This window comes from Enterococcus sp. BSD2780061688st2 D3, assembly GCF_005844145.1.
In the GTDB taxonomy this organism is placed as follows: Bacteria; Bacillota; Bacilli; order Lactobacillales; family Enterococcaceae; genus Enterococcus_B; species Enterococcus_B durans.
The window spans coordinates 57,672-115,342 of the sequence record NZ_SPHN01000005.1 but is presented as its reverse complement, the minus strand read 5'-3'; the positions used below and the strand labels follow the sequence as shown (position 1 = coordinate 115,342).

Sequence of the window (57,671 nt, the reverse complement as noted above, 5' to 3'; positions counted from 1 at the left end):
TCGATTAATAACTTTTTCTTCTTGTGAAGTAGATACCTGCAATTACAAGAAGTACCGCACCGATACCGATATAAAGGTAGATCCCTTTGCCACCAGTTGAAGGAAGTGTTCCTTTGTGTTTGTTAGGCACTTTTTCTGGTGAAACCAGTTCTCCAGTTGTTTGGTAAGATGAGTCGTTTACATCAAATGAGATGCGGTTCGTCAACGGTACATAATTTTCAGGTGCTTTTATTTCTTCAAGATAATACGTTCCGTATTTCAAACCAGTAACATCGATCAAACCATCTTTTTTCGTAGTGAAAACTGTTGCTTGATCTTTTGCCGTTGTCCAGCTGACTGCTTTTGTTTGAGGGTCGATCACTAAATAGTTTGCACTATCTGAATCTTGATCTCTGACAACGAATTCTGCATCAGCTAAAGGTTCATCAGCAGAAACATCTCCATCGATCTTAACAAACCGTTTTCCACCAGTTACGACATCCACTGTTGGTGGTGTTTTGTCTTCAGTGTGTCCATTGTCTACATTTGCTTCATTGGTAAATCCTTTTGTTGGATCAGCTTGTTCATTCAAATGCATGAAATAAGTGAATTTCAATGTAGCTCCTGGTGTCAAAGAAGGAATATAAGCTGGGTCCACTGCGACTGTAAAGCCGTTTCCTTGTTCTGTTACAGTATAGTGTGATTGATCGATGATCGTGTTGCCATCATATAAGACGTATCCAGTTTTACCAGTTGGTGTGTTACTGAAGGTCAAAGCAGCATCATGGGTATCGACTAAATTGAATTTAGTATATTTATTTGCTGTTCCTTCTTTATCGGCAATCCCTTGTGGAATATTGACAGAGATCTCATATTGGATATCTTCTCCGATAGCAACATCCTTTCCATCTAGTTGAGGCGTTGTTTTTTCGACGTGTGACGTATCATTTTTTATGGTTTTTTCAACAGGTGTTTGACTTTCTTCGATAATCTCAAATGGCGTTTTTGTTTGATTGTCAATCAACGCTGCGTTATCTGGTGCTTTGACTTCTTCCAAAATGTAAGAACCTACTTCTAGGCTATCTACTGTCAACTTCCCTTTATCTGTTGCCACTTCAGTGAAGTCTGTACTACCGATATCATAGGCGTTTCCAGTCACGAAATGTTTTGCAGCATTCTTATCCGTAGTCCAAGTGTAAAGGCCGTCTTTTACGCCTTCGATATATTTCACTACGGCCCCTTCTGTTTTAGAAATAATGAATTCTGCGCCGTTCAATGCTTCATTTTCAGCTGTCCCGATTTTTTTGACAACTAACGTACCGTCACTAGTTACTGTATTTTTAGGATAGACATGCACTGTGTTCAATTCTTCTGTCCCATATTTATAAGAACCGTCTGATTGTTTGATCATTTCATAAACTGGGAAAGCAATCACCATGTTTGTTGCTCGGATGACCCCAGCTTTTGGCTGTTCTTTGATGACGTATACGGCATCTTTTCCGTTTTGTGTTTTTGGTAAAGACAAAGTAAGATTTCCTGCTGCATCTGTTACACCTGTCGCAATTGGATTACCAGGCGTCAAAGACTGCACCGCTTGTTTCGCGTCATCTACTGATTCTCCATTGTTGCGGTGATCGTAAAACTCTGTTGTGACATCATAAACTGAAAATGTCACATCACCCAATCCTTGATAATGATCAAACTCGCTCATTTCTTTCCCTGTGTTTTGGATCAGCGAGTCTGGTAGATCGGTCATTTTTTTCTTATGGATGATGACTTGTGCTGACGTGTCAGCTGCATAAACATCTGCTCCGCTAAACCAACTTGCTAGGATCGGAACGATCAACAATAATGCACTTATTACAATTCTCTTTTTCATTTTTTCACTCCTATTTTTCTTTTGATAAGCATACTTACAACGAATAAAATCATACCAAGCCCTACGACAAACCATAGTGTTCTTCGTTGTTCATTTGTTTTAGGCAAGAATCCTGTTCCCTTTTCTTTTTTATTTATAACTTTTAAAGGGGCTGTTTCTTTTCCAGATTGCTGATAGCTGTATTTGGTTACCTCGAAAGGAATCGGAGATTTATTTAAGATATATCCAACTGGTGATTGGACCTCTTCTAACTGATAGTTTCCATAAGCAAATCCAATGATCGAAAATTTCCCATCTTTATCAGAAGTGATCGTAGTAGCTTCTTCACGTTTCGTTGTCCATGTGGTATGTCCACTTTTGCGAGATAGATAGTTTTCCTCACTATTTTTTACGATAAAAGTGGCACCAGCTAAACCTATTTGATTTTCGTTGGCTACTTTGATGAAATGTTTACCGCCTGTGTAGACAACAGCTTTGTCAATGTATGAAGAAGAACCAACGTCTAATTTTCCTTCATTATTGATTGCTTCATCTGGAATTGCTTTATCGTTCAAACACATCTGGTACGTGAGTTTGAGTGCTTTTCCAACGTATTTCTGTAAGAATGTAAGATCAAAATCGACCGTAAATCCATTTGATTCTGTGTGTAAGCGATAGCCTTCTGTCATTTTCTGGCCGTTGATAGAAAGACGGATTGTTTCAGGTAGAAGTGTCAACGCGGCATCTCCTTGATCGCTGATTTTGAATCTGCTGTAATCGAGAAGATTCACAGGTATAGTCGTATTCAATGAATAATTGATCTTGTCACCTATCGCAAAATCACGTTTGCCTTCTTCAACTTTTTTTTCAAAAGGTGGTGCTGGATAGGTATTTTCTTCATTTTTAGGATATAAATGAATGGTTGCCAATTCTTGGTTGTCTGCATCATTGATCGGTAGAGCAACAACAAGGTTGGCTGCTTTTTCTTTGACTATTTCTGGTGCTTTCACTTCTTCAAAGAGATAGACACTATCACGCCCTTGGTTGTCTTTGATTGGCAGTTGGAAATTAGCAATACCATCTTCATTTCCCACTGTCTGGGTCACTTGTTCTGCTATTTGGTTACCTGTGCTAGCACCTTGAGCAGCAATTTTTTGTTGCGCGTCTTCCACGCTCATTCCGTCTCTTCTCAGTTGATAGAACGCATCAGTCACGTCATAAGCGGCGAAGGTCACATCATTCAATCCTCGATAGTTCTGTAAAAAAGTTTGCTCCTGTCCGGTGTTTAGTTGAGTCTCTGGTAATTTTCCATTTTCAAAAAGTAATTTATGCAGAGTGAATTGAACAGTGCGTGTTTCACTCTGTGCCTGGTTCTCCTTTGGGAAACTAAAGAGACAGAATGGAATCAAACAAAGAACGAGCCATTTTAGTTTTTTCATTTCATCACGCCCTTTCCGTGATTTCTCATGAAGAGATAAACACCTGAAAGACCTAGAGCAATAAGTCCTATTAGATAGATGCCAAGGCGGCCGGAGCCACCAGTTTCAGGTAGCGGTACTTTTGCTTGGTTCGTGACATCTAAGCTGATTTGATTATGTTGTTCTCCATCAACTAAGACATTCTTCACTGCAGTGCCATCGATCATTACTGTACCATCTTCTTGGATCACGACTTTCACACTCTGTTTCAGTCCTTGATAGCCTTCTGGCGTGTATGTTTCTGTCAAGATATACGTACCTGGCTGTAGATTTTCGAATAGGAAGGTGTCTGTTGGTTGTCCATCTTTTGGCAATTCGATATCCACACCATTACCTTGTAAACGAAATTTTGCTCCAGGTAATACTTTTCCATTGTCTTCTTTTTTGTGAACGGTCAAGTCAAAGGGTTTTAAGTGATTTTCATGTGTTAATGTCCACTGATCTGCTGTTTCAACATTGTTTCCGTCATAGTGGATCTCCCCATATTTATCGATCGTAAACATATAGTTACCAGGAATCGTATCATAGCCTTCTGGTCCTTTGGTTTCTACGATTCGATATTCTCCAGGATCACTAGCGCTGAATAAGGCCAACCCGGCAGCATCTGTCTCTTTTGTGGCTATTGTCTGGTAGTTTCCTGTGCTTGTTTTTTTCTGTAAATCAAAAGTTGCCTTTGCTAGATTGACTTGTTTTCCTTCTTGGATCGTATACTTGCGAATGCCTATCGGGATCTTTTTGAACTGGTTCGTGACCGTAAGTGTAATCGTATTGTCTTTGATCGACGTGTCTTTATTATCAATGGTCACCTTTCCTTCATCGGATACATTGATCGTCCAAGTCTGTTTCTGAGACAACTCATGACCTTGTGGGGCTTTTAGTTCGGTCAAAGTATAGGTTTCTCCTTTGTCTAACCGTGCGTTGTCTGGTAAAGAATAAGTGCCGTCATGGTTATCTTTCAGTGTTACATCAAGTGTCCCACCCTTCAATTGAAAAACAGCCCCTTCTAGAGGTTGTTCACCTGAAGATGATTGTTTGATTACTTTCAAGTTCAATGGTGTAAACTGTTTGATGTTTTTCCAAGTCGTGTTGTTCAGCATATCTGAGGTATAACCAGGTACATCAAGTTCCGCGATAGCTTGGTAAGTAAAATCTTTCCCTTGATTGTTGTACTTTGGTAAGAACAGGTTTTCTTGATAGCCAGCTCCGCTTGTTTCAGAAAGTTGGGTGACATCATTTCGTGTCCATGTATCCCCTGTGTCACTAGCTGGTTTATTCAATTGGATAAAGCCTGTTTGCCAACTGTTGGGATCAATCGTTTGGGTTCGTTTCACTTCATACGTTACATGATCTGGTCGACTACTTTTATCATGGTCGAATTCTTCCCATTGTTTCGTAAAGTTTAGTTTGACGCCAGGTGCTTTCGCTGAAGGAATACCAAATTCTGCTATCTCGCTTGAATCAGATAATGGTTGGAACGTTGTGGTTCCATTGATCTGATACCAATAATCTGGCTTGAAGTTTTTACTTTCTGTTTGGATACGTACTTGGTAATGGATTTGGATCTCTTGGTCTTTACCTAAATAGATTTGATTACTTTTGATAGTCGTACCATCCATTTGGATCGATGGCGTCACTGTCAGTTGTTTACTTCCTACACTTTTTACGCTTAACGTATTGGGTTGATACACAAATGGTTGAGCAATTGGATCTGTCACTGCACCATTAACGACTGTGCCGGATATTTGGACCGCTTTTTTAGCTAGATAATCAGAAATATCTGATGCATGATCTGCGGATTCATAATAAAGTGTGCCATTTTGGTCACTTGAGACCATTTGTCTCATTTTGGCTTCTACTTGTGCTTTGGAAAGGTTCGCTTGAGTGTCACTTTGCAACTGGATACCTAAGCCGTGGATCTCAATTCCGCGTTGTTTCAGTGCCATTGCTTCACCGATCGTGGCGATGAATGTACTATTGATCGGTTTTCGATTGCCGTTTTGGTCATCGACATTATAGGTTTTAGAAATTCTAGAGGTGCTTCCAGAACCTTCCTCATTGTTTGAAAATTCTGTACCATAATAGCTGCCATCTGATTCTGTAAATACTTTTTGGTTTTTATATGAATAAGTTGGCACACCATCAGTCAGCAAAACAATGACCTTTTTATGACCGTTCGGAGTAGATAGCATGGTTCCCGCATCTCGCAATGCTTTTTGTGTGAATGTCCCTCCACTAGTACTGGAAGGTGTCACAGATTTCACTTGATCTTTGACTGAATCAAATGGCCCCATTGGAACAGAACCGTTATTGTACCCGTCGCTTGAATAGCCGATATAGCCCATGCTGATTTTATCTGTGATGCCGCTATTGCTTAATGTGTCTACGAAACGATTGACGCCATCACGGACTTCACCGATCCGATTGTTGTTATTCATACTGCCTGACCAGTCAACAACTAAGGCGATATCTAAAGGTGTTGTTTCTTTTTGGACATTCCCTCGGACGTTCAAGTAAACATCAAAGAGCCCTGGAGTAGTTGTTTCTTCCGCAAATTTACGAACAGCATAATCAGCTTCGTTACCTGTTCCGCCATATTCAATGTATGAATTGGTTTTATTTGTTGGGTCGCCATCCCATGTTTTTACACCATCCCATTGGTCACTGGCATTTCTATTTCCTTGATGATTCAAAACATCAGTGTTGCCCGCTGGCTGCCAACTAGCTGTTGGATAAGTTCCTTGAGCGTCTGTTGTATAATCTGCGTGGATAGTTTGATTCACTCTTAGGGGTGCGCCATTTGCGGCTAGAGTTGGCAAACTGAAAGGTTTGACAGCTGGAGAGTGATTCGTTTCCTGTGAATCTGTTGCAGTCGTTTCCTTTGTGGCAGATTCTGTAGAAGAACTAGGTGCAGAATTGGCATCACTAGTTGTTGTCTTCGCTGCCTCTTCTCCTTGTGTTAACGGTGTAATTGGTATTTTTTTGTCATCTACCAAGAGTTCATTTGCTTTGTTTGTATATGATTTTTCGTCGATTTTTAAGGATAAACGAATAGACTGACGAATATGTGGCTCGATTTGTAGCGTGATTCCTTGACTGTCTACATGGTACGAATAGCCCTCTTCTTTCGTAGGATCTGTGAGAGATAAATAATTCGTTCCTAGACCAATTGTTTTTTCTTGTTTTTCCGCCGTCTGATTATTTACATTTACTTCCAAATCCAAATAATGGCTGTTTTCATTCTCAGTTGTGATTTTAGCTGATGCTATATCAAAGGCAGTTGATACTTCAGCCATCGCAGCAACAGGAATAAAATAAGAGAAAACTAATGAAAATAGCACACAAATTATCCCTAACCTCTTTTTTAAAGTAATCATTCTTCCCCTCCTAATTTAATTTTTCATCTACTCCAATGTAAAAACGATGAGATTAAAATAAATAATTGCTCTTATTTTTTATTTATTATAATCTGATAGTTATTATACGAATGGTTCAAAAGATAATCACACCAATTTTCAGACTGGGTAGTTTCATTTGTGGAATTGATTCCTCTATTCGATGGGAGTTTGATTATATAAAAGGGTTGAGGGAGAAAACTTATGATCAGGTTGTTGGAAGAAAACTATAGAAAAATGGAGCAAATCATCCGAGTGTTGTCCATTTCTGACCAGTGGATGACAAAAAAAGAACTTGCAAAAGAAATTGGAAGCTCTGAGTCAACATTTATTCGTTATATCGAAGAGATCAAAATTCGTTGGGGAACGAAAGTGACGATCGAAACATCAAGGAAATTAGGCTATCGGATCGAACATTTTAATGCAGCAATTTACCTAGATGTTTTGATGGATATGGCACAAAGCTCAACGAACAGCCAGTTGCTACATGAGATCATCATGAATCCTGGCCAAACGATCGAATACTATTGCGAGACCCTCTCAATCAGTCGCTCTTCGTTTACGCGCAAGCTAAAACGCTGTAATGAGATCTTAGAGTCTTATTTATTGAAAATCATTGTTGATCAAGGTTTTCAATTAACCAGTCAAAAAAGCGAGATCCAATTGAGAATATTTGTTACCTTTTTCTTTTTGAATTTTTATGGACGTCATGAACTTCCCTATACGATCGATAAAGCGGTGGTCAAAGACATCATGGAAAGAAATCACTGCCAAATAAGCTTATGTGGTCAAGGGAGTACGTATGAACAGTCTTTTTATATTATGTATTTCATGGTGCATCTAATGCGGGAAACACAAGGATTTTACTTGGATCATATGCCATCTAAGGATTTGCGAAACATGCATGAATTGAAGAATAAGGACTATCTACTTTTAAAAAAAGAATTAGCTAATCTGAATTATGATAGTTATGAAAAAGTTATAGATTACTTTACTCGTTCTATTTTTCAACAGTTCTCTTTTTCAGAGCAAAAAGATATCAGAGATAAAATACAGAGAAATTTACAAATTTGTGTATTTTCAAAAACGGCTGAGTGGGATTCAGACAATCTGGATTTCATCGTTCACTTATTGACTAACATTTATTTTTTTTCTCGTCTGTTTCCTTTTGACACGACACATCTGACGTATCGTGCCACTTTTTTTGCGGAACAAATAAGGGTCAAACACACACCACTTTATGCACGCTTACGGGCAGAATTACAGTTTTTTTCTACCTTGTTGGATACCGATTTCTTGAATTATTTATCAAGTTATGTTTTTTGGATGTTAGTCATTAATCCAGATGCGAATCAGTCATTAGTCACGAAGCGGATATTGGTCGTTAGTGACCTAGGCATCCAACATAGTCGTTATGTTGAGTCTTACGTCAGCGATGTCTTGGCTGTACATCGCGTGCGCTCGATCACAGATGCGATCACAGATGAACAATTAAAGTCATTTGATCTGACAAACTATGATCTAGTCGTGTCGAACCAGCCCATTCCCAATACACAAGTACTAAGTTTATTGATTGATGATAGTATTTCATTCAGTGATGAAGATGATTTGATCAATCTATTTGGATTATGACATTCTTTCATATTTTTCAATCTTCAGATTATTTCCTAACGTAGAACACTAGTAGCAATAAACAAATTATTTTTCACAAAAAAGGCGGAAGATCTTGAGAACAACGCAAACTGTTTTCAGAATCTTCCGTCTTACTTTTATTGTATTAAGTTATTTAATTCCTGATTCTAGCCACTTTCTTTTGAAACGGAATTCTTGGATCAATTGGTCTTTGCTCCACCGATTTGCGATAAAATCAGTTAGCGTATCCATTGTTAGGTCCATCGTGAAGTAAAGAAAACTTAAGGCCTCATCTTTGGAGTCAATTGCAAAGTGATTGGCAGCCAATAAGCTGTACCATTCCTTCAACATGGATGAATCATCTGGGATATCCCTTCTTCGGTGGTTATTTAAATCGGTGCTTTCGGTCAATAATTTGATTGTTTGCCAGTAATTGCTCCCAGGCTTCAATGTAGCACACCACCCAAGATAATTTTCGATCCCAAGAAAAAAATCTTGGCTATCTTTCTCGATATACTGTAGGATATCTCGGTGGATCTGTGCGGAAAAATAGGAGATAGTAAAACGATAGGCATCTTCTAGGTCTTCGAAATACTTATAAAATGCCCCTCTAGACATTCCTATTCCTGAAACGATAGCAGAGACTTTGACTTGACTGATATGCTGTTCTGAAAAGTTCTTTAGTAAGACGTTGATGATCGCTTGTCGCTTTTCTTCATCCAAGTTTAGAAAGGTTTCTTTAGGCATCAGCTAACTCCTTTCGTTATTTTATGTCTGCCATGTCTTCTTCCACCAAGTAGCCATCTTTCATGCGATATACACGGTCGCTCCATTTGATCATTCGCGCATCATGGGTGACCATAACAGTGGCCTTTTGTTTTTCATGCGCTTCTTTCACCAATAATTTCACCACTTCATATGCATGGTCAGTATCAAGGCTTGCAGTTGGTTCATCTGCTAAGATCAGGCTAGGATCATTGAACAGTGCCCTAGCAATTGCTACACGTTGTCTTTCTCCACCAGATAAGTCTTTTGGATAGCTGTCTTTCAATTCATAGATATCCAGCGATTTCAGCAACTCATCGATCGTTGTTTCTGCTTTCTTTTGATGGCTGACCTTATCTACTAGATAAAACTGTTCTTTGACTTTTAAAAAGGGAATCAGATTGGAACTTTGAAGGATGAACCCAATTTCTTTAAAACGGAGATCCGCCCGTTTCTTCTCTGATAGATTCAAAAAAGATTGTCCATTAATTGTGATCTCTCCTGATGTTGGATTCTGCAATCCACCCGAAATCGTCAAGAAGGTACTTTTCCCTGATCCAGAAGGTCCGATGATGCTGACAAATTCTCCTTGCTTCACTGTAAAGTTGATGTCTTTCAAAGCGGTTACTTCCGTGTGTCCTTTGCCAAATTTTTTGACAATATTTTTCATCGTTAAAATATCTTTCATCTTCTTATCCTCCTATTGCCGTGATTGGATCAACTTTTGCAATGGTCCGAACGGAAAATACGCCGCCGAGCATAGCAACTACGATCAAAACGCCACTATATAGTAGCCATTGATTCCAGAAGATCGCAAATGGCATCGCACTTGGCAAGATCAAACTAGTAAGATAAGCAAATGCTACTGCTAAGACCACACCGATGACCCCTACAATAAATGATTGAGCAATCAATGATTTTGCAATAAAAGCATTGCGGATGCCTTGTGCCTTCATCACGCCAAAAATTGCTGTCTTTTGTAAAGTGATCACGTACATAAAGATCCCTACAACTGCCGCAACGACTAAGAATAGGAAATAAACCATTGCGTTAAGTGTCATATTCTGTGCAGAGTACCCAGGTAAACTGTCAATAAATTCTGGGATCGCTAATTTTTGGAGCATTTTAGACGCAGCATCCTGATTGATCGTAGCCTTTTCTTTTGTCACGATGGCATTGATTGGTGCCTGACTTTCAGAAGCAAATGGCTGATCACCAAATTTCAGGTGGGTCCAAGTAGCTAAATTTGTATAAATCACTGGAGAAACAGTATAGTACGTTTCTGGGAAAATCCCAACGATCGTTAATTCCTGATCATAACTGCCAATCTTCAATTTATCTCCAACCTTATACGTATCTTCCGCCAGATTTTGAGAAATAATAATTTCATTTTCTTTGGTAAACATCTGACCTTTTGTTATTTTGGGAAGTAAAAATGCATCATTTGTCGTTCCGAAAACAGCGACATTTTCTTTGTTTTTCCCTTTCACTGCCCCACTATATAAGCCAATCGGTGCTTTTTCTTTTGCATCGACGTGTTCAAGATCTTCTCTGGTCAATTGTGAAGCGGCAAATACTTGATTGGCATCTTCTGATAAGACGATTTCTTGGGCTCCCCAATCATCGATGGCTTTTTTGAATTCTTCGGCAAGTCCACTCGCCAGTCCTGACAGCATGAAAACGACGTACGCGATCAAAAACATAATGCCGATGATCAGACCATAGCGTAATTTCGCATACCGCATTTCTTTCATTGCTAAAAACATCTTTCTTCCTCCTCTAACCAATTTCTTCCAAGTGACGAATTGTCACTACAGATGAAAGTATATCCCTCGAGTGACATTTTGTCACTTGATATATTCTGAAAAAAATAAATTTTTTAGTTTTTCTCTTTTTTGAAGCCTTTCTTCCACATTTTCTGACTTCCTCCTCTTAGTCAAATAGAGTAAGATCAGAACGAATAGAAGGTATTTTATCGAATATTTATAGAAATAACGGGCTTTAAGTTTTTTTTATGGTATCCATGATAAACTTGAGAAGACCAACTATAATGAGGTGAACGAATGATAAAATTACTAATAGTCGAAGATGATCGTGTATTATCTGACAACATCAAAGAAATTCTTTCAGGCATTGGCGATATCACACAAGTATATGATGGCAGTAAGGGACTTTATGAATTAGAAAGTGGCGTCTATGATCTAGCTATCCTTGATTTGATGATGCCTGAAATGGATGGTTACGAAGTATTAGCACTTGCCAGAAAGGCAAAAATAAAGACCCCAGTTTTGATTTTGACTGCTAAAGATGGCTTAGAAGATAAGATCCAAGGCTTTGAACGCGGCGCAGACGATTATTTGACTAAACCTTTTTACCGTGAAGAGTTGCTCATGCGGACCAAAGCTCTGCTAAAACGGTCGTTAGGCCTCTTCGACGAAAATACGTTTGAATACAAAGGAATGATTTGTGATCTACACAAGAATACTGTCACTTTTGCTGAAACGGTTTTGCCAATCCAAGGAAAAGAATTTGAACTACTTGTTTACTTTTTACAAAACCAGCGGATCATTCTTACCAAAGAACAGATCTTTGACCGAATCTGGGGATTTGATTCGGATACGACGATCACTGTCGTTGAGGTCTACATGAGTAATTTACGTAAACATCTGCGTCAGACAGGACTCGATAAAGAAATCAGAACATTACGGAATGTCGGTTATATCATGCAAGGAGAGTGATTTGATGAACGGGAGTATCTCTCGAAAACAGCGTAGGCGCTTTTTTTTAGCCAACGTCACAGCTTTTGCCCTGATTTTCTTTTTATTAGGTTTGATCACGCTCCAAGTCTTGAACCAATCCGCTTATCGAGAAACGGATCTTTCACTGGAAAAAATAGAGCCCGACTCTCGAATGGTCCAGCTTGAAATTGCCCGTTATCAACAAGGCAATCCTTTTTTGAATGTCTCCCCTCCTGGACAGGAAAATTCGTCGCAGCAATTAGGACCTATAGGGGATCGTTTCAACACACAGATCGTTCTCTGGTCTGCTTCTGGTGACATCCTAAATAAAGATGCTATAGGGGGACGATTCAACCAGCTGGAAGAATTGAAGCTCGACACGAAAAATCTCGGTACGATCCAGTCCATCGAACTAAAATCAGAAGGTTCGGAAGCACCGTTATCTTTTCGTTCAGTGACCCAAAAAGCGAGTTCAGATCAAGGAGAAGTAGCCTATATCCAAGTGCTCTCCAATACGAATCAGATCAAGAATTCACTCGCTAATTTTCGAACGATCATGATTGCTTGCATGGTGTTTTTTTGGCTGATCTCGATCGCTATCAGTTATTACTTATCAAATTTAAGTATGCGCCCTATCTTGGCATCATGGCGCCGTCAAAAAGAATTCGTAGAAAATGCTTCCCACGAATTAAGAACACCTTTGACGATCATTCAAAATAGTTTAGAACATCTTTTTACGAAGCCAGATCACACGATCCTAGATGAATCGGAAAGTATTGCGCAAGCACTTGCTGAAACACGGCGACTTACAGGACTAACCTCTGATCTATTGACGATTGCACGAAATGACTCAGATGAACGAACGATTGACAAAACGGTGATCCAGTCGACAACATTTTTAACCGAACTAGTCAAACCATTTGCAGAAATGGCAAAAATCGATGAAAAAAGTTTCACCTGTGAGTTAGGTAAAGATGCAAACGTGCAAGTGGATGCTAAAAAGATCCATCAGGTACTAGTGATCCTTTTAGACAATGCGCTAAAATATACACAAGCTGGCGATCAGATCATCCTTACTTCCAGTACGACACACAAAGACTGGACGATCCATGTGATCAATACTGGTCCTTCTATCAGCAATCAAGAGAAACAACGGATCTTTGAACGTTTCTACCGAGAAGATCACTCGCGGTCTAAAGGAACTGGTGGATACGGACTGGGCCTTGCTATTGCTAAACAGATCGTTGAACAACACCAAGGTGAACTGACAGTAGCAGATCATCAGCCGCGTGGAGTCGATTTTAAAGTTCAGATTCCCATCAAATAACCCGATTTCTATTCGTACAGAGCCAACGAGCGGTGGACAAAAGTGTTTCTTACTTTTGTCCACCGCTCGTTTTTTTTGAAATTTCCGAAAAACCTGAATTTTTATTTATTTTTTGGCAGAATTGAGATTTAAACTAGTAAGCTTACAAATGACTTAAGTCTTTTATAACTGGGGAAAAAAGTAAAAATAAGGTACAATATTACTAAAGAAACGGAGGTGTTTTCATGGATCAGAAAACAAGAAAAAATATTCAAGAAAAGCTAAAAAAACGTACGATGCAGCTGCCTCCTATCTTCCAGGAATTTTTAAAGGAAAATCAAAAGACGTTGTCATTGAGCAGCCGTTATGAATACGCAAAAGACTTCCATTTATTTTCAGATTACTTAAGAGATACCTATGCAGAAGATGTGACCGATCAGCTGGTCATTCATTTAGAAAAAAGGGACTATTTGAATTTTTTACAAAAAGTCTATCGCCATACTCGTTCTTTCCAAACAACCGCTGAACAAGAAACGAATCAGCAATTCAAAAACGGTTATTATGGATTATCTAGAAAACAATATTCTTTGAATCATTTTCTTCGTTATCTTTATCAAACAGGTCGATTAAAAAAAGAGATCTCACTTTTGGGTGAAACCTTGCCTGAAACGACATCAGCCGCACCGCGATATGTGGATGCTTCATTACTTGAGAACTTCGATACCTTATTTATTCCTAAAAAGGGGTTTAAAACAACAAGAGAAGCGAGTTTTGAAGAAAAAAATCGTCCAAGGAATCTAGCGATTTTAGCTGTTCTCTTTTATTGCGGACTAAAAATCCACGAAATTGTCGAATTAAAAAGAAAAAACATCGAATTGAATAAACAAATGATCTACATCGATCGAAAGGTAAATCGGCTAGACAAAGCAGTTATTCCCAATGAAGCCCTACCTTACCTCACCCATTATCTTGAACTTACTGAAAAAGATACAACAGCCGAATCATTTGTCTTTCGTTCCTCTCATGATCAGCAGATCTCTCCGCGAACGATACGACAAATCTTAAGTAAAGTTACAATAGCAAACAACCTATCGCCTGAGTTATGCAGAAAAACCTTTGGCTATTACGTTGGTCTTTATTTGGATGATTTAGATACTGTCAATTATTTATATGGAAATCGTTACCTTAGTCCTCATTCCTTTGAGGAAATCAGTAAAAAAATGCGTGAGTTTTCGTATAGAGAATTTGCGAAAGAAACACGGAGGAACAATGACTCCCTAACGATATAAATTCATGTTCGATCAAAAATTCGTCACCGCATGAGTAGTTGGCGAATTTTTGATCGTTATCCTTTCTGAACACTTATCCCGATATCAGTGATTTTTTCTAATTCTTCGACGGTAAAATAAGCCCCAGTTTTTATAATTTCATCATCAATGACCACAATCGGTAAACTTTCCAGATCTTTTGTTTCCAACAAAGAAAGAATTTTAGGATTACTAATAAAAGGCAAGATAGAGTCATTTAAAAAATATAGATTCGTTTCTATCTGTTTACTTTTTGTCCGATTATAAAATTCCTTTAACATCGTATCCTCGTGTAATGATTGAAAAACAAAAAGATTTTCATCATTGTTTCTATTTAAAGCATAGTAAGAAATAATCATTTTGTCGATCCTCCTGCCGTATAAGAAACTGTTCCTACATAAAATATGTCATAAACTTGCATAGCTAATTTCCCACTGTAATATTGCTTCTTTCCAGTTGAAGTACATTCCCCCACCTGTTGTCTTTGATTCTTCACCTGTTTGTTCGACAACTGCGCTAGCTTTAACCATATTTCCAGAAATCCCAATGCCAATAAGAGAAACTACCAAAATAAAAATAGACTAAAAAATTTTTCATCGCTTTTCCCTCTTGCTTTTTTTAAAGAAAGCGCCCTTTCAATTTCACTATATATCTTATTCTAAAAATGTATACTGTTATCTCAAAAACGAACGTTATTTTTAGTTCGATTTTTGATCCTTCTTAGGCTTGTATTTTGCTACATATATTTTGATTCTCCCTCCTTTAATAACTCCCCTAAGATACTCTCGCAATCTCGCCAATTGCAATAAACATCTTGAACATTTTAAGCTTTGCACACTCTGAAAATTTATTATAGTACATATGTATAGGATTAAACTTCTGAAAAAAATTCACAAAGTTATCTATGTTTTGTTTGGTATTTATGCTAAGATTGTAGCTGTATTTGGAAAGTAAGTGATTATTTTCACATAATAAATCTGCTTTCCATCTTGTATACTAAAGAAAAATGGAGTGTGACCTATGGAAACTGTTGCTTATTCACCACTAAATCTTTTTTCAAATTTCCAAGACGCAACAAATCAAACACCAGATGCTGCAATCATCTTTGATCAGCCTCTTTCCGCTTTTCCCGAACTTGGTTTTAAAAGCACTTACAGCGACACCTGTGCTCGTGTATTGACTCGTGCATATCAACTGGCTTCTCTTGGAGTTGGTCTTGGGGATAAGATCATGATCTATAAAAGTTCTGCTTTCGACACTTATTTACTTGCTGTCGCTTCTGCTTATTTAGGTGCGATACCTGTAATGACTTCGTACCATTTACCAACGGCCACGATGGAAGTCTTTGTTGATCGTTTAGAAGATCCTTTTATCTTGTTCGATGAAGAAACAGCCGGACGTGTCGCGGGTATCACGAATGGAACAAAAGCAAAACAAATCTCTGTTACTCAATTACTGGAACAATCTGCTGAACCAGTAGAACAAAAACAATTATCCGATGACGAGATTTCTTACATGACCCATACTTCAGGAACTACGGGTATTCCTAAATTGATCTGCCATTCAGCTAATTCAATGGGCTGGCGAACAACATGGCAAAAAACAGTCTTCACTAAAATTGCAGAAAAAAAATTAGTGGCTTTTCACATCTCCCCTGTTCATTCTCGTTTCAATATCGGGATTTCTTCTTTGATGGCTATGGGCTTCCCGATGATGCCTTTGGCGAATCCTCAAGGTGAACATGTGGTATCGATGTTACAAAAATATCCACCGATTGCTTTAGAAACGCATCCAAACAATTTTGTTCAATGGAGTTTTACCGCAAGAGAACATCCTGAAGCATTTGCTGGTATAAGATACTACCACTCTACTTTTGATGCAATCAATAATCAAACGATGGAATCATTCCTGAATACTTCTGATACGAAGGATGCTCTATTCTTACAAGTCTATGGCCAAAGCGAATGTGGACCGATGATCCTTAAAGCGCATACACTTGAAAGCTTACAGACAAGTAACGCCAGAGATATGGGTGTGGGGTTAGGAGAGTTGACAAAAGCGCGTATCACAGATGAAAGTGGCGAAGTTGTCCCTGTAAATACGGATGGACATATCCAGCTTTTATCTAAAGGCCGGGCGTTGACCTACTATAAAGAAGACCAACGTTTCCAAGAAAATGTTTATGGCGCTTGGTGGGATAGCGGAGATTATGGCAGTATGGATGAAAATGGCCATTTATACTTAAAAGACCGGCAAGTCGATTTGATCGATACGATCAATAGCAATCTAGCCATTGAAGATTTTTTACTTGATTCCCTAGACTTTCTAGCAGAAGTTGTGATCGTACGGGATAAAGAAAATGCACCACAACCTATCATCGCTTTAGCACCAAAACAAGCAATGGATTGGGATCGTTGGTGGAATCAAGTACATGAGTTGCCACGTTTAAATAAACCAATCATCATGGACTATGACGAAATTCCTCGGACAGCGACAATGAAAGTCCAACGGTTGCAAATCGAAAAAGACTTGAAAGCACAATAAAAGAAACAAAGATCAAAAAAGAAGTTATACCAGAAGTGATCCGCTTCTAGGTATAACTTCTTTTCTTGTTGGTACATATAGTTTGTTACTATTGAAAAACTCACATATGGGTAATATCCTCTTCTGGCTCTACTCTTTTTTTTCCTGAGTCTTGCTTTTCGATCGGCCTTCTATCCCTATGTTCTGCCTCCATTAGTATGGCTCTTAAGGGTCTTCTATCAGTAGTTGGGTATTTCCATTCTGAAAGGATATAATTTAAATTGTTATAGGTATGTAGATCTTCTTCATCTGAGCGAATGGCTATCATTTGTTTTCCTTTTTTTGTTAACGGGCTGGTTGTTCCACAGAGGGCTTTCAGTTTCTTTTCCGCTTGCATCTTTTTATAATTGTATTCTATGTCCCCATTACCATAAGAAAAAATTTCTAACGCTGTTTCAAGTTCCTTTTTTTCACGATAAAGCATGACTGCCTCGCCCTTATATTGCTTGATTTGCCACATTTTTTGCTCTAGTGAGTCTTTATTTTTTTCTAGGATGTCATCCAAGAATGGCTTGAGGCCCAAATAGGGATGTTTTTTTACTTGCTGAATCAAGTCGTCAAAACCTTGAAAATTCTTCTTGAATTTTGAATAGGCTACTGGCTTTAATTCTTGTTTAAGTTCAGCTATTTGTGATTTTATTTGTTTCTCGTTCTTTTGAAGCTGCTTGAGTGTAGAGTCTCTTAACTCTGTGTATCCCATTCTTTCGTTTAGCAGCAGCCGAAGTAGATCATCCATATAGCGCATATCATTAAAATAAAGCTGGTGATGAGTATTAGGTCTCCTGAACCACTTCCATCTGGTGGAATCTTTATCGTAAGTTGGATGGTACTTCATATTGTCATTAAAATAGTTGATGATGTGCTTCTGGATTTTTGATCGCACTTCTGGAACTGACAGTAGTTCCTTATCGATGTTCAAACAGTCATCATAAAGATTTTGATAGGTACGAGCCAACAGAGCAAAGTCTTTTTCGAGTGGAACAAGTTTAGGATTTTCATTGTTGATACATGCAACCAATAGATTCTCTTGAAGTGTTTCATCGGTTATTTTTGTGAATTTGTGGTTTTTTATATATCTAGAGTAAGTGTCTATTTCTTTTTTATAATGTTTGTCTTGGTAATGCACCCAAGTGTCATTTCTAGGGATCAATGTCACCGGTTTTGGTTCAATACCACTATTTCTAACCGAATGATCTTCTTTAGATTTGTTGGCGGTTGAGCTCAATTTTGTTCGTCCAGTCTTAGTAAATGGGCGACTGGTTCCGCAGAGTGCTCTTAGCTCCTCTTCTTTTTTCTGCTTTTCTCCGATAATCTCCTTCACTTCGACAGATTTTTTTACGTATTTTTCTTTAAAAGGATAACCTGAGAATTTAGCTTCGATTGCTATCAGCTCCGAATAGACCTTTCTGATTTTTTTCAACTCATCATCCATACGGTTTATTTCGTTTGGGATATCCTGTCTATCTATACCCGCTATATATGAATCAAGTTGAATGTCCGACTTTGCTTGAAGTTTTTCTACTAGTGCTGTCAGTTCTTCTGTTGATGATCGGGCTTTCAGCTTTTGATAAGCCTTTCGTGTGAGCTGTGGTTTTATTTCTTGCGTTTTTTCTTTGAGATTTTGATACTCTCTTTCCAGGGCTTTTAGTGTAGTATACCGCAATAAGCTATCATTAGAATACAGTATAGATGCCATAAGGAAATCCCTCCTTTTCGATTTGATTTGTTGAGGATTATAATCTCAGCGATTTTTTCTGTTTTTCGAAATGATTCTTCTCTTTTTCATCCAGTTAATCGAGACTAGTCCGAGGTTTCTACACTGCAATAGCATGTTTTAACTATTAGACATATCATATATGGGTAATCATCATTTCTGGTTCTGTCCTTCTTCTACATACATCCTTACTCTCAGAAACGTTTTTTCGCTTCTCTTTCGCTTGGTCCATCCTATCTTTGAGGAGCTTCGTATTAGTAGCGGAGAAATTCGGCTCTGAAAAGACATGAGATGATTTGTTCTGTTCCTCTTTTGAGCGGAAGTACATCATTTGTTTTCCTTTGTCTGTAAATGGGCTGATTGTTCCACAAAGAGCTTTCAATCTCTTTTCCACTTGCGTCTTTTCAGTTTTTATGATGTTGTATTCTTCAGAGCCTTTGTCATAAGAAAAAGTTTCTAGCATTATTTCGAGTTCCTTTTTTTTACGGTAGAGCATCACTGTCTCATCCCTGTATGTATTGATTTGTCCTATTTTTGGTTCTAGTGAGTCTTTATTTTTTTCTAGGATATCATTTGAGAATTTTTTGAGCCCTTGATATGGATGTTTGTCTACTTGTTTGATCAAGTCACCAAATCCTTGGAAATTTTCTTTGAATTTTGAATAGGCTGTTGGTGTAAGTTGTTGTTCAAGTTCATTTGTCTGAGCATTTATTTGTTTCTCGTATTCTTTAAGAAAATTGAGTGCGGTGTTTCTCACATTTTTATACTCGGTTCTCTCATCTTTCACAAATTTACGTAGCTTATTGATATAATAATCGTCATCGTAAAAACGAAAGATTAGGATAGAGGAATGCATTTTTTTGATCCACTCCCACCTTTTTTCAGTTTGGGGATATTCTGTCAGTTGCTCATTAAAATAGTTGATGATATGGCTTTGGATTTTAGAACGTATCTCTGGAGTCGACACAAAATCCTTATCGATTTTTATGCAGAGATTATAGAGTTTTTGATAGGTTCGAGCCATCAAAGAAAATTCTTTTTCGAGTGGAATAAGTTTAGGATTTTTATTGTTGATACATGCAACTAATACTGTGTCCTGAAGTGAAGCATCGGTTATTTTTGTAAATTTATGTTTAATTACATATTTAGTGTAAGAGAACATTTCTTTGTCATAATCTTTACCCTGATGTTTCGCCCATATGTCTTCTCTAGGGATCAATGTCAAAGCAATACCAAAATCTATACCTATAAATGAAACGTCTCGTTTAGGAGTTTTAGTGGCTAAGTTCAACCTTGTTCGTCCAGTTTTAGTAAATGGGCGACTGGTTCCGCAGAGTGTCCTTAGCTCATCTTCTTTTTTCTGCTTATCCCAGATTATTTTCTTCACTTCGATGGATTTTTTTCCGTATTTTTCTTTAAAAGGGTAATCTGAAAAATTAGTTTCAAGTGCTTTCAGTTCCAAATACGCCTTTCTGATTTTTTTCAGTTCTTCATCCATACGATTTATTTCGTTTGGGATATCCTGTCTATTTATATTCTTGATATACCTTTTAAGTTGTGTGCCTGATCTTGTTTGAAGATTTTCTGATAGGTTGGACAGCTCTTGTTTTACTGATCGATTTTTCAGCGTTCGATAGGCCTTTCGCGTGAGCCATGGTTTTATTTCTAACACTTTTTCTTTAAAACTTTGATAATCGCTTTCAATCTCTTTAAGTACAGCGTAACGTAATAAGTTCTTATCAGAATATGTTACATATGTCATAAGTAAATTCCTCCTTCTTTTGTTAAATCAAGTATTACCCGCACTAGTTTTTATATAGCGGAGCACTATTCTGATATTTGACCTCTTCTCTTTGAATAAGCACATATTGTTACATACAGTACTCTTCTTCGCCCAGTTAGTTGAGACTAGTCAGAGGTTTCTACACTCCAATAGCATGTTTTAACTACTAGACATATCATATATGGGTAATCATCGTTTCTGGTTCTGTCCTTCTTCTGCCTATATCCTTACTCTTAGAAACATTTTTTCGCTTCTCTTTCGCTTGGTCCATCCTATCTTTGAGGAGCTTCGTATTAGTAGCGGATAAATTTGGCTCTGAAAAGACATGAGATGATTTGTTCTGTTCCTCTTTTGAGCGGAAGTACATCATTTGTTTTCCTTTGTCTGTAAATGGGCTGATTGTTCCACAGAGAGTTTTCAGTCTCATTTCTACTTGCGTCTTTTCAGTTTTCACCAGATTGTATTCATCAGAGCTTTTGTTATAAGGAAAAGTGTTTAGTGTTTTTTCAAGTTCCTTTTTTTCACGATAGAGCCTAATTGCCTCGTCCCTATAGTTATTGATCTGTGCTATTTTTGGCACTAATGCATCTTTGTTTTTTTCTAGGAGATCATTTGAGAATTTTTTAAGCCCTTGATATGGATGTTTGTCTACTTGTTTGATCAAGTCACCAAATCCTTGGAAATTTTCTTTGAATTTTGAATAGGCTGTTGGTGTAAGTTGCTGTTCAAGTTCATTTGTCTGAGCATTTATTTGTTTCTCGTATTCTTTAAGAAAATTGAGCGCGGTGTTTCTCACATTTTTATACTCGGTTCTCTCATCTTTCACAAATTTACGTAGCTGATCAATATAATAATTGTAACTATAAAGATTAGTTGAAGAATGCAAGTCTTCGATCCACCACACCTTATGGGGATATTTTATCAGTTGCTCATTAAAATAGTTGATGATATGGCTTTGGATTTTAGAACGTATCTCTGGAGTCGACACAAAATCCTTATCGATTTTTATGCAGAGATTATAGAGTTTTTGATAGGTTCGAGCCATCAAAGAAAACTCTTTTTCGAGTGGAATAAGTTTAGGATTTTTATTATTGATACATGCGCCTAATAGTGTTTCTTTAAGAGAGTCATCGGTTATTTTTGTAAATCTATGGTTATTTACATATTTAGAGTAAGAATCTATTTCTTTTTTATAATGCTTGTCTTGATGTTTCGCCCATATGTCATCGCTAGAGATTAATTTCAAAATTCTTGGTCTAATAATTTTTTTAAATGGAACAACTTCTTTTGCGTTTTTAGTGATTACGTTCAAATTCGCTCGTCCAGTTCTAGTAAATGGGCGACTGGTTCCGCAGAGAGCTCTTAGTTCTTCTTCTTTTTTCTGTTTATCCCAGATTGTTTTCTTAACTTCGGTAGACTTTTTTCCGTATTTTTCTTTAAAAGGGTAATCAGATAAATTAGTTTCGAGTGCTTGCAGTTCTAAATAGACCTTTTTGATTTTTTTCAATTCATCATCCATACGATTTATTTCGTTTGAGATATCCTGTCTATTTATATTCTTAATATATTGAACAAGTTGTGTATCTGATCTTGTTTGAAGATTTTTTAATAGATTGGACAGCTCTTTTTTTACTGATCGATTTTTCAGCGTTCGATAGGCCGTTCGCGTGAGCAATGGTTTTATCTCTACCACTATTTCTTTAAAACTTTGATAATCGCTTTCAATCGCTTTTATTGTAGCGTAACGTAATAAGTTCTCATTAGAATATGTTACATATGACATAAGTAAATTCCTCCTTCTTTTGTTAAAATAAGTATTATCCACACTAGTTTTTATCCAACACATCACTACTCCGTTATTTTTAACCTCTTCTCTTTGATTAAGCAGATATTGTTACATAAAGTATAGTTGACGTTTGAAATAGAACTGAATCTTTTTTCTTCTATTTTTGAAAAAAATATTCTCCTCTTTCAATAGTTAATATGAGTGTAAGGTATGAAGCAAAATCTTTACTTCGTACGGAAACCATGTATCTAAAATTGGCTGACTTAAATATCCTCCAATTGGCTGTTTTCTTCTGCTTTCAATTTAGGTATACTGACCCTTGTGAAGTGGAGGGAAACGAATGAAAAAGATATTGACGATTGGCGGATCGGATCCCTTTGCGGGTGGCGGAATCCAATCTGATCTAAAAACGTTTGAGAACTATCATCAGTTCGGAATGAGCGCACTTACTTGCGTAGGGATGTTAAATAACGAAAGTGATTTTATTTTGCAAAATGTTTCGCCTGAATGGTTGGAGCAACAACTTTTTTCAATCGATCAGATGGTTAATCTAGATGGAATAAAGATCGGCCTCCTAAATTCTATGGCAGCAATCGATGTTGTGACAGAATTTGTAAAGAGACAGACAGATATCCCCATCGTTCTTGATCCGGTTTTGGCTTTCAAGGAAACAGATGATCTAGCTCAAGATACGTATAGTAAACATTTAGTTGATCACTTATTCCCGTTGGCGGATGTTGTTACACCAAATTTAAAAGAGGCTGCCTTGCTTACCGGTAAAAACGATTCATTCCAACTAGAGGAAATACGAAAAATGGCCAAAGAAATATATTCATTTGGCAGTCGATCGGTGATAGTCAAAGGAGGCGCTGGTGTATTTGGTGAAGATGCAGTTGATGTATTATATAGTGAAGCGGGATTCGAAAGTTTCCACTTGAAAAAAAGACCTTCAATAACTGTTAACGGTGCTGGCTGTACTTTCTCTTCTGCTATAACAGCTAATCTTGCGAATGGCACTTCCCTTTCTAAGTCAGTCGCTAATAGTAAAAAATACGTGTACCAATGCATTATAAACGGCGTCATGATGAAAGATGGCACAGGAAGTGTCTGGTCAGGTGGCGAAATGAAGGAGGATGATTGGATTGACTACTAAACACATAACGATTTATGCTTTGATGATTGCTTTAACTGTGGCACTTTCACTGACAGTATTGATTCCAGTACCAGCAACAAACGGATTTGTTACTCTCTGTGAAGCGGGAATCTACACGACTGCTTCCCTATTCGGTCCGCTCGGTGGTCTGACTGTGGGTGCAGCCAGTGGACTCTTGATCGACTTGATCTCAGGTTATCCTCAGTGGGCTATTTTTTCTTTTTTGATCCATGGTCTTCAAGGCTTGATAAGTGGCTATTTTGCTAAAAAATCAACAACAAGCTGGATCATTGGCTTAGTCTTTGGTACGGTCGTCATGGTCATTGGCTATTTGTTCGCTGGGTGGTTTTTGTATGGATGGCCTTCTGGCGTAGCTTCTATCCCAGGAAATATGATTCAAAACATTGTAGGAATTGGCTTAGCGATCCCATTGACTTCAGCGATCCAACGTCTGCAATTAAATAAAAAAATCAGCAAATAAAAATGGTTGTATATAAAAAGGAATGGTAATTATGGAACTGACAGAAACTCAGTTAAAAAAACAATTAACAGAAATGGTCAACGATGTTCTGACCGAAGCACATTTAAAAGCCGGTGATCTTTTCGTATTAGGTTGCAGCACGAGTGAGGTTGTTGGTGGTCATATCGGTAAAAATTCAAGCGCTGAAGTTGGACAATGGATCATCAAGACACTCAAAGAAATACTTGATCCTTTGAATATTTCACTAGCAGTCCAAGGGTGCGAACATTTGAATCGAGCATTAGTTGTTGAACGAGCAGTGGCCGAAAACAAACAATTTGAGATCGTGTCTGTCAAACCAGCTCTCCATGCAGGTGGCGCCTGCTCTGTCGCAGCATTTGAACAGTTTTCAGATCCTGTGGAAGTTGAACATGTTGTTGCTCAAGCTGGTATTGATATTGGCGATACGGCCATCGGGATGCATGTCAAACATGTTCAAGTACCTGTTCGCCCTAGAAACAATACGCTTGGTGCTGCTCATGTAACGGCATTGCGCTCACGTCCAAAATTTATTGGCGGTCCTCGTGCCGTTTATGAATAAAAAGCTGAGACCTAGTAGAAGTTGATTCTCTACTGGGTTTTTTTGGATACATAGAAGAATACAGAACTATAAGATATTATTCATTGTAGGTTGTTTAGTAGCATAGTTTTTTAAATACTTCTTACGAAACAAACAATCACCTTCTCTGTATCCACTAAATTTCAGAATCAAAATAGAAAACTGCTAGTTCTCAACTTTCTTATTCAGCTTATTGCAGCTATTTCCATAAAACGGATAGGAGCAGATGAAGGATAAATATACCACTCACAGCTAATACAATCAGGAGTACACTAGGCCATAACTTTTGTTCCCCGTTTTTCTTATCATATGAATCCTTTGTAGTACCGCCAAACATTAAACCCCAAAAATCAAAAAGATTCACTATACTCCCCTCCTACTTTCTTTATTATTCGTATATAGCTTATCAAAAAAACGCTTTCTATGTTCCTAAATATCCTGAATTGGTAGGAAAGTACTCCTGAAATACTACTAATTCTCTAATATACAATTTTTGGTGCTATTTGGTGCTAAAATTTTTTATTTCTAAACTGAGTTGGAGTTATACACACTTTCGAAATAAGTAATGCAAACCTTCACTAAAAACGACGTTTATAGTTGATTGGCATAGTCTTTATTAAAAGTATCAACCAAAGGAAACATTTGTACTATATAGTTTTCTGGTTTGATCTGTTGATGGTTCCTCCAATGAGTAGTTGAACCGTAAAGCGCCCAGTTCAGCATTACAGAAAACACCTCAATCTCTGATTATGTAAACAATTAATTATTGTTTGTGTTGATATAAACAAAATAATGTAATGTTTGCCATTTGACAAACAATAGTAAAAATATTAAGCTTATTTCAAATATAATAAATTTTGTTTGGAGTGAGTTAGATGAAAAATGATATTGTTTACGAAATTACTGATTATGCTCGGGGGTATTATCAGGACCAAGATCACTTCCATTGTTTGTATTGTGAAGCAGAATTTGAGGATGGTTTGATTTATCCTAGTGAGACAGCAACTGGTCCTTGGAAAACGGCAGAAAAAGCGATACAACAACATTTGCAACAGGTTCATCAAGGCCCTCTTTTTGCTTTGTTACAACAGAATCGCGAAATTAGTGGACTGACAGAGATCCAACAAACTATCTTGAATTTATTTTCCCAGAGATTGAGTGACACCGTGATTGCACAACGTTTAGGAATTTCTAGTTCAACTGTCCGCAACCATCGCTTCAAATTGAGAGAAAAAGAACGACAAGCTCGTGTTTTTTTAAGTATGATGAATTTATTGGAAAGTGAGGACTACTTGCCACCACATATCGGTGCAAAAATGGTAGATGAGCGCTACCAGATCACTGCTAGCGAAAAAGCAACCATCATCGCCAATTACTTTACTGAGGATGGCCGCCTCCGCCAATTTCCTAGCAAAGAAAAGCGCAAGATCATCGTTTTAGGAGAAATCGCAAAGCAATTTGAACCTGCTAAAAACTATTCAGAAAAAGCAGTCAATGAGATCCTGAAACGGTTTATTGCTGATTTTGTCACTCTTCGCCGCTATTTGATCGAATACGGTTTTATGCAACGGACGAAAGATGGGAAAACTTATTGGGTGGCGACTGCATGAAGTGGCGAAAATTAGATTGGCCACAGGATCAAACGGAATTTCGGGATTTTCTATTTGCAAATAAAGATTACTTCACTGAGTATCAAACGTATTCCCCTAGTGATGAGGAAATCGAACAAGAATTTTTCTTATCGATACCAACACATACTCAATTGACACAAAAAGAAGTATTTGGTATCTACCAAGCTGACCAACTGATGGGCGTGGTAGACTTGCTGCATGATTATCCTAAAAATAAAACTACCTTTTTTGATTGATCTACCTTATCGCCAACAAGGGAATGGTCAAATCATTTATCAGCAACTGGAGAACTACTGCCGACAACAAGGAGTGCAAACATTGCGTTTAGGAGTGCTGGTTGATAACCTAGCAGGTCGCAAGATGTGGGAGAAACATGGTTTTGTAAAAATAGCTGACAAAACCATCAATGGCAAACATCATCTTGTTTGTGAAAAGAAACTAGCTTAAAACAAACGAGGTCGAGACAAAAGCAAGAAACACTTTTGTCTCACATTCTTTAAAAACGGATAAACGGTGGGAGCAGAAGCAACTCCTTCGGAAATAAGCCGAAATCCACAAAAATTTGAAAAGCAATTTTCGTGGATTTCGGCTTATTTCTTGGAGTTAAACACTTCTGTCCCAACCTCTTTTAACTTAGTCAAAGTGAATTTTTTCCGATATGTTTCCGGTCTACTATAAAAGCAATCCCTTACTCTGCAAAACCAATATCACATGAAAAATATACTTTTATAATTTAGTGGATTTTGTATTTTTTTACAATTTCTTATATAAGCATGCTTCATAAGGTTCTAATGTACCCGAACTCTTGAATAATCGATCTTGTTGATTTGTGTTGGTAAGCAACAATTGCCAAGCGTGTTGGCTCACTTCTTCAGTGAATGTATATTCTGCAGGATCATTCGTTAAGTTGACGATCACTAAGTAACGATCTTGTTCTAAGACTCTTTCGTAACTATATACCTGTGAATGCTCCGCAAGATGTTCGATGAAAGAACCATAGATCAAACCCATATGGGCACGACGGATTCGAATCATTTTCTTATAAAATTGCAAGATCGATGCGGGATCTTCTTCCTGATCTTCCACATTCAATACAGGATAATTTGGGTTGATCATTAGCCATGGCTGATTAGTCGAAAATCCAGCAAAGTCTTCTGCTGACCATTGCATTGGTGTTCTACCATTGTCTCGGGTCGTGTCTGCAACGATGTCCAACGCTTCTGCCTCTGATTTTCCTTCTTGAATCAATTGTCTGAATAGACGTTTGGAGTCGACTGCATCGATTTCCTCAATTGATGTAAAAGGTGCATTGGTCATACCGATTTCTTGTCCTTGGTAAATAAAAGGCGTGCCTTGTAAAAAGAAATACATCATTGCAATTGCTTTGGCAGAAATCGCCCAAAATTCTTCGCTCGTATCGCCAAAAACAGAAACCGAACGAGGAACATCGTGGTTTTCCATATACAAGGCATTCCAGCCTTTGCCATCTAAAGAAGTCTGCCAATCACTCAAGGCTTTTTTTAACTGCAACACATCAAGTTCGCCTTCTTTTTCATGTTTCCATATCGAGATATGATCAAATTCAAAAATCATATCAAAATAGCCATCAGGTCCTACCCACTCTGGTCCTTCCTCTGCCGTCACCCCACTGGCTTCGCCAACAGTCAGGATGTCGTACTCGTCAAAGACATCTTTTAGTTCATTCAAATGTTCTTCGATTCCTGAGACATTTTGAAAAGGCGAGAAAGGATTTTCGGTGGCTTTCACGGAATATTTATCTTTTTTGACATGGGAAATCGCATCTAAACGAAAGCCATCGATACCTTTATCTAACCACCAGCGGATCATCGTGAACAATTCATTTTTCAACTGTGTACTTTCCCAGTTCAAATCTGGTTGTTCTTTTGCGAAAATATGCAGATAGTATTGTTGGATTTCCGGCTCATATTCCCAAACGGAGCCACCAAAAATCGATTGCCACTCATTCGGTTTTTCCTCAGGTATGCCATCTACCCAAATATAATAGTCATGATAGGGATTTTCTTTTGATTTTTTTGCTTCAATAAACCATTCGTGCTGATCGGAGCTGTGATTGATAACCAGATCCATGATAATCTTGATACCTACTTGATGGGCTTCTGCTAACAATAGATCAAAGTCTTCCATGGTCCCGAATTTACCAAGAATCCCTTGGTAATCACTGATATCGTAACCGTTATCAATAAATGGTGAAGGATAAATAGGATTGATCCAAATAAAACCGATGCCAAGATCCTTTAAATAAGGGATTTTTTCACGGATCCCATTTAGATCTCCTATTCCATCCCCATTGCTATCCTTGAAACTCGCAGGATAAATTTGGTAGCCGACAGCTTCCTTCCACCATGCTTTTGCGTATGTCATTTTGCAGACCTTCCTTCCTGTAACTTTCTTTCATTATAAAGGAAGTTGCACCAATTGTGTGTCTGTTACCGTTAACATATAGAAGGAAGCCAGTGCAGATAGAGTCAACGGCTCACGATTTATCATCGTATTTTTTAAGCTACCTACCTTTTGATTATTCCTCTGTTTCCAATTTACCCACTACGAAGATGTACGAGCATGCACCAATTAATGCAATAGCAGCTATGAAAACAAGTGCGGAAGAAAAATTCCCATTTGCTACAAGGTAACCAATGACGATCGGAATAACAATGGAAGAAAGAGCGCCACATAGATTGAAGATACCGCCTGCAAGACCAAGCAAATTACTAGGAGCCAAAAGAGTAACAAACACCCAGGTGATTGTTGCAAGTCCATTTCCGAAAAAAGCAACGGACATAAAAGTGATGATCAGATATGGATTTGATGTGTAATTTGCTCCCATGATCAATAGAGTCAATAGTAACCCTGTGATGACAGGTATTTTGCGTGACATACTTTTAGAAAAACCACGCTTACTTAATTTATCCGATACATAACCTGCTAATATAACTCCGACAAAGGCAGCAAGATAAGGAATACTTGATAAAAAGCCAGTTTTGTTCAAGGAAATACCTTTTTCTTCAGTCAAATAGGATGGAAACCATGTTAAGAAGAACCAGAATGTTCCGCTAATGGCAAATTGACCAATGTAAATACCAATCAGTTTTTTTGTAAATAATTTTTTCAAATTTTCTTTTGTTAAACTAGCCTTGGGTGCTGTATCGCTGACTTCTTCAAAAACTGCTCCACCAGCTTTGATATAAGCCAATTCTTGTTGGCTCACCCATTTATTCTTTTTTGGATCAGAATACAAAACGTACCAAACAAATGCCCAAATGATCCCGATCACTCCTGTGACAATGAATAATCCTCGCCAACCAATGGAGTTATGGATCGCATATAAGATTGGCATGGAAAATGCTAATCCTAAAAACTGTGCAGAAGAATAAATACCGATTGCTGTTCCTCTTTCATTTTCGGGGAACCAATAGGAAATCGCACGATTATTTGCAGGCATAACTGGAGATTCAAAGAAACCTACCCCTAAACGTAATCCTAAAAAGTGGCCAAAATTATGGATACTTGCTTGAAATAGTGTCATTAGTGACCAACCAAATAAACTAATGAAATACATGATTCGCGACCCAAACTTATCTAGCAGGATTCCACCTGGCACTTGCATGGCTGCATAAATCCAGCCAAATGCTGAAAAAATCAATCCTTGTTGGACTGTCGATAAGCCAATTTCTTTTGCCAATTCGGGCATTGCAATTGATACATTCGTACGATCCATATAATTGATAACGATGTTAACAAAAACTAAAGCTAGAATCACATAACGCATTTTAAACTTATTTTTTGGTTTTTCAACATTTTGTAGTGTATTCATGTTATTCTCCTCCATAGATTCGGACTTCATATAATGACTTGAAATTGCTACCATTTGTTTGATGTAGATGTAGTTCTAATTGTTTTGTTTTCACTTTTCGGAATAGATGATTCTTTTGTCTGCTACGATTATCCTCTTCTTTTGCAAGTCGTACTCTCTCTCCATCAACAAGCGCCCAAATTTCATAATCTTTGATCAATTCGGGAATAATGTCAAAAGCAGTTCGGTGATGATGAAGATTCACGAGGTCTTCATTGACGTCATCATTTAAAGTCAATAAAACTTCTGAAATCGTCTGCGGTGTCTCCCAATTGAAACAAAGGACTTCCGTTTCTTTTGAATCAAGCTTAGATACCCATACATTTGGCGAACCAAATGGACGTTTATACCCGTTTGTGATCTGTTCTTCTGAATAACTAGTAGTGGGAACATTGAATACCACATTTTTACGATTGATTTTTTGATTTGTCCAATAAAGGATAGGTGATTCTCGCACATAATCATGTAACTCTGGTTGACGTAATTCTTGGATTGGGTCTTCAATGAAGCTTAACACTCCAGGGATAACTGTTTCGCTAAGATGCGTTACTACATGTTGATTTTTCTTTAATATTACAAATAAGTTCTCTGGTTCTGCAAGTGGCGGTAAAACAACAGGATACCACGCACGTCCTTTTGCTGACAGTTGAACCGTTTGTGTCCCTACTTTTTTCTTTGGAATGTAATTTTCTTTCCTACCAGTCGTGTAAAATTCAACTTCTAATTCTGTCTCTGCTTCTGCTTTTAATAAGAGATTCACTGTTTTCGGGTGGTTTTCCAGATAAAATTGGAAACCGACACTTTTTGTCAGTGGAAATTCTTGCAGCTGTTCAGCCTCCGTATCGATCGTTTGCAAAGAGCTTGTGGCACTAATCTGAGCAGTACGTGCTAAATCTTTGGAGTCATTATTTTTCAGTCCAATAACTGAAGCATCATTTTTCAACATTCTTTGCTGATACTCATTGAGATATGACGTATAGATATCTCTAGGTGAGCAATGCAATTCACTAGCCATTGCTGCTGCTGTTCCTGCTGCTTCGCCTAAGATTGCACAAGTAGCCATTACTCGGATCGTTCCAAAAGCTACATGACTAGCTGAGACATTACGGCCAGCGAAATAGAGATTTTCGATATTTTTTGAGTACAGCATCCGGTAAGGTAAATGATAGATCCCATCTGCTACGACATGACGAGCGCCGGCTGCATCTGTGTACATTCCTGTTGAGGGATGTAAATCGATTGACCAACCACCAAATGCAATGCGATCTTCAAAAAATGTTTGATCCTCAATATCTTTTTGAGTAAGCACGTAATCGCCAATAAACCGACGTGACTCGCGTTTTCCAGGAAGAGTCCCTACCCATTCTAAATCTAATGTATCAGCTTCATATTCTCCTGAGTTTTTGATATGATCCCAAATACCATACACTACTGATAACAGTTCATCTCTGATCTTTTCATTATCGTGGATCGTATCCAGCTCCCCACCCCATTCAATCCACCAATAGGCACAACCATTATCAGTTGGATTCAATGTTCGATTTTTTATGATGGTAGTATCTGTGATTTTTTTCGCAAATGATGGTGCAATAAATTTGGTCTTTTCTCCGGTATCTTTTGTATAAAAAAGCAATGTGCTTCCTAACATTCGATCATCTGCAACTTCAGGTGCAAGAGATTCATCATACATTTCTCGACTTTCTCTTCCCATATGGAATTCTGCTTTTGCACCCTCTCCAACTATGCCATCACCTGTACAATCAATGAAGTATTCTCCTAAAAACTGATAGGTATTTTCTGCTCCTTGTGTTCGAGCAATCACAGATGTGATCGTGTGTCCTTCTACTGTAACATCAATGACTTCCGTATTTAAATAAAGTTGGATATTTTGCTCTTCTTTGACTTTTTCAAGCAGTAACAGATCCCACTGAAAAACATTACCCTGTGGATTTCTAAACTGATTTTCTAAAAATAATTCCCCCATGATCCCTGTCTCGCGTGCGTACCGATTTACACCGTGTTTTGTTGCGCCACATACCCAGACACGGATCTCACTACTGGAATTCCCCCCTAGAACACCGCGATTTTGAATCAATACTACCTGTTTTCCTTCTCTTGCTGCTGCAATTGCCGCACAGATGCCTGCTAAGCCACCACCAATAACGATGATTTCACTTTGTATCTTTTTCATGTAACCGCTCCCTAATTCATGATAGTTTTATTATAGTTTTTGTGATATATTTAACAATATACAAATTAGTCTTATTTTTGGCTTTTTTTGACTTTTGGAGGTAAAACATGGAAGTGATAAAAATAATCGATCATATCTGGTGGGAGGAAAAAGAAGAATTTTTATTAGCAGAAGACCAAGATAGTTTTTGGGTATTGTATTTATTGGTTGAAGGAGAGTGCTACTATAAGATCGGCGAGGTTTCTGGGATTGCTAAGAGTCCTTGCGTATTGATCTGTCCACCCCATACTGTTTTTGAAAGAAAAGTTCTTGCCCCTCTTTCCTTTCATTTTTTCCGTCTGGATGTTGTCCCTAACCAATCCTATTTGAATTTATCCGCTGGGATGCACCGATTGACGAAAGAACGTTTAGCCATGGATCAAATGGTTCTAAAACAATATGTCTATGATCTGTCTGGATTCAGTTTTTTTATACGAACCCATAGCATCATGGACATACTTCTATTCAGCAGTATTTCTTATCAAAAACCGAATCAGTCGATTCCCCCACTGCAGATCCATAATTCACGTATCATCGACTTGTTGCATTATCTCGATAATCATTATCAAGAGGATTTTTCGATCCAACAACTCAGTGAAAAATATTCTTTCAATGCGTCTTATCTTTCTCGTTTGTTCAAAAAAGAAACAGGCTATTCACCAAAAGAATATTTGCTGAAGGTCCGCTTAAAAAATGTACAAAATCTCCTCATCTCAACCAATTTACCTATGGAAGAGATTGCAGAACTAACGGGTTTTAAACATGGATATTATCTGTCCAAATACTTTAAGAAGATTTTCAAGATGTCCCCAAGTACATTTCGGAAAAAGCATTTATTGTAGCAGGTCTTTTTTTGATGCCATTCAAATAGTTGCAGATAAAGGATCAAATTAAAAAAAGTTGGCAAAAAAGTTCCGGAAACGAATGTGTGACAAATCTACAGTTTTGCTAGAGACTCTCGAATAAGCGGCGTTCAAAAGTCAAGTTCTTCGGAAATTTCAAAAAAAAGAGTGGGACAAAAGTAAGAAACACTTTTGTCTCATTCTTTAAAAACGGATAAACGGTGGGCGCAGAAGCAACTCCTTCTTAAATAAGCCGAAATTCACAAAAATTTGAAAAGCAATTTTCGTGAATTTCTTCTTATTTCTCGGAGTTAAACACTTCTGTCCCAACCTCTTTTTTTCTCTAATTTCTCAAACCTAACCGATCATTCTTACGGTATTTCATAAATAACGTGAGATCAATTGGATCAATTGTTTCGGAAACTCATTCAAGTCGGTGATATCAAGGAAACGATTTTCACCATAGATTTCTTTTATTTCTTCTTTGTCTTGTCCGATTGCTGCAGAAACAAAGACCACGCCTTGGCGCTCAAACTCTGATAAGACTTCTTGGATATCCTGTTTTGCTTTCTTCCCTGTATAATCAGGTAAAGCTTTAGGTTGTCCATCACTGATCACTAGCATCAATTTTGTCGTTGCAGCTTGCTGACTAAGCTTAGTTGCAGCAATCCTCAAAGTGGCGCCATCACGGTTATTTTGTCGTGCTTTCATCGTTACTAACTTATCTGTTAACCAACTAAAGTCATCTGAGAATTCTTTGTAAGAAAATAAGGATGTTTTCTCTCTTGCAGATACGTCAGCGGTATCCCCATAGATCATCAACGGGATATTTACGCGCTGTGCAAATTCTGCGACTGCGATCGTTGCTTTTTTGGCGGCTTCGATCCGATCATCACGGATCATCGAGCCAGATTCATCGACCCTGATAGCAACTGCCAATGAAGGCTGTTCGTGTGGAGGATTTTTCTTATCGAAATTCCGAAGATCACCATATGCCACACGACTGGCATCGAAACGCTGCCCTTCATATTTACTCTTTTGATAGGTCGCTGATTCGTCGTTTTCAAGTAGATCGAGAATCTGTCTGCTTAAAGAGTCGACCACTGGCAACACTTGTTTCCTTAATTTACGTGCCTCTGGATCATTTGGCGTAAATGTTGGTCGATGAATGATCAGCCCTTCTTTTTCGTGAATGGTTCCTTTCATTGCTTGACGAGCTTCTTTGTTTAGTTCACGCTTGATTTCTTTGTCATGAGCTTCCATATCGGATACAGACATCTTGTTGGAAATATCTTCTGCCTGATCTTGGTCGTCTTGACTTTTCCCTTCTACGTCCTCGCTGCGTTCTTCCTGCGAAACGGGCAAAGTTTCCTTTTGCAGTTCTGTGGGCTCTTTTTCTAGCGCTTTTTCAGTAGCTTCATTTTCTGTCTCAATTTTCTTTTCACTTTCAGAAAGGGAAAAAGTTTCTTCTGCTAATTGGTCGATATTCCTTTGGTCCGCTTCTTCAGCTGTTAACACTCTTCCACGTGCAGATGTTTGAATGTCAGAAGGCTTTCCCCATTTTTGTAACTGAATAAGTGTGCGCAGCTCTTCTAAAAGACCACTCTCTTCTAAACGTTGGGTCAAAATCTTTAATTCTTCTGGATCAGTAGTTAATTTATACAGTACTTTGGGATACAAGGATTCCAATACATCTTGCCCTTGTTTCCAGGTATTTGCCCAATAGAAATAGGAACGCATGCCGGCAACACCCTTGATGGCATTTGCTTTAGCAGTTTCATCTAGAAGTCGGATGATCTCAGCCATTTTAGCTAACAGTTCTGGTTCTTGGATATTCGTTTTTCCTATTGCACGTTCAACCATTACTTCAAGAGTGGGTAGATCCATTTTTTCAGCATGCTGCATCCGGTCACGCAAAGATTCATTCAGCGGACGATTTCCTTGATAGTTGCGATTTGTGGTAATGATGATCACGCAATCAGCATGGCGAGGTACGACTCCTGTTGGTAGATTCAATAGCCCGTTAGGCTCTAGAGCAGAATTCAAGGCCACTAGGACAGAGGCATCTCTGATCACTGTTGGTTCTTGGATCTCTAATAAATACCCTTTCTCGATCGCACGTACGATTTCAGAAGGGTAATATTTGTAGCGGACTGTTTCTGACTTTTGCTCATCGATACGTTGCACAAAGTCAGCTAACTTTTGTTTTGCTAGATCGTCGTTCACTTGATAGTGATCCTTGATAACTTGTAAAACAGCATTTAGCGTATCCGTTTGGTTGATGGCATCGATCAAAGCTTGGTCCTCTTCTTCGTGGGAATCAACAACTGGCAAAAGAGCGCCAAAAACATCCGATTTGTCCATATCTGCAAAACAAGTCACTTTTGTATAAGGAAGTTGCAAATCAGCAGACAGAGCTTTTGCTAATTGTGTCTTACCAGACCCTGCATCACCTTCTAATAAAATATTACTGATTTTCATTTCCGGGTCTTCCCAGTTTTCTTTGATTTCAGCCGCAATCCTTAGTTCCACAGAACTTGTTCGATGACTTGCAGGCTTTTGCCAGATCATTTGTCGTTCAATTGTTGAAAATGAGCGATGATCTGTTAATGAAAAGTTATCCATATGACTTTCCTCCTAATACCCTAAATCATCTAATAGACGTTTTAAGATACGGAAACGTTCACCAATCAGTTCGCCATCTTTTTGTAAAGTATCGTAATATAAGATGATATCTTCATCGATCTTAGGATTTTTGGTATCGACTTCTACAGTCATCCGGTTTCCTTGAAGGCCAATGATATCGATCATCGGATTTTCCGGATCGTAGAATTTTTCATAGCGATATGCATCTTGAAAATACAAGCTTCCTTGTGCTGCCAGTATCGCTAGATCCAAAATGCGCGTGATTGGAAGTTCTTCTGATTGGCGTGACCATTTTTCACCAGTATGGCGCCATACTTTTCCAGATATATCTACTTTTCCTCGATCATTCCATTGAGCCAATCCCAGCGAGAGCCCTTTTGCATCTGTATGAAGCGCATTTTTTCCGTCTACTTTATCATAATCTTCTACAACGATTACAGGTTTATGTTTTAAGTTTGTTGGTATTTCCATTGGTTAAGCACTCCTTTATTTAGTAATTTACTAAATTAGTAATTTACTAGTTTACTAAAATTTGTCTTTGATTATACGACAGGAGCAATAAAAAAGCAAAAATGAGTGTCTCGCTAGTTTATTCATCTGTATGATCATAATCGTACAAAAAAAGAAAACCAATGAACGAATCATTGGTTTTCTTTTTCTTAGTTAATCAATAGCTAAGTATTTGAGTAGGCCATGCCTCTTTACAAAACACTTACGAGATTTCAAGAGAACAGTTCTCTCTATTGAAGAATACTTTCAAGCACTAGTCTTTTCTTGCTTCTCATTTCAAATGAATAGAAATAAAGAGGAATTATTGCGCTGAGATAGCAAGTCCGATTGCTTTTTCGCCTAAATGACTGCCGATTACTGGGCCAAAATGACCGATTTCAATCTCTGCATTCGGATATTGTTTTTGTAGTTTGGCTTTTTCTTCTTTTGCTACTTCTAAATTATTTGCGTGAATGACGTATAGTTTCACAGGTGGTGCAATTTCTTCATTTCTTTGACCGATGATTTTTTCTGCGCGAGCAAAAGCTTTTTTACTTGAACGGATTTTTTCAAATAAAACGATCTTTCCTTCAGAGAAAGTCAAAATTGGTTTGATTTTTAAAAGCCCAGCAATCAAAGCCGCTCCGTTAGTCAAACGACCACCTCGGACAAGGTTGTTTAAATCGTCCACGATCAGATACGCATAGGTATTATCTCTAATACGATCTACGTGGGTAATGATTTCTTCTAAAGAATGTCCTTTACTACTCATATCTAGTGCTGCTTCAACCATATGGCCCATTGGCATACTTGTGATCTTTGAATCATACGGAACGATCGTGACACCTTCCACATCTTCTTTCAGCCCGTGCAATGTATTCACAAAGCCAGAAATACCTGATGATAGATGGATGCTTAAAATCGTATCGTATCCCTTGTTTTTCAACTCTTCGTAAAGTGCCAAAACTTCCCCAACAGCTGGCTGTGAAGTCGTTGGAAAATCTTTGCTATTTTTTAAGAGTCCATAATATTCATCCGCTTCAATATCGATTCCTTCGTTGTAGATCTTACCATCTAAAATCACTGGGATTGGGATCACGAATAAATCTGGATGATTCTTGATTCGTTCCGGCAAATATGCCGTACTATCAGTAACTACTGCAAGTTTCATTTAATTAAGTTCCTCGTTTCAAAGAATTTTACCAGTCTTCCTAACTATATCATAAGAAGACTTATATTTGAACCTTTGTAAGAAAAAGTGAAGAATCTACTTTGGATCGAGATACCAAAGCAGATCCAAGTGAAAAAACGGAATCTATCAAAACCATCATGTTTTTGAATGTTTCAGCTGATTTCTAAAAGTGATAACTTCTATTCATATCATTCATTCAAGTTTTGAGGGTGAGAAAAAAGCAACCATTACTTTCCTCTCACCCTCTCTCTTCATATTCTTTCAGAAAAGCCGTCGAATCATTTGTTAAAAAGACCACATAATCAGTTTTCTTGGTGGCGATTTTTGAAGTTGCGTACGTGTTGCAACCCGTTTCTCCCGAATTGTGCGAATAAGAACGTGATACCACCAACGATCCCGATGACCCCACAATAAACGACTGCATGTGCTTTTGAGGTCATTGAAAGTTGTGTATTCAGCATTAGGAAGACCAATGAACATACCACTAGCATGAAGAAAGTTGAACGGAATGTTTTTAAGAAATACTGACTGATTCGCACAAATGGCGCAATTCGATATTCTTTACACATGTACTGGTACCCGCGAATAAAGACAATCCCAAAAGCAATTGTATTTGAAAAGCTCATACCGTATCCGCCTAATAAAGCTAACCCGATCACTTGGAACACCAATTTCAAAATGATGGCTTCCACTGTTAAGCGAATCGCCACCAAATGATGGTTCAAGGACTGCAACATTGTCGATAAAATCGTAAATAAAGAAAAGAATAACGACGCCAACAAAGCAAATTGGAAATAGCCCACGCTGTCTGGATCATACCCGAAAAACAACGTGTATAAAGGACCTGCCAATAAGGACATGCCTGCTAACGACGGCAATAAGATCAAAACGGCAATCGAAAAGCTGTCACCGACTGTTTTTTCGATTTGTAGTCGGTCTTTTTTCTTCAAAGTACTAAGGATCGGCAGACTACTGATTGCCACGGTACCCACCATAGAGATCAATATCAGCGTCAATTTATTTGGATTGACAGATGCTCGGCTAAATAAAAACTCTAACTGCTGATCTGCAATCGCTGGTCGAAAGAAATGGAGCAATGGCTTCATCGTTACTTGATCGATCATTTGAACGATCGTGATAACTGAACCAACGAAAATAAAAGGCAACGTTTCTCGAATGATCGATACAGAAGCAGAACGATTTTCTTTCTGGAAATATCGACTTGAAATCAAGAAATCTTTCAATCTAAAGTAGTCATTTTTACGTCCTACAAAATACATATGGATGATCGCTGCGAGTCCACCAAAAAATGATGCCACAGTACTGATCAATACCGCTTCAACGATCGAACCGTCTGTTAATACGCGCAAATAATACGTACCTGCTAAAATCACTAGCACACGTACAGCTTGCTCGATGATCAAAGAGCTACCATAAGGGCGTAAGTTGTTCTTTCCTTGAAAATAACCTCGCATTGCACTAAGAATCGGGATTGCCACTAATGAAGGGCACAGGCTGCGAATCGCTAGAATCCCATTATTCACATTGGCAATCGGGCTGATTCCAGCAAGCAATGGTGCAAAAAGATACATCAATGCTGCCGAAACGATCCCAATCACGAACATGATGTTGATCGTACTGCGGAAAATCACGCCACATGCCTCTTGATCTCCTTCCTTAGTTGCAACTGCCACTTTCTTGGCAATAGCATTTGGAAAGCCGACTGTTCCTAACATCAAAAACAAACCATATGGAAGATACCCGACATTGTACAGTGTTGTTGCTAACATGCCATCTTGGTTGTTCCCCATCATACTTAACCAAGGAATCAAATAAACGACTCCTAAGACCTTACATAACAAATTGGCAAACGTTAACCAGAATGTTCCTTGCATCAATTTTTTATTCATTAAATTTTCCTCGACTATCTATAGTTAAATCAATATCTCCCCTATTATAGCAAAAAAAAGCGAGAGGACAAATCACTGCTGAAATTTTATGCGCAATGAAAATAAAAAAGCCGCTCTCTAAGTTTAGAGAAGGCGAACTTTTATAACATGGATAATAGAAATACAGAAGCTAATCCGGTTAATACTGACAAAGCCATCGAGCGTGATTTGTAGGCTACTCCTGCCACTAATACCATCGCTAGGACTTTGATATTCCATGCGATATCTAAATGCTCATGGGTAATGAACACATCTTTGAACGCTAGAGCCGCAAAAAGTGCTACCGGTACATATTTCATCCACTCGCTAAACCAAGATGGTACTTTACGGTGTGTAAAATAAAGCATCGGGAACAGCCTAGGAACATAGGCTACCACGAACAAGCTTAATACTAAAAGCAACAGATACGTCTTAGTCACGATGATTGACCTCCTGATCTGGGAAATTGAAAAGCGGTTCGTTGACATGTTTGCCACGATTCTTTAGTCTCTTTAGCTTCTTCGCTTTTTCTTTCTTAAATGCTTTTTCCAGACCAAATCCAGCTAAAGAAGCAATGATCGTCGCAGCAATCAATCCAAACGTATTTTGGAAAAGTACCATGAAGATGACACCTAAAACACCTGAAAGGACACCTGTCAAAATCAGCAGCGCATTTTTCATCTGCATCACGAACATAAAGATAAACATTGCTGTCAAAGCAAAGTGAACAAGATCTGCATCAACACGAATGACTGATCCAAAGAAGTTCCCAATCATGTTACTACCTGCCCAAGAAGCCATTGAAAACCAATTTACATATAACGCTTTTTGCTTGTTCCATGTAGGATCAGTTGAATATTTCAAATAATTGACTGCATAATTTTCATCATTTAAAGACTGTGAAAAAACAGCTAAAAAACGTTTTTTTTCTTTTTTCATAAATCCGGAAAGACTTGATCCTAACAATGTATAGCGTAATTCCAAGAAAAATACCATCAAAAGTGTGGTTGCAAAAGATGCTTGTGTTGTAAGCATCGAAGCAACTAAAAATTGCGCCCCGCCAGAAAAAACCAAAATAGACAGCAGTCCAGCTAAAATTGGATCAAAGCCAACTTTTTGTAATAGCACTCCACAAGCCAATCCAACCGGGATATAACTTAAACAAAGTGGCATTACTGCGTGCAAAGACTGAAGCCATGGCGCACTTTTCTTTTTATCCATCAAAAATGTCTCCTTCAATTACAACAAATAAACAGCGGATTCATTGTAACATAAAAAAACGAAAATGTAGCCGTTTTATCTAAAAACAAAATTATTTTTTTCTCATTTTCCGACTAATTCCTGAAATATTGCATCAAAAAACTGGGGATTTCCACATAAATAATACTGTGAAAATCCCCAAGGGTTCTTATTGAATCCGTTGATAATTTGGATCATACTTATCCGTTTCGATGTAAATATACACTTTTTTATCTACTAGAGACTGGCGGATCGATCGTTCGATCTCATTGACGATTCTGTAAGCTTCACTTTCATTTGATTCAAAAATATCGATCTTAGCGGCTACTAGTATTTCAGTTGGACCTAAGTGAACCGTTTTGACATCAATCAAATGGGATACTTCAGGTCGCTCAAAAGCTTTTTTGATTTTCAGCAAGTCACTAGCAGTGACACTTTCTCCAATGATCAAACTATAAAATTCTTTTGCCAAGAAAATGGCTGCGCCCATTAAAAGTAAGCCAATCAACATGCCACTGATTGCATCAAATTCTGCAATACCAGTAACCATCGTTAAGATCGTTCCAAGCAAAGCAAGGACTAAACCAATCACTGCACAGAAATCTTCCGTGAAAATAATCAAGATTTCACTATGACGGCTCTCCCGTAAAAATTTAAGTGTCGATAACTTTTCAGTGTTCAACTCATGGATTTCCTTCATCGCAATACGTAAAGAACTGCCCTCGATTGCCAAGCCGAAAAGTAAAATGATAATTACGATTAGTGGATTACCAACTTCATGGGAAGGATGTGTCAGTTTTTCGAAAGCTTCCATCACACCAAGCGCACCACCACCGAAGAAAAGCATCATTGCTACGATCGTACTAAAGAAGTATTTTGCTCGCCCTTCACCAAATTGATGCAGTTCGCTTTGCCCGCGACTTGCCCGTTTATCTCCAAAAAGTAATAGTATCTGGTTGCTACAATCGACAATACTATGGATACTTTCATTTAGCATTGCTGCACTTCCGCTGATCGCATAGCCGATAAATTTACTGATGGCCACTAGGATATTCGCTCCTAGTGCAGCAATCACTGAAAACATTCCGCTTTTTTTTAAATTTTCCATCGATTTTCCTTCTTTCTTCTAACAGAGGCTGGGAAAGAAGTGTTTAACTCCAATAAATAAGAAGAAATTAACGAAAATTATTTTTCAAATTTTTGTGGATTTCGGCTTATTTAAGAAGGAGTTGCTTCTGCTCCCACCGTTTATTCGTTTTTAAAGCATGAGACAAAAGTGTTTCTTACTTTTGTCCCACGCTCATTTCCTTTTCTTGTTGGTGCGACTACAAATGCTTAGATTTTTGCTAAATCAAATACGATCTGCTGATTTTTCTTTAGCACAATCTCCTTTGCACCTTTCGTTGCACTTTTTCCATCAATCGTGAATGTCCAATATTTTTGTTTCTGCTTGTCTTGTTTGTGACCGTCAATCGAGGTGATGAATCCCTGTTCTTCTTCAATAGCAAAATTTTCTTTTAAAACAGTCAAAAGGTTGTCACCCGTCTTAAAAGACACTGTTTTACTTGAGAGCTGTTTACCGTCTTCCTGGATAATGATGGTCGTTGTTTGCTGTTTTTGTTGTGTCTGTTCCGTCTTAGATTGCTGATTTTCCTCTTTGGATGAACCAACAGTTGTGCAGCCACTCATCAACAAAAGAATACAGCCGACAAGACTGAACCAATAGATTTTTTTCATTTTTTCCTCCCATTTAATCGATCAAACCGTTCGATGACGGGTAAAGCAAGTAGAAAAAATACAAGATTTCCCGTCGCATGGAACAGATCAAAACTGAGTCCTTGGATATAGTATACAAAAGGATTCGTTAACTGATAAAGTATACTATCAAAAATCGTCATGAACAAGCCAAAGAATAAACCTGCCCAAAAAAAGCAACTACCCGTCAACCATTTTTTCTCTCGGTTAAGGTGTGTTTGTACAACCCAAAAAAGAATTAAAATCAGACTAAAACTAATCCATTGTCCGATCATCCACGGGCCAATCCCAAAATAAAGATTACTTAAAAGGAGTGATAGTGTCATGACAAGCAATGCATCTCGTAGACCAAAGTACAGTACGACAAAAAGAAAAATCGCCGTCATTGGTTGGACATTGGGAATCAATTGAAAAATGATCCTGCCAACCACACATGCTGCAGATAGCAGACTCAACTGAGCTATTTTTTTGGTCGTCATTTTTTGGCAGCTCCCCTTTCGCTTATTTATACGGAACAAAAAAACATGTGACGGTCGCTAATCTGACCGTCACATGTTTCTAACTCAAGCACCTAGTTCTTGCGAACCATCAGTGGTACTAAAAATTCATAATTGATAAAGAAATCAATGACAGATCGATGGTAATCGCCAGATGAGATCGTCAATCCCGTTTGATTCTGTTCGTTCTTCGTGATCGTCAACGATTGACCTTTGTCTAACAGAACTTTGAATTTTTCCTCGGTCAATTTTTCGAAATCATACTGTGGATTCTTCATTGCAACAATGAAGATATCATCCAATACTGATTCGCTAAATTCAAATTCACTCTGTAGATTCAAGTGAAGTGGTTTAGTGTTATCAAGCAATGTTTGATTCACGATGAAGCCTAATTTTCTTGCGTGTGCTAAAAGCTGGTTCAGCTTGTGATTGAAAATCGTGATCTGTCCTGCAGAAAAGACCCGATCGACTGACCAGTAACGGATCAGTGATAATACCCGATCATCCTGAACGGTGACCTCCATCGTTTCTGGGATCACTTCTAATAAATTGATCGATTCTACTTGGTAGCGTTGATCGATTGTAGGTAGAACAAAAGAAAAGATCAAATGATTTTGCTCATCTAAACTATAATTGATGGAGAAATGTCTGGTTTCCCAACGATCGTAGGTAGTGGTCGATAACTCTAACCCAATATCATTCAGGGGTTTCAACAATTCATAAGTAAAGTACTCGATCAAGCTTGTCTTTCCAATTGGGGAAATCGGCTCATCTTTAAGTAAATAACGGTCAAAAGAATCTAGTAATCCTGAGAAATCTGCTTCAATCAGATATTTCCGTAAACGCAGATCTGCTAATTCTATCTCTGCTGTTTCAATCATATTCACAATATCCAGATGGTCTTTTTCTTTGCTATCAAGGTAAAGTTGATTTTCATCGACCACGGGTTTACGTTCTTCTACTGGCTCATTCTCTTCGATGGTATCAGTAATTGATTCTGTTTCTACCTCAGGAGCAGCTTCTACTGTTTCTTCATTTTCTTGTTCAGCCAGTCCATCTAGCGATTCGATTACTTCATTTTCTTGTTCTATTGGTCTTGTTTCATCCTTATGGCTCATTCCTCAGGCCCTCCCTCTTGAAACGTTGGTTCAGGATTTTCACTACCTAAATAAGTCATCAAAAAGTGGTGGATGGCTTGGCTGAATCCTTCTTTCCCACCAAAGAAACGCTTGATTTGTCGTTGCTCTTTTTCGACGATTGCCGCTCGAAGTTGGTCTGACTTTGCTTCTTTTAATAGTGTTTCTTTTTGTTGCTGGATTTTTTCAGGTTCTTCTATATAAGGTAGCCAGCCTAATTTTTCATTTGATAAAATTTGTTTTTGTTTCTCTAGCTCTTGGATCTCCTCTTCAATCTTTTTACGGTTCAAGAAGCCTTTATTATCATCTAAACTAGTGATTTTACGATTGATTTCTTTTAGTTCTTCATCTAGTCTTTCGATCTCCGCCTTAGCCGTGATCACCTTGGCATCCAGTTCATTGACCTGTTTGCTAAAATCATTCGGTTGTTGTGTAGCATAAAAGCCCCACTCCTCATCGATTTTTGGTAGGACAAAAATCTCTGGTAAACTTGCATCGATCCCAATCGTTGGTCTTTCATGATAATAAGAGCCAATCTTATAATAGCTCATAGTTGGGGAAATCGTTTCGACTAATTCCATAAAAGGAAATTCTTGAATAAAACGATCATGGATTTTTCGCATCAATAACTGATCGATTTCATGATTTTCATTTGAACTTTTTTTCAGTTCTTCCGTTAATTCACTATTGTATAACTGATAGATCTCTGGAATGTTTTCTTCCCTAACAGCTTTTTCAAAGGCTTGTAATGCTTCTAATAGCTGAGAAAGATTGGTGCTTGCTTTTTCTTTGATATCGTAAAAAGAAGCTCCTTCTTCATTCTGATCAATCGTTTCTTGTGGTTCTATTGGATTGGATTCCTTCATCCTACTTACCTCCTTACATTCTTAAAAAAACTCTGTATAGATACTTTAATAGTACCATTTTATAGAAAAAATTGTTACAACGGGCATCTTCTCCTATGTAAAATTCATTTTGTTTCGCTGTACGTTCAGTTCTCTTGACTTTCTGCAAGGTAAAAGTAAAACGAAAGAGCGGGAGTTGTCCCACTCTTTCGCACTAATGAAAGTTTTTATTTATTAGGCAGATCTCTGGTTGTGAAGTGGATACGCTGATTCTCATCACGAGTTAAAAGTGTTTCTTCATTCAAGTAAGAAAATTTCAATTCTTCTAAATCAGTATTTTCTAGCATTTTTTCATAACCGGTAAAAATAGAACGAATATATTGTTTATACGCGTTTTTCTTTTTCTGTCTTTTTTTCATGTGACACCTTCCTTATCACTCACTATCATACCAATGAATGTTTTACTAGACAAGCAAGTTTTTGCTAAATTAGGCATACTTTTCGCAAGTTGCCCTTTGGTAGTTGACGAAATCGAAAAAAAATGAAAAAATGCTTTAGTACTTAAGGAGGGAAACTAGTGAAAAAAATCGGTTTTGATTCAGAGAAATATATTGAAGAACAGTCTGCATATATTTTAGAACGAGTAAATCACTATGATAAATTGTATTTAGAATTTGGCGGAAAATTGGTAGATGACAAACATGCCAAACGTGTATTGCCGGGCTTTGAGGAAGATGCAAAAATCAAACTGTTACAAAAATTGAAAGATCAAGCAGAAATTTTGATCTGCGTATACGCAGGAGATATCGAACGCAACAAGATCCGTGGAGATTATGGTATCACTTACGATATGGATATCTTGCGATTGATCGATGAACTCCGTGGCTACGGCTTATCCATCAACAGCGTCGTGATCACTCGTTATAATGGTCAACCAGCAACAAAAGTATTTATCAATAAACTTGAAAGACGGAACATCAAAGTCTATAAACACGCTGAAATCGAGGATTATCCAGTGAATGTGGAAAAAATCGTTTCAGAAGACGGCTTTGGGAAAAATGACTATATTGAAACGACGAAACCAATCGTTGTCGTTACCGCCCCTGGTCCCGGTAGCGGAAAATTAGCAACTTGTTTGAATCAGTTATATCATGAAAGTCAAAAAGGCCATGCCGCCGGGTACTCAAAATTTGAAACCTTCCCTGTATGGAATGTTCCATTGAAGCATCCATTGAATATCGCCTATGAAGCAGCAACCGTCGATTTAAAAGACGTTAACATGATCGACTCTTTCCATTTTGATGCGTATAACAAAATAGCCGTCAACTACAATCGGGATATTGAAACTTTCCCTGTGATCAAACGAATCATTGAAAAAATCACAGGCAAAGAATCTGTTTACTTATCGCCAACAGATATGGGTGTGAACCGTGTTGGTTTCGGTATCGTAGATGATGCGGTAGTCCAAGAAGCATCGAAACAAGAAATCATCCGTCGTTACTTCCAAACAGAATGTGATTTCAAAAAGGGCTTGATCGATGAAGAAGCAGTCAATCGAATCAAATTGATCATGGAAGAAGTTGGCTTGCGTGCTGAAGATCGTAAAGTGGTGCTGCCCGCACACGATTACGCCAAAACGATCCAAAGCCCTACGAAAGACCCGGTAGCCGTCATTGCGATCCAATTGCCGAATGAAGTAATCATTACCGGACGCACCAGCTCATTGATGGATGCTTCGGCTGCGGTCATCTTGAATGCAGTGAAACATTTGGCACATATCGCTGCTGATATTCCGTTGCTTTCACCACTTGTTTTGGAAACGATCCAAGGAATGAAATCAACTGCGCTTCATTCTTCTGTGGATACCCTAAGTTTGAATGAAGTATTGATTGCTCTATCCATCAGCGCTGTAACAAATCCAATCGCACAAGTTGCCTATGAAAAACTTGCAGAACTAGATGGCGCTCAAGCCCATTCAACAGTGATGGTCAATAAAAATGATGAACAAACATTAAAACAATTAGGAATCGATATCACTAGCGCACCACTCTTCCCTTCTGAAAATCTATACTATCAATAATCCGAGTCCAAGGACTGGAATCCACAAAAAAACTCTTAAAAGTTTCGAACATGTTGCTCATAAAGCACATGTTCGAAAAATCTTTTAGGAGTTTTTATTTTGTATATGCCCTGATTTTCTCATGTATACGTTTCACTCTAAAAAACAGATGAAAATTGAACAGAAAAATTAGTAATTTAAGCGTAAAACAGGTAAAATTAAACGGAATTTTGATTAGGAGTGATTTTTTGAGTCATATTTTAGGAATTATCGGTTTGATTTTTATTTTTGGGATTGCCTTCTTGATTAGTACGGACAAAAGAGCAATCAAAATGAAACCATCGTTGGTGATGTTCGTCTTACAATTGGTATTCGGTTTCGTATTATTGAGAACCACGTTCGGTACGACGGTTGTTTCGTTACTGGCAAAACTATTTGAACAGCTATTAGCCTTTGCAGGTGAAGGGGTAAACTTCGTCTTTGCAGGGGTAGCAAATAAAGGGAGTGCACCATTCTTCTTAACTGTTTTGATGCCGATCGTGTTTATTTCTGCGATCATTGGAATCTTACGTTATATCAAGATCCTCCCCCTATTTATGAAAGGCGTTGGGTTAGGTCTAAGTAAAATCAACGGCATGGGCAAACTTGAATCATACAATGGCGTCGCCTCTGCCATCTTAGGACAATCTGAAGTCTTTATTTCCATCAAAAAAGAATTACCATTTTTATCTGAAAAGCGTTTGTTCACCATGAGTGTTTCTGCGATGTCCACTGTTTCCATGTCCATCGTTGGTTCATATATGGCACTGATCAACTCAAAGTATGTGATTACTGCTCTTGTGTTGAATTTATTTGGTGGGTATATTCTGGCATCAATTGTCAATCCTTACCAGTTGGATGAAAAAGAAGATGAGCTGATCATCGAAGAAGACAAAGAACAAACCTTCTTCCAAATGTTGGGTGAATATATTCTGGATGGTTTCCATGTAGCAATCACCGTTGCGGCGATGCTGATCGGTTTTGTGGCATTGATTGCCATGATCAACGCGATTTTTAGTGGGATATTCGGGGTGACTTTCCAAGAAATACTTGGTTATATCTTTGCCCCATTCGCATTCATCAGTGGCATACCTTGGAACGAAGCCGTTGATGCTGGAAGTCTGATGGCAACTAAATTAGTAACGAATGAATTCGTTGCGATGACTGAATTAGCAAAAGGCAACTTCCAGTTCACTGAACGGACTACAGCAATCATTTCTGTATTCCTAGTTTCCTTTGCCAACTTCTCTTCTATTGGGATCATTTCTGGTGCTATGAAAGGATTAAATGAAGAAAAAGGAAATCTAGTTGCTAAACATGGACTGAAAATTCTATTAACAGCAACTCTAGTCAGCTTTTTAAGTGCTATCGTCACAGGTCTATTAGTATAATAAGCAACCATTCAATTGCATTTTCTGAAAATACGCACTGTCGATTTTTAGAAATGCAATTTTTGTTAAGGAGTATCAATCATTACAAGGATTATCTACAAGCGTGAGGAGAGTAGAAAGATGAATAAATGTTATGTTTTTATCGGTCCTTCAGGTTCAGGAAAAACTTCGATCGCCGAAAAACTTTTTCGGCAAGACCAAAAAATCATCACCTATACCACTCGGCGTCCACGGACTGGGGAACAAGATCAAAAAGATTATTATTTTGTTTCTCCAGAAGAATTCAATCAGATGATCAATGATCGTGCATTTGTTGAATGGGATGAGTACGCTGGAAACAAATATGGATCTAGCAAAGAAGAAATCACACAAAAGCTGGCACAGGATGATTGCTACACGATTTTGACAGCACCAGGTTTTTGGGCAGTTCATGCTGTTTTTGGCGACAAGGTCCAACCGGTCTTCGTTATGATCTCTCACACTAAATTGGAAGAACGCTTGCGAAGTCGCGGCGACTCCGACACACAGATAAACCAACGACTTGCGTTATTCCAAAAAGATCTGGAAGAATTGACCGCGTTACAAAAACTGCCACAATTGATCCGCTTGACGAATGATGGGAACCTTTCAGATGCAGTCACCCAATTTTATGCACAACTCAAATAGCATCAGTTTCATGAAGCAAAAAAGTTCCTGTCACAATTATCGAAAAAACCATGCAAATAGCCTAAACAAAAAAGATGCCTTACTAGCAACTGTTTTTGTTTAGGCTATTTTCCTAGCGATTATTTTTTACTTTTCCTCAATGATGGAATAAAGTGCTTCTACCCTCTTGTCATTCCTAAAGAAAGAATCAGGACGATCCAATAATTGACTGATCAATTCTAAATGATGCAACAACGTCCATTTTTTTAGTACACCTAGCCCTGGAAACTTCTGTTGATGGTAAATCATCAATAACTCCAAGAGTCCTTCTGTAATCACTAGCTGATTATGATTTCTCATGACCCATCTTTCTAGTTTTTCCGCCGCTTCAAAAAATTTCAACGCTTGGTCTTTTGCAGATTCATTGGTATCAGAAACAAAGTGTTTCACCCGTAAATTTCCATAGGCATCGATATACGTCACATGTAAAGCTAAAGCTCGGCTGGGAAACCCTTTGTCAAAGTAGTGACTCCCTTCGATGGTAAAATCAGAGAAGCCAATATAGCCATCTTCTCGAAAAAAGAGATAATCATCGCTAAAGAAATCATCTATTTTTTCACCATAGGCTTCTACATGTTTCCTTGTTTTAAACGATTCTTTGATCACGATTTTATTTTCAGGCAGCCAAATACGAATACGGCTATTATCTGGAATCAGAAACTGAGCATGTGTGTTCGCTAGAGCTTTCCAAATTTGTGTCTCCCGTGGTTGGTGTTGTCCATCAAAGATAATCATATCAGGTGGATGATCGATGAGCCGTTCGTAGTTTTCTGGTGTAATGATCGATGCATTACGTAATGAACTATCTTCGAGAACCTCCCATGTATGCAGATGTTGGTCAAATAGTTTGAATTGTCCTACTTGCGGGTTATCGATGATCGTCAAAGGATGCTTTTTTTTCTGGAATAATTCAACGACTCCTTTTAATGTAGCCGAATCACGAACCGGTTCGATGATCGGTTCTATCCTCTTCGAAAGAAGCCCTCGATTCACACTTTCTTTGAGCGCCAGTAGATCGAATTGTTTCCCTCTTAAGTAGGGATAATACATGATTTATCACTCCAATGGTTCCGTCGGTAAACGTTTGACTTGTTTTTGTTGACGTAGATATTCATAGTCTTGTTGTAAAGCATAAACTTCTTCTTTCAAATCTTGGATCGCTTGATTTTCCGTTTCTTCAATAAAACGTTCATAATACCGTTCTTTAGCAAAAGGATTTTGACTATCAGAGCGCTTTTTCAATTCTTTATATAATTGATCCGTTGGAAAATACTTCACGCCGCGTTCCATTTGTTTCGCTTTTCTTACTTCTCGGAATAATGAAGCCATGAAACGATTCGTCAATGCCTCCTCTGCCACACCCAGCTCTCTTTTTCTTGCTTTTTTTGCAATAAAAAAAGTCCCTGAAGCAGGCATTTCTTCCTCTAACGCATAGGGACGATAGACTAACACCCCGATGTCTGTGGGGATTTCATCTTTGACGTCTTCGTAAAGCGTGCTTGGTAACACAAAATAATTATAGTGGCCTACAAAAGATAATTTTGCCATTGAACGGAAATCAGCCTTCGTTACTTTTAATTCATAACAACGCCATTCTCTACTGCCATCGAATTTTGTCAGACAACTTAACGTATCTACGATTCCTTGATCTTCTGGCATGGTTACCTCTTCTACGACGATCCCACCTTGTTCGATACAATATTGATAAAGAGAAGATTCCATTTCGATTGTCAAAGGAGTTTTCAAGACCCCCACCTCCGAACATATTTTCGCTTTTTTTATTGTACCTTAAATCCAAGAAAAAATCTATCTGGATATAAATAGTAAAAAAGACGGGAACAAAGTGCCTCAAGCAGTGACTTTTGTTCCCGTCCTTCAATCGATTTTACTTAGAGTTGTAGTGCTAGTTCTTTTTCATCTGTTGCGTCTTTTCTTTCATTCTTGCATTATTACCGATAGCTAGGTGGTAAATGGAATTTTCCATGTTCCTCAAATAACTCACCTATCTGAAACAGCAAGTCTTCTCTTCCTCTAGCTGCCATGAATTGGATACCCAGCGGTAAGGAGTCTTTCGTCAGATGTGTTGGTAAACTAATTGCTGGCTGACCAGTCAAGTTTGCCAGTTGCGTATATGGCGTAATTTGCAAGCTCTCTTCAAACATCTCTGAGATGACTTCTAAGCTTTCTTTTTCATTGTATTCTTGGATATTTGCAATTTTTTCTCGAATCGCATCGCTTTGGAGATCTCTTGCTACTTCAGGAGCAGAAAAGGCAGTGGTTGGGGAAAGAAACAGATCTACCTCTTGGAATAATTCTTCCATTGTTATAGCTGCATGATCCCAAACATGCAACGAGCGAATATAAGTAGACGCTGACACTTTATTTCCATACTGTAATAATGTCCAAGAGATCGGTTCAAGTTCTGTTTGTCGGACTTGTCGACCTAAGCCATCCTCGATAGACTGGATCATCGCCGCGGTCTCTGCTCCATTCATTTGATAATACGATTGGATAAGCCGACGTCCATCCAATGGATAGTTGATCTCGATTACATCATGTACTTGTTGCTCTAAAAATAGCACTGCGTTCGCTACAGCTTGCTTTGCTTCTTCACTGATAACTGATCCAATCGGTGATGCAGTACAAACAGCGATTTTCAAGTGTTTTTTCTTTTCATGCGTTTGCCATTCTGCTGGCGCTACTTGATAAGGAGCACCAGTGTGTATTCCTCGTAGTCCCGTAAACAACGCTTTTGTATCTCTCATCGAAACGGTTAAGCCAAAATCAATTGCCGCACCTTGCCACCCTCGCCAAGCTTGTGGACCTACAGGCATCGTTCCTCTGGAAGGCTTTAACCCGATAAGTCCACAAAAAGACGCTGGAATCCGAATTGATCCTCCCCCATCGCTGGCACCAGCCAATGGTAGGATACCAGAAGCGACAACTGCTGCTGCACCACCACTTGAGCCACCAGGTGAATAATCTGTATTCCAAGGATTTCTAGCTGGACCATAGATCTGAGCATCGGTGATATTTTTAAAGCCAAATTCTGGTGAATTTGTTTGTCCTAATGGCATAAGACCGATAGATTCCACTTGATTGACAAAGTTGGAATTTTTTGATGCCCGTTGTGTTTGAAATAATCTGGAGCCAAAAGTTGCCAGCCAGCCTTTTTTCTCTTGACCAAGCATTTTCAGCGGGAATGGTACACCATGTAGCGGATGGTCTGATTTTTCATTGAATTGTCTCTTCTCATCCAGTACCTTCTCAGGCTCGAAAGTGACTAGAGCATTTAGTGCAGGATTTTTTTCATTGACTTTTTTTATGATATCTGCCATTAACTCCTCATGACTCAACTGTTTGCTTTTCAGTTGCCTTGCTAGTTCGATTCCATCTTTCAAGTGTATCACTCCTTTTCTATAATTTTCCCATAACCCTTCTAATTGCACAATGATTTCGTTTGCAACCAGTGTGTCTTCTTCCGAATTTCTACTTGACACCAATTTTTTATAGCGAAGGCATTTGATTCTTCTTTAACATTCGGATATTTCGTTTAAAACGATAAGTTAAAAAAAGCGAACGTACGTATAAATCAATCCCAATCGCTACCCACACACCTGCAATTCCTAGATTCAATACTTTCCCCAACAGTAGCACACCTAAGACTCGTGTGACCCACATCCCGAAGGCCGTGCTATAGAGAGGCGTTTTGGTATCTCCCATTCCTTGTAACACACCAGCTAATATCAAACTGATAGCTAATCCCGGTTGATTGAATGCATCGATTCTAAGCGCAATAGTGATTTGCTTGATTGCCTCAGCGTCAGTTGTAAACCAAGGTGCAATATAGGGTGTGCCAAAAAACAATCCTATACCCAGTATACTTAATACAATGACCCCGTATTTAACAGCATGAAGAGCCACACGTTTCGTTTCTTCAAACTCTTTTTTTCCAATACTGTTTCCTGCTAAAGTTGCGGCTGCGGTAGCTAATCCATACGCTGGCATATAGACAAAACTTTCAATGCTTCCTGCAATCGAATGGGCGGAATAAGTTTTAGCACCAATGGCTACGATCAAGCCAAAATACAATACTTGTCCTAAGCGCATAACCAGGCGCTCTAAAGCCGCAGGAAATGAGAGCTTCAGTAATTCCTGATAATTGCTGCGTTGGAATAGTGACATGAAAGGAAAAGCTAGAACGGATGATTGCACTTTTCGATACAATAAAATAGTTCCTAAGACTCTTGCAACCAGCGTGCCGATAGCTGTTCCCACTACACCAAAAGCGGGTATCGGTCCTAAACCAAAAATCAATATGTAGTCGAGGATGATATTCAGAAGATTGGTGATAAAGCCGATTTTCATCGGGGACTTCGTATCACCGATTGCTCGTAACATACTTCCCAATAAAATCATCGTGGCAATAGCAATTGATCCGCCACCTACAATACTGAAAAATTGTAATGCATAGTCAAAGGTCTGTTTTGTCGCACCCATTAAATCCAACAGCTGCGGTCCTACCAGAAAACTTACTAGACCTAAGATTAGACCTGAAACAATTGCTAACAATAATGACTGTTTAGCAATCAATGTTGCTTTTTCACTATCTCCCGCTCCGATATTTCTAGAAATCAAAGAGGATGTGCCGATCCCTAAAGCAATAAATACAGCAATATAAACATTTAATATTGCATTGGCTATACCTATTCCTGCCACAGCAAACAACCCAATTTGTGCGATCATCAAAGAATCGATGAACCCAACAGACGTTTCCAATATATTTTCGATCGTGGCAGGAAGCGCCAACTTGATCAATTTTCTTTTAATAGTTGAGTCGTTATTTGATCCTGGCTCTCTTATATCCATCTTCCATCACTCAATTCATTTTATTATATTGGGTAATCACACGTTTTAAATGGTCCATCTCTTCCAATAAATCAGCACCTTCACTTACATGCATCAACGAATGATCGGCTTGAGCTTCCAAAAGAATCTGACTTATTTTTTGAATCGCTGATCGCGCGGAATTCAATTGGATCAAAATATCAGCATAATCTTTATTCGAGTTGACCATTTTCTTGATACCCACTACTTGTCCTTCGATTTTATTCAAGCGTTTGATCAACTCTTCGTTATGGTGTTCGATCAAATGTGACATATGATAACCTCCAAAATAGTTTTATGGGGGTACCCCCCATCCCCTATGAATATATGCTTTTGTCTATTAATTGTCAAAGAAAGCTTTTTATAGGATCAAATCCTCTCGACAGCTAAGGAAGCTTTTATCTCTACAAGAGCATACAAAAAAGAGACAAAAGCGAGGAAGGCTTTTGTCTGGTTCTGTAATATTCTGTTTAATAGATTTAGTTATTCAACGAATTTCTCAATGAAAAATGCGCGTTTTAAAATCCATTTTCATTGCAATTGATTTTTAAAACGCGCATCACATCATTCGTTTCATTCATTCATCGTTTTCAGTTTTCCACGAAACTCAGCAATCGAATCGTAGCCTTTTTCTTCCATGATTGCTGCCAATTCTTTTGTGATACGGTCAAAAATCGCTGGGCCTTCTTTATGGAGTTCAGTGCCGATCTGCAGCATCGTGGCGCCACAGAGGAGATGCTCATAGGCATCCTGCCCATTACGGATACCCCCTGTACCGATGATTTTGATTTCAGGGTTCAATCGTGTATAAAACGCTCGAACATTGGCTAACGCAGTTGGTTTTACATACTCGCCGCCTAATCCACCAAAACCGTCTTTTGGTTTTATGACCACTGAATCATTTTTCGGATCGATATATAATCCATTCCCGATACTGTTGATCGAATTGACATAAGTCAACGGAAATTGATTCAAGATCGCTGCCATTTGATCAAAATGTGCGAAATCAAAATACGGAGGAAGTTTGATTCCTAATGGTTTCGTGAAGCGAGCAAAGACTTGTTTCAATAAATCGAATGTAGCGTCAAAATCATATGCCAACTGAGGTTTTCCTGGAACATTGGGACAAGAAAGATTTAACTCTGTGATTCCTTTGAACGCACTATTTTCAATCATCGTCAGCATCTCTAAGTTTTCAGCTGCGCTCATACCCGCAATCGAAAAGAACAAAGGCTGTTTCCCTTCGTTTTCTTTCTCATAAGCTAATGCGTAGTCAAGATAATAAGAATAGCCAAGATTTGGTAATCCCATGGAGTTGATACTACCTAGTGGAACGTCAAAGTAACGTGGTTCTGGATTACCAGCACGTTCTGTGAGTGTACAACTCTTGGTAATAAAAGCTCCTGCGGATGAACGGTCCAATTCAGCCAATTCGCTGACAGTCATACAGTGGACACCCGAAGCATTCATAAAAGGATTTGCAAAAGTGTGATTGAAAAAAGTCGTTTCTAGCGTCAAGTTATTCTCTCCTTTGATAAATCATTTTTTCCAGTGTATCATTCTCTCTAAAAAATGCAACTAAGAGTTGATAAAAATCAATCCTCTGTTTCTGTGGAAAGAACCTCACCTGTTTGACTATTTAATTTCACCTTCGTTGTTTGTTTCCCATTTTCGACTTTTACTTCCCAATAAGTGGTACCTAAATCTTTATCCAGATCCCAGTCAGTTGCTGTACCTCCACCAACTTTTTCAACTGCTTTTTGAGCAGCTTCCTCCGTTGACAACAAATTTGTTGTATCTAAAGCATCTTCTTCTTTCTTTTTGCTGTCATCTGGATCGAGTTTTTCAGGCGTTTGAGCTTCCAGATCTTCTGTATTGGCATCGATTTTTACTTCATATTCATTTTGGTCATCGGCACCTTCGATCTTGTAAAAATAGCTTCCCCAATCACTATCCAATTCTAAACTCGTCACTGCAGCATCTGGGTATTTATTTTGGAAAAGTTCAATTGCTTTTGTGACAGAAACTTTGATCACTTGATTTGTCTCATTTCCTGTACTACTTTGACTGCTTTCTTTAGCAGAAGTACCTGTACTTGTTGTATCGCTTGTCTTAGTTGTCATAGTAGTAGCTGTCGTTTGACTTACAGATGAGTTCTCAGACTTTGTCGGCTGGCAGCCTGCAAGTAGAAATAAAGAAAATAACCCACAATAAATAACTTTTGTTTTCATTTTTTCATATCCCTTCTTTCATAAATAATCCGGTTTCTTTCAGTATACAGAAGAAAAAAGTAAAAGTCATTTTTATACTATTTGTTCTTTTAAATAAAAAAAGCAGCAAAGAAATCAAAAATGCCTCTCAAAAGTTGGTTCTAACTTTTGAGAGGCATTCATTTTTCTTGCTACTTTCAACGATTATGCACGGTGCATTGGAATATCATTGTTACCTGGTTGAACTAATAGATATTGGATTACATCAATATTGCTTGATTCAAAGGAAGCTGCACAAGCTTGTAAATACATATCCCACATTCGGTAGAAAGAATCACCCATTTTTTCAGTGACTTTGTCTTGTACCGCGTGGAAATTTTTCGTCCAATGTTCTAGTGTTAATTGATAATCACGGCGTAAGCTTTCCAAATCGATCAATTGAAGATCGTTTTTAGTGATATTATCGACTAATTCTGTGACACCCGGAACATAACCACCAGGGAAAATATATTTATTGATCCAAGCATTTGTTGCGCCACCTTGTTGACGACTGATTCCATGGATCAACGCGGTTCCTTTAGGATTCAATAAGTTTTTCACTACTTTGAAATAACCTTCAAGATTATCAGAACCGACATGTTCGAACATCCCTACACTGGTAATATGATCAAATGTTTCGCCTTTAAGCTCGCGGTAGTCCATGAGTAGGACACGGCATTGATCTTCAAGATGTTCTTCTTTGATTTTTTTAGTGATATGGTTATATTGTTCTTCACTTAATGTGATACCCGTCGTTTTCAAGTTATACTCTTTCGCTGCAGTAAACATCAATGTTCCCCAGCCACAACCGATATCAAGTAATGTTTCATTTTCTTTAATGAACAATTTGTCTAGTATATGGTGTACTTTATTGATTTGTGCTTGTTCAAGCGTATCTTCTGGAGTTTCGAAGTATGCACAAGAATAAGTTAATGTAGGGTCAAGCCACATTTCATAAAAATCATTTCCTAGATCATAATGAGAGTGGATATCCTCTTTGTTTTGTTGCTTGGTATGCTTCTCTTTTTTAGGAAGCCATTTTAGATAATCTTTTCCTCGTAAAAAACTATTTGCTTGTTGATAAGCATCATTGATCAATGCTTGGATACTTCCCTCAATCTCGATGCGATGATCCATATAAGCTTCACCTAACGCAAGAGATGCATTATTGGTGATCTCTTTCATAGGGATTTCTTCGTGGATATTGATTTTGATTTGGGGAGGATTACCCGTATCTCCGTATTGTTTTGTCGTACCATCCCAATAAGTAACTTCAACTGGAAGTGAGAAAGAATGTGAAAATAATTGATTGTATAAAGTCTTCTCTAACATGATTTTCCTCCTTAAAAAAAAACTACCCTATAACGTTAATACTAAAAATTAAAAGAATCAACTAAGAAGGTCTCTTTTTTTCAGAAATTTTTCTCAAAACACGTCAAATTTTCATTTTTTTCGCATACATTCTC

50 protein-coding genes are annotated in these 57,671 nt (G+C 38.2%); 15 read left to right on the top strand and 35 right to left on the bottom strand.

The window, feature by feature from the left end; all coding sequences use genetic code 11:
• Nucleotides 1-4 precede the first annotated feature (4 nt).
• Genes FGQ66_RS05910 through FGQ66_RS05900 form a run of 3 tightly spaced genes read right to left on the bottom strand, consistent with a single transcriptional unit; the run spans nt 5 to nt 6,689 of the window.
• Nucleotides 5-1,858, bottom strand: coding sequence for a SpaH/EbpB family LPXTG-anchored major pilin (locus tag FGQ66_RS05910; RefSeq protein WP_138302001.1), 1,854 nt, complete (start codon nt 1,856-1,858; stop codon nt 5-7).
• Nucleotides 1,855-3,276 (bottom strand): SpaH/EbpB family LPXTG-anchored major pilin, encoded by a 1,422-nt coding sequence (locus FGQ66_RS05905; protein WP_138302000.1) that lies wholly within the window; start codon nt 3,274-3,276, stop codon nt 1,855-1,857. Before FGQ66_RS05905 ends, FGQ66_RS05910 begins: the two co-directional genes overlap by 4 nt.
• Nucleotides 3,273-6,689 (bottom strand): SpaA isopeptide-forming pilin-related protein, encoded by a 3,417-nt coding sequence (locus FGQ66_RS05900; RefSeq protein ID WP_171024577.1) that lies wholly within the window; start codon nt 6,687-6,689, stop codon nt 3,273-3,275. The genes FGQ66_RS05905 and FGQ66_RS05900 overlap by 4 nt, the downstream gene beginning before the upstream one ends.
• Nucleotides 6,690-6,911: 222 nt before the next feature.
• Here FGQ66_RS05900 and FGQ66_RS05895 point away from each other — a divergent pair, with 222 nt between their 5' ends.
• The gene (locus FGQ66_RS05895; RefSeq protein ID WP_138301999.1) at nt 6,912-8,339 is read left to right on the top strand and encodes an AcpB/EbpR/MafR family transcriptional regulator; all 1,428 of its coding nucleotides are present in this window, start codon (nt 6,912-6,914) and stop codon (nt 8,337-8,339) included.
• A 150-nt stretch (nt 8,340-8,489) separates the two neighbouring features.
• On the opposite strand, the gene FGQ66_RS05890 is transcribed toward FGQ66_RS05895, so the two are convergent.
• The 3 genes from FGQ66_RS05890 to FGQ66_RS05880 are packed head-to-tail and all read right to left on the bottom strand — an operon-like array spanning nt 8,490 to nt 10,870.
• Nucleotides 8,490-9,086 (bottom strand): TetR family transcriptional regulator, encoded by a 597-nt coding sequence (locus tag FGQ66_RS05890; protein ID WP_138301998.1) that lies wholly within the window; start codon nt 9,084-9,086, stop codon nt 8,490-8,492.
• Nucleotides 9,087-9,102: 16 nt separating this feature from the next.
• Nucleotides 9,103-9,792 (bottom strand): ABC transporter ATP-binding protein, encoded by a 690-nt coding sequence (locus tag FGQ66_RS05885; protein ID WP_081133576.1) that lies wholly within the window; start codon nt 9,790-9,792, stop codon nt 9,103-9,105.
• Between the two features lie 4 nt (nt 9,793-9,796).
• Nucleotides 9,797-10,870, bottom strand: a complete 1,074-nt coding sequence (locus tag FGQ66_RS05880; protein WP_138301997.1) for an ABC transporter permease — start codon at nt 10,868-10,870, stop codon at nt 9,797-9,799.
• A 297-nt stretch (nt 10,871-11,167) separates the two neighbouring features.
• Here FGQ66_RS05880 and FGQ66_RS05875 point away from each other — a divergent pair, with 297 nt between their 5' ends.
• The 3 genes from FGQ66_RS05875 to FGQ66_RS05865 all read left to right on the top strand — a co-directional run bounded on the left by FGQ66_RS05875 (nt 11,168) and on the right by FGQ66_RS05865 (nt 14,437).
• Nucleotides 11,168-11,842: a response regulator transcription factor gene (locus FGQ66_RS05875; RefSeq protein ID WP_138301996.1), complete on the top strand. Its 675-nt coding sequence runs from the start codon at nt 11,168-11,170 to the stop codon at nt 11,840-11,842.
• A 4-nt stretch (nt 11,843-11,846) separates the two neighbouring features.
• Nucleotides 11,847-13,169 carry a sensor histidine kinase gene (locus tag FGQ66_RS05870; protein ID WP_095443862.1) on the top strand — a complete coding sequence of 441 codons (1,323 nt, stop codon included), beginning with the start codon at nt 11,847-11,849 and terminating at the stop codon, nt 13,167-13,169.
• 224 nt (nt 13,170-13,393) lie between these two features.
• Nucleotides 13,394-14,437: a tyrosine-type recombinase/integrase gene (locus FGQ66_RS05865; protein ID WP_138301995.1), complete on the top strand. Its 1,044-nt coding sequence runs from the start codon at nt 13,394-13,396 to the stop codon at nt 14,435-14,437.
• Between the two features lie 56 nt (nt 14,438-14,493).
• On the opposite strand, the gene FGQ66_RS05860 is transcribed toward FGQ66_RS05865, so the two are convergent.
• Together FGQ66_RS05860 and FGQ66_RS15565 are read right to left on the bottom strand one after the other, a co-directional pair.
• Nucleotides 14,494-14,814 carry an arsenic metallochaperone ArsD family protein gene (locus FGQ66_RS05860; protein ID WP_016176649.1) on the bottom strand — a complete coding sequence of 107 codons (321 nt, stop codon included), beginning with the start codon at nt 14,812-14,814 and terminating at the stop codon, nt 14,494-14,496.
• Nucleotides 14,815-14,862: 48 nt separating this feature from the next.
• A complete protein-coding gene (locus FGQ66_RS15565) occupies nt 14,863-14,985 on the bottom strand; it encodes a hypothetical protein (RefSeq protein WP_265585989.1) in 123 nt (40 codons plus the stop codon).
• A gap of 490 nt (nt 14,986-15,475) precedes the next feature.
• Here FGQ66_RS15565 and FGQ66_RS05850 point away from each other — a divergent pair, with 490 nt between their 5' ends.
• Complete coding sequence (locus FGQ66_RS05850) at nt 15,476-16,999, top strand: AMP-binding protein (protein WP_138301994.1); 1,524 nt, start codon at nt 15,476-15,478, stop codon at nt 16,997-16,999.
• Nucleotides 17,000-17,099: 100 nt separating this feature from the next.
• On the opposite strand, the gene FGQ66_RS05845 is transcribed toward FGQ66_RS05850, so the two are convergent.
• The 3 genes from FGQ66_RS05845 to FGQ66_RS05835 all read right to left on the bottom strand — a co-directional run bounded on the left by FGQ66_RS05845 (nt 17,100) and on the right by FGQ66_RS05835 (nt 22,381).
• A complete protein-coding gene (locus FGQ66_RS05845; RefSeq protein ID WP_138301993.1) occupies nt 17,100-18,734 on the bottom strand; it encodes a hypothetical protein in 1,635 nt (544 codons plus the stop codon).
• A 154-nt stretch (nt 18,735-18,888) separates the two neighbouring features.
• A complete protein-coding gene (locus FGQ66_RS05840) occupies nt 18,889-20,514 on the bottom strand; it encodes a hypothetical protein (RefSeq protein ID WP_138301992.1) in 1,626 nt (541 codons plus the stop codon).
• Nucleotides 20,515-20,710: 196 nt separating this feature from the next.
• Entirely contained in the window at nt 20,711-22,381 is a 1,671-nt protein-coding gene (locus tag FGQ66_RS05835; protein ID WP_249361094.1) for a hypothetical protein, read from the bottom strand.
• 280 nt (nt 22,382-22,661) lie between these two features.
• Here FGQ66_RS05835 and FGQ66_RS05830 point away from each other — a divergent pair, with 280 nt between their 5' ends.
• Genes FGQ66_RS05830 through FGQ66_RS05820 form a run of 3 tightly spaced genes read left to right on the top strand, consistent with a single transcriptional unit; the run spans nt 22,662 to nt 24,535 of the window.
• Entirely contained in the window at nt 22,662-23,474 is an 813-nt protein-coding gene (locus FGQ66_RS05830) for a hydroxymethylpyrimidine/phosphomethylpyrimidine kinase (RefSeq protein WP_138301991.1), read from the top strand.
• Nucleotides 23,464-23,955, top strand: coding sequence for an ECF transporter S component (locus tag FGQ66_RS05825; protein ID WP_113846247.1), 492 nt, complete (start codon nt 23,464-23,466; stop codon nt 23,953-23,955). Before FGQ66_RS05830 ends, FGQ66_RS05825 begins: the two co-directional genes overlap by 11 nt.
• A 31-nt stretch (nt 23,956-23,986) precedes the next feature.
• Nucleotides 23,987-24,535: a TIGR01440 family protein gene (locus tag FGQ66_RS05820; protein WP_138301990.1), complete on the top strand. Its 549-nt coding sequence runs from the start codon at nt 23,987-23,989 to the stop codon at nt 24,533-24,535.
• A 217-nt stretch (nt 24,536-24,752) separates the two neighbouring features.
• Here FGQ66_RS05820 and FGQ66_RS15135 read toward each other — a convergent pair whose 3' ends face one another.
• Complete coding sequence (locus FGQ66_RS15135) at nt 24,753-24,917, bottom strand: hypothetical protein (RefSeq protein WP_016176646.1); 165 nt, start codon at nt 24,915-24,917, stop codon at nt 24,753-24,755.
• Between the two features lie 511 nt (nt 24,918-25,428).
• Between FGQ66_RS15135 and FGQ66_RS05810 the strand changes: the two genes are divergently transcribed.
• Genes FGQ66_RS05810 through FGQ66_RS05800 form a run of 3 tightly spaced genes read left to right on the top strand, consistent with a single transcriptional unit; the run spans nt 25,429 to nt 26,631 of the window.
• Nucleotides 25,429-26,163: a DUF2087 domain-containing protein gene (locus FGQ66_RS05810; RefSeq protein WP_138301989.1), complete on the top strand. Its 735-nt coding sequence runs from the start codon at nt 25,429-25,431 to the stop codon at nt 26,161-26,163.
• The gene (locus tag FGQ66_RS05805; RefSeq protein WP_113845597.1) at nt 26,160-26,420 is read left to right on the top strand and encodes a hypothetical protein; all 261 of its coding nucleotides are present in this window, start codon (nt 26,160-26,162) and stop codon (nt 26,418-26,420) included. The genes FGQ66_RS05810 and FGQ66_RS05805 overlap by 4 nt, the downstream gene beginning before the upstream one ends.
• The gene (locus tag FGQ66_RS05800) at nt 26,413-26,631 is read left to right on the top strand and encodes a GNAT family N-acetyltransferase (RefSeq protein ID WP_171024576.1); all 219 of its coding nucleotides are present in this window, start codon (nt 26,413-26,415) and stop codon (nt 26,629-26,631) included. Before FGQ66_RS05805 ends, FGQ66_RS05800 begins: the two co-directional genes overlap by 8 nt.
• A 306-nt stretch (nt 26,632-26,937) precedes the next feature.
• Here the strand turns inward: FGQ66_RS05800 and FGQ66_RS05795 are convergent, their stop codons facing one another.
• From FGQ66_RS05795 to FGQ66_RS05785, 3 genes are all read right to left on the bottom strand, one after another.
• Nucleotides 26,938-28,587 carry a glycoside hydrolase family 13 protein gene (locus FGQ66_RS05795; protein ID WP_138301988.1) on the bottom strand — a complete coding sequence of 550 codons (1,650 nt, stop codon included), beginning with the start codon at nt 28,585-28,587 and terminating at the stop codon, nt 26,938-26,940.
• Between the two features lie 154 nt (nt 28,588-28,741).
• Nucleotides 28,742-30,037: an MFS transporter gene (locus FGQ66_RS05790; RefSeq protein WP_138301987.1), complete on the bottom strand. Its 1,296-nt coding sequence runs from the start codon at nt 30,035-30,037 to the stop codon at nt 28,742-28,744.
• 1 nt (nt 30,038) lies between these two features.
• Nucleotides 30,039-32,267 carry an FAD-dependent oxidoreductase gene (locus tag FGQ66_RS05785; protein ID WP_138301986.1) on the bottom strand — a complete coding sequence of 743 codons (2,229 nt, stop codon included), beginning with the start codon at nt 32,265-32,267 and terminating at the stop codon, nt 30,039-30,041.
• Between the two features lie 107 nt (nt 32,268-32,374).
• Here FGQ66_RS05785 and FGQ66_RS05780 point away from each other — a divergent pair, with 107 nt between their 5' ends.
• Nucleotides 32,375-33,148, top strand: coding sequence for a helix-turn-helix domain-containing protein (locus FGQ66_RS05780; RefSeq protein ID WP_138301985.1), 774 nt, complete (start codon nt 32,375-32,377; stop codon nt 33,146-33,148).
• A 381-nt stretch (nt 33,149-33,529) separates the two neighbouring features.
• Here FGQ66_RS05780 and FGQ66_RS05775 read toward each other — a convergent pair whose 3' ends face one another.
• The 12 genes from FGQ66_RS05775 to FGQ66_RS05720 all read right to left on the bottom strand — a co-directional run bounded on the left by FGQ66_RS05775 (nt 33,530) and on the right by FGQ66_RS05720 (nt 45,294).
• Nucleotides 33,530-35,773, bottom strand: coding sequence for an AAA family ATPase (locus tag FGQ66_RS05775; RefSeq protein WP_138301984.1), 2,244 nt, complete (start codon nt 35,771-35,773; stop codon nt 33,530-33,532).
• A 12-nt stretch (nt 35,774-35,785) separates the two neighbouring features.
• Nucleotides 35,786-36,265 (bottom strand): DUF6530 family protein, encoded by a 480-nt coding sequence (locus FGQ66_RS05770; protein ID WP_005877670.1) that lies wholly within the window; start codon nt 36,263-36,265, stop codon nt 35,786-35,788.
• A 340-nt stretch (nt 36,266-36,605) separates the two neighbouring features.
• The gene (locus FGQ66_RS05765; RefSeq protein WP_113845604.1) at nt 36,606-37,454 is read right to left on the bottom strand and encodes a DegV family protein; all 849 of its coding nucleotides are present in this window, start codon (nt 37,452-37,454) and stop codon (nt 36,606-36,608) included.
• Nucleotides 37,455-37,777: 323 nt separating this feature from the next.
• Nucleotides 37,778-39,385 (bottom strand): polysaccharide biosynthesis protein, encoded by a 1,608-nt coding sequence (locus tag FGQ66_RS05760; protein ID WP_081133607.1) that lies wholly within the window; start codon nt 39,383-39,385, stop codon nt 37,778-37,780.
• Between the two features lie 140 nt (nt 39,386-39,525).
• Complete coding sequence (locus FGQ66_RS05755; RefSeq protein WP_005877655.1) at nt 39,526-39,843, bottom strand: AzlD domain-containing protein; 318 nt, start codon at nt 39,841-39,843, stop codon at nt 39,526-39,528.
• The gene (locus FGQ66_RS05750) at nt 39,836-40,624 is read right to left on the bottom strand and encodes an AzlC family ABC transporter permease (protein WP_081133608.1); all 789 of its coding nucleotides are present in this window, start codon (nt 40,622-40,624) and stop codon (nt 39,836-39,838) included. Before FGQ66_RS05750 ends, FGQ66_RS05755 begins: the two co-directional genes overlap by 8 nt.
• 187 nt (nt 40,625-40,811) lie before the next feature.
• A complete protein-coding gene (locus FGQ66_RS05745) occupies nt 40,812-41,750 on the bottom strand; it encodes a cation diffusion facilitator family transporter (RefSeq protein ID WP_138301983.1) in 939 nt (312 codons plus the stop codon).
• 227 nt (nt 41,751-41,977) lie between these two features.
• Nucleotides 41,978-42,379 carry a DUF4430 domain-containing protein gene (locus FGQ66_RS05740; RefSeq protein WP_113845606.1) on the bottom strand — a complete coding sequence of 134 codons (402 nt, stop codon included), beginning with the start codon at nt 42,377-42,379 and terminating at the stop codon, nt 41,978-41,980.
• On the bottom strand, nt 42,376-42,876 hold the full coding sequence (locus FGQ66_RS05735) for an ECF transporter S component (RefSeq protein ID WP_138301982.1): 501 nt from the start codon (nt 42,874-42,876) through the stop codon (nt 42,376-42,378). Before FGQ66_RS05735 ends, FGQ66_RS05740 begins: the two co-directional genes overlap by 4 nt.
• Before the next feature lie 92 nt (nt 42,877-42,968).
• On the bottom strand, nt 42,969-44,012 hold the full coding sequence (locus FGQ66_RS05730; protein ID WP_138301981.1) for a hypothetical protein: 1,044 nt from the start codon (nt 44,010-44,012) through the stop codon (nt 42,969-42,971).
• Nucleotides 44,009-44,896 carry a V-type ATP synthase subunit I domain-containing protein gene (locus tag FGQ66_RS05725; RefSeq protein ID WP_005877641.1) on the bottom strand — a complete coding sequence of 296 codons (888 nt, stop codon included), beginning with the start codon at nt 44,894-44,896 and terminating at the stop codon, nt 44,009-44,011. Before FGQ66_RS05725 ends, FGQ66_RS05730 begins: the two co-directional genes overlap by 4 nt.
• Nucleotides 44,897-45,102: 206 nt before the next feature.
• Nucleotides 45,103-45,294: a hypothetical protein gene (locus FGQ66_RS05720; RefSeq protein ID WP_005877639.1), complete on the bottom strand. Its 192-nt coding sequence runs from the start codon at nt 45,292-45,294 to the stop codon at nt 45,103-45,105.
• A 158-nt stretch (nt 45,295-45,452) separates the two neighbouring features.
• On the opposite strand from FGQ66_RS05720, the gene FGQ66_RS05715 reads away from it, so the two are divergent.
• The 3 genes from FGQ66_RS05715 (at nt 45,453) to FGQ66_RS05705 (ending at nt 49,030) form a co-directional block, all read left to right on the top strand.
• On the top strand, nt 45,453-46,955 hold the full coding sequence (locus FGQ66_RS05715) for a DUF1846 domain-containing protein (protein WP_138301980.1): 1,503 nt from the start codon (nt 45,453-45,455) through the stop codon (nt 46,953-46,955).
• A 227-nt stretch (nt 46,956-47,182) separates the two neighbouring features.
• A complete protein-coding gene (locus FGQ66_RS05710) occupies nt 47,183-48,364 on the top strand; it encodes a NupC/NupG family nucleoside CNT transporter (protein ID WP_138301979.1) in 1,182 nt (393 codons plus the stop codon).
• A 120-nt stretch (nt 48,365-48,484) separates the two neighbouring features.
• Entirely contained in the window at nt 48,485-49,030 is a 546-nt protein-coding gene (locus tag FGQ66_RS05705; RefSeq protein WP_138301978.1) for a guanylate kinase, read from the top strand.
• A 126-nt stretch (nt 49,031-49,156) separates the two neighbouring features.
• Here the strand turns inward: FGQ66_RS05705 and FGQ66_RS05700 are convergent, their stop codons facing one another.
• The 8 genes from FGQ66_RS05700 to FGQ66_RS05665 all read right to left on the bottom strand — a co-directional run bounded on the left by FGQ66_RS05700 (nt 49,157) and on the right by FGQ66_RS05665 (nt 57,537).
• Nucleotides 49,157-50,119 (bottom strand): sce7725 family protein, encoded by a 963-nt coding sequence (locus tag FGQ66_RS05700; RefSeq protein ID WP_138301977.1) that lies wholly within the window; start codon nt 50,117-50,119, stop codon nt 49,157-49,159.
• Nucleotides 50,120-50,125: 6 nt separating this feature from the next.
• Nucleotides 50,126-50,815 (bottom strand): hypothetical protein, encoded by a 690-nt coding sequence (locus FGQ66_RS05695; RefSeq protein ID WP_138301976.1) that lies wholly within the window; start codon nt 50,813-50,815, stop codon nt 50,126-50,128.
• Nucleotides 50,816-51,018: 203 nt separating this feature from the next.
• Nucleotides 51,019-52,470 carry an amidase gene (locus FGQ66_RS05690; protein ID WP_138301975.1) on the bottom strand — a complete coding sequence of 484 codons (1,452 nt, stop codon included), beginning with the start codon at nt 52,468-52,470 and terminating at the stop codon, nt 51,019-51,021.
• 106 nt (nt 52,471-52,576) lie between these two features.
• Entirely contained in the window at nt 52,577-53,938 is a 1,362-nt protein-coding gene (locus tag FGQ66_RS05685) for an MATE family efflux transporter (protein ID WP_138301974.1), read from the bottom strand.
• A 10-nt stretch (nt 53,939-53,948) separates the two neighbouring features.
• Entirely contained in the window at nt 53,949-54,230 is a 282-nt protein-coding gene (locus tag FGQ66_RS05680; protein WP_053109022.1) for a metal-sensitive transcriptional regulator, read from the bottom strand.
• A gap of 299 nt (nt 54,231-54,529) precedes the next feature.
• Entirely contained in the window at nt 54,530-55,474 is a 945-nt protein-coding gene (locus tag FGQ66_RS05675) for a dihydroorotate oxidase (protein ID WP_138301973.1), read from the bottom strand.
• Nucleotides 55,475-55,551: 77 nt separating this feature from the next.
• Nucleotides 55,552-56,187 carry a PepSY domain-containing protein gene (locus FGQ66_RS05670; RefSeq protein ID WP_138301972.1) on the bottom strand — a complete coding sequence of 212 codons (636 nt, stop codon included), beginning with the start codon at nt 56,185-56,187 and terminating at the stop codon, nt 55,552-55,554.
• Between the two features lie 183 nt (nt 56,188-56,370).
• Entirely contained in the window at nt 56,371-57,537 is a 1,167-nt protein-coding gene (locus FGQ66_RS05665) for a class I SAM-dependent methyltransferase (protein ID WP_005877620.1), read from the bottom strand.
• Nucleotides 57,538-57,671 lie beyond the last annotated feature (134 nt).

Coding starts and splice junctions, on each gene's coding strand:
- FGQ66_RS05910 (WP_138302001.1), bottom strand. CDS start 1,858: ATGAAAAAGAGAATTGTAATAAGTGCATTATTGTTGATCGTTCCGATC.
- FGQ66_RS05905 (WP_138302000.1), bottom strand. CDS start 3,276: ATGAAAAAACTAAAATGGCTCGTTCTTTGTTTGATTCCATTCTGTCTC.
- FGQ66_RS05900 (WP_171024577.1), bottom strand. CDS start 6,689: ATGATTACTTTAAAAAAGAGGTTAGGGATAATTTGTGTGCTATTTTCA.
- FGQ66_RS05895 (WP_138301999.1), top strand. CDS start 6,912: ATGATCAGGTTGTTGGAAGAAAACTATAGAAAAATGGAGCAAATCATC.
- FGQ66_RS05890 (WP_138301998.1), bottom strand. CDS start 9,086: ATGCCTAAAGAAACCTTTCTAAACTTGGATGAAGAAAAGCGACAAGCG.
- FGQ66_RS05885 (WP_081133576.1), bottom strand. CDS start 9,792: ATGAAAGATATTTTAACGATGAAAAATATTGTCAAAAAATTTGGCAAA.
- FGQ66_RS05880 (WP_138301997.1), bottom strand. CDS start 10,870: ATGTTTTTAGCAATGAAAGAAATGCGGTATGCGAAATTACGCTATGGT.
- FGQ66_RS05875 (WP_138301996.1), top strand. CDS start 11,168: ATGATAAAATTACTAATAGTCGAAGATGATCGTGTATTATCTGACAAC.
- FGQ66_RS05870 (WP_095443862.1), top strand. CDS start 11,847: ATGAACGGGAGTATCTCTCGAAAACAGCGTAGGCGCTTTTTTTTAGCC.
- FGQ66_RS05865 (WP_138301995.1), top strand. CDS start 13,394: ATGGATCAGAAAACAAGAAAAAATATTCAAGAAAAGCTAAAAAAACGT.
- FGQ66_RS05860 (WP_016176649.1), bottom strand. CDS start 14,814: ATGATTATTTCTTACTATGCTTTAAATAGAAACAATGATGAAAATCTT.
- FGQ66_RS15565 (WP_265585989.1), bottom strand. CDS start 14,985: ATGGTTAAAGCTAGCGCAGTTGTCGAACAAACAGGTGAAGAATCAAAG.
- FGQ66_RS05850 (WP_138301994.1), top strand. CDS start 15,476: ATGGAAACTGTTGCTTATTCACCACTAAATCTTTTTTCAAATTTCCAA.
- FGQ66_RS05845 (WP_138301993.1), bottom strand. CDS start 18,734: ATGGCATCTATACTGTATTCTAATGATAGCTTATTGCGGTATACTACA.
- FGQ66_RS05840 (WP_138301992.1), bottom strand. CDS start 20,514: ATGACATATGTAACATATTCTGATAAGAACTTATTACGTTACGCTGTA.
- FGQ66_RS05835 (WP_249361094.1), bottom strand. CDS start 22,381: ATGTGTTGGATAAAAACTAGTGTGGATAATACTTATTTTAACAAAAGA.
- FGQ66_RS05830 (WP_138301991.1), top strand. CDS start 22,662: ATGAAAAAGATATTGACGATTGGCGGATCGGATCCCTTTGCGGGTGGC.
- FGQ66_RS05820 (WP_138301990.1), top strand. CDS start 23,987: ATGGAACTGACAGAAACTCAGTTAAAAAAACAATTAACAGAAATGGTC.
- FGQ66_RS05810 (WP_138301989.1), top strand. CDS start 25,429: ATGAAAAATGATATTGTTTACGAAATTACTGATTATGCTCGGGGGTAT.
- FGQ66_RS05805 (WP_113845597.1), top strand. CDS start 26,160: ATGAAGTGGCGAAAATTAGATTGGCCACAGGATCAAACGGAATTTCGG.
- FGQ66_RS05795 (WP_138301988.1), bottom strand. CDS start 28,587: ATGACATACGCAAAAGCATGGTGGAAGGAAGCTGTCGGCTACCAAATT.
- FGQ66_RS05790 (WP_138301987.1), bottom strand. CDS start 30,037: ATGAATACACTACAAAATGTTGAAAAACCAAAAAATAAGTTTAAAATG.
- FGQ66_RS05785 (WP_138301986.1), bottom strand. CDS start 32,267: ATGAAAAAGATACAAAGTGAAATCATCGTTATTGGTGGTGGCTTAGCA.
- FGQ66_RS05780 (WP_138301985.1), top strand. CDS start 32,375: ATGGAAGTGATAAAAATAATCGATCATATCTGGTGGGAGGAAAAAGAA.
- FGQ66_RS05775 (WP_138301984.1), bottom strand. CDS start 35,773: ATGGATAACTTTTCATTAACAGATCATCGCTCATTTTCAACAATTGAA.
- FGQ66_RS05770 (WP_005877670.1), bottom strand. CDS start 36,265: ATGGAAATACCAACAAACTTAAAACATAAACCTGTAATCGTTGTAGAA.
- FGQ66_RS05765 (WP_113845604.1), bottom strand. CDS start 37,454: ATGAAACTTGCAGTAGTTACTGATAGTACGGCATATTTGCCGGAACGA.
- FGQ66_RS05760 (WP_081133607.1), bottom strand. CDS start 39,385: ATGAATAAAAAATTGATGCAAGGAACATTCTGGTTAACGTTTGCCAAT.
- FGQ66_RS05750 (WP_081133608.1), bottom strand. CDS start 40,624: ATGGATAAAAAGAAAAGTGCGCCATGGCTTCAGTCTTTGCACGCAGTA.
- FGQ66_RS05745 (WP_138301983.1), bottom strand. CDS start 41,750: ATGGAAAATTTAAAAAAAAGCGGAATGTTTTCAGTGATTGCTGCACTA.
- FGQ66_RS05740 (WP_113845606.1), bottom strand. CDS start 42,379: ATGAAAAAAATCTATTGGTTCAGTCTTGTCGGCTGTATTCTTTTGTTG.
- FGQ66_RS05735 (WP_138301982.1), bottom strand. CDS start 42,876: ATGACGACCAAAAAAATAGCTCAGTTGAGTCTGCTATCTGCAGCATGT.
- FGQ66_RS05730 (WP_138301981.1), bottom strand. CDS start 44,012: ATGAGCCATAAGGATGAAACAAGACCAATAGAACAAGAAAATGAAGTA.
- FGQ66_RS05725 (WP_005877641.1), bottom strand. CDS start 44,896: ATGAAGGAATCCAATCCAATAGAACCACAAGAAACGATTGATCAGAAT.
- FGQ66_RS05720 (WP_005877639.1), bottom strand. CDS start 45,294: ATGAAAAAAAGACAGAAAAAGAAAAACGCGTATAAACAATATATTCGT.
- FGQ66_RS05705 (WP_138301978.1), top strand. CDS start 48,485: ATGAATAAATGTTATGTTTTTATCGGTCCTTCAGGTTCAGGAAAAACT.
- FGQ66_RS05700 (WP_138301977.1), bottom strand. CDS start 50,119: ATGTATTATCCCTACTTAAGAGGGAAACAATTCGATCTACTGGCGCTC.
- FGQ66_RS05685 (WP_138301974.1), bottom strand. CDS start 53,938: ATGGATATAAGAGAGCCAGGATCAAATAACGACTCAACTATTAAAAGA.
- FGQ66_RS05680 (WP_053109022.1), bottom strand. CDS start 54,230: ATGTCACATTTGATCGAACACCATAACGAAGAGTTGATCAAACGCTTG.
- FGQ66_RS05670 (WP_138301972.1), bottom strand. CDS start 56,187: ATGAAAACAAAAGTTATTTATTGTGGGTTATTTTCTTTATTTCTACTT.
- FGQ66_RS05665 (WP_005877620.1), bottom strand. CDS start 57,537: ATGTTAGAGAAGACTTTATACAATCAATTATTTTCACATTCTTTCTCA.